Source organism: Micromonospora rosaria, assembly GCF_001567585.1.
GTDB classification, from domain to species: domain Bacteria; phylum Actinomycetota; class Actinomycetes; order Mycobacteriales; family Micromonosporaceae; genus Micromonospora; species Micromonospora rosaria.
This window is the reverse complement of record NZ_LRQV01000006.1, coordinates 52,989-105,610: the sequence shown is the minus strand read 5'-3', so window position 1 is coordinate 105,610 and position 52,622 is coordinate 52,989. Positions and strand designations below refer to the sequence as shown.

Sequence of the window (52,622 nt, the reverse complement as noted above, 5' to 3'; positions counted from 1 at the left end):
CGGCGGCCCCGCTCCACCGGCCCGCTGCCCGCCCCGGCCGGGCGGGTCACTTGGCGTTGTGCAGCACCCGGCCCGACCGGACGCTCCGCCGTTCCTGGCGGCCGAAGCCCCGCCGCGTCCCGGTCTCGGGCGCGTGGTTGTCGAGTTCCGGGAGGGCGATGAGGATGGGCAGGTCGAAGACGCCGGTGGGGTGCAGGTCCAGGTGCACGGTGAGGTCCGCGCCGGCGGTCACGGTGAGCGCGTCGTGGGCGCCGACGGCCACCGGACGCCGCATGGAGGGCTTGGCGGCGACGTCGTCCAGGGCGATCGCGGCGGCCCGCAGGTACCACTCCCCCTCGGGGACGTCGCGCAGCAGGTAGTCGCCGGACTCCTCCAGGATGTCGCAGGAGGCCGGCAGGCCCTGCACGATGGGGCTGTCGAAGACCCCGACGTAGATCTTGACCGGCACGTCGACCGGGGGCAGGACGATCTTCCCGCCGATGGTGGCCCGGCGGCGGGGGCCGGCCGTACGGGTCCGGGACAGGTGGGGGATGCCGTGCTCGGCGAGCCATCGGTAGCGGGCCGGGGAGATGCCGACGCTGCGGGTGAACCGGCTGATGAAGGTGCCCAGGCTGTTGTACCCGACCGCGTAGGCGATGTCGGTCACGCTCATGTCCGTCTCCAGCAGCAGGTTCTTGGCCTTGTAGAGCCGGATGGCGGTCAGGAACCGGCCGGGCGAAGTGCCGGTCTTGGACCGGAACAGCCGAGAGAAGTAAAACCGGCTGAGAAACGCGGAATCAGCCATAGCGTCGAGTGAAAGTGGTTCGTGGTAACGGTCCCACATGATCGAGATAGCCCGTTCGACGGCATTGTGCATGGCGAATCAACTCCGTTCGTGAGCACGCCAGACAGTTACCGGACCGACCGTCGAGCACACCGCGCTCGCGTGCCGGCGGCACCCGGCCGCAGGACACATCGCCCTGCGGCCGGCAGCACATCGCCCACCCTGGACCGCTACGACATCATCGACGACACGTAACGGGACAGGTGTTCGATCCACCCGGGTCACAGTTGAGGAAATTGCCAGTTCACCGAAGGTTTGGGGCCGGGGGGAGGAGGGCCGATGATGTGAACGCCACGCTAACTGTCTGTGCACTTAGCGGCCTTGGCACGACCATGACAATACCATGCACGGAGATCAATACACATGGAAAGTTTGTTCTTGTTACCCGCGACGACGCACCGTTAACTGAGCACGACAACAATTATCCGAATTGTTCGGCGAAATACACGCTGTCCGGACATAATCAGTCCGGGGTCGGGAGCAGGGCGCCCAGCCACCGCGCCGCGGCCATGGCCGCCCAGGAGCAGAGCTCGACCAGGCCGCGGTCGTCCGCGCCGGCGCTCCGGCAGGCCTGGATCACCCCGGCGTCCACCTGGTACGAGGCGAAGGCGACCAGCAGGGCCAACCGCCCGGCGGGCCGGTGCTGCTCGGACAGCCCCGAGACCAGCCCCTCCACCCACGCCCGGCTGATCCCCCGCGGACCACCGCGCCAGCCCACCATGTTGACCAGGACCAGGTCCCGCACCGGCTCGGGGACCGACCGCTGACCGGCCGCCTCGATCACCGCGCAGGCCCGGCCGAAGGCCTGGGCCACCGTCGGGTTGCCCGCCGCCCAGGGCAGGTCCGGCGGGAGGGGGGCGTCCGGGAGCAGGTCCAGCGACCGTCCCGGCGGGTGCGGGTGGCGCGCGGCGCCCACCATGGCCCCGCCCAGCACCCGCAGCACCACGGGCAGCATGAACTCCGGCACCCCCGGCGGCAGCGGCACGTCCCGCAGGAAGACGTTGACCACCCGGTTCAGGTAGTGCAGCAGCACCGCCGTGCCGACCAGTTCGGGCCCCTGGGCGGCGGCGAACGGCGCGGCCGACGGCGCCCCGCCGTCGGTCGGCATCGCCCACGCCACGATCCGCTCCAGCTCCTCCTCGCCGCCGGCCCCCCGGTCGGCGGCGCCGGGACCGGCGGGGCCGAGCAGGCCCAACGCGTTGTTGTGGATCGTCGCGCAGTAGGGGCAGGCGTTACCCAGCGAGACGGCGGTGGCCACCGACTCCTTGGCCGCCCGGGGCGCCGCCCCCGGCACGACCAGGGTCTCCCGCAGCAGCATCCACGCCGCCGCCAGCACCTCCGGCGCCTGGGCGTGCAGGGCGACCGGCGGCGCCAGCACCCCGAAGTCGGTCTCCATCTGCCCGTAGACCCTGGCCACCAGGCCGTCCGCCCGGCCACGTTGCACGGGGGAGACGTGTCGGATCTGGGTCAGTCCCAGCGCGCCCAGCACCGGTCGCAGAACACTTGCCGGCATCACGTACCTCATCCATCTTGGCGAATTGAACACAGGTTATCGGCGAAAAGTGCCGTGAGCTAGTAATAAGTACGGTCGAAGCGTTACGAGGGTTCCGCCGGGCAGCGATTACCCAGTAGGCAATCTGGGAGAGTACATCGACCGCTGCGGCGTGTCATCATGAGCCAGCGGAATCGTTTTCCGGCAACTGTCACCGGTGCCTCCGCATCCCCCGTCGCCCCGTCGGAGTTCGCTGCGGCCACCGACGACAGCCAGATTGGCTTCGACGCCGGTCATGCTGTCGCACCGCTGGCCCGACATCGCCCGAGCAACCAGGAGAAGGCTCATGCAATCGACGAAACAGCCGGGAATCAGGGTTCCCCTGATCGACGAGGAGCAGGCCGAGGGTCGCACCGCCGAGCTCTACGAGGAAATCAAGGCGGTCACCGGTCTGCCATTCGTCCCCGACATGTTCCGGCTCACCTCCACCAATCCGCGGTTGCTCGCGGTGGTGGTGGCCGGATACGGGGGCATCTTCGGGGGCGACACCCTGCCCCGGGAGCTCAAGGAGCTGATCTCCGCCTGGACGTCCAAACTCAACGGTTGCCCGTACTGCGTGGGCACGCACAGTTGGTTCCTCAGCCAGTTCGGCGGCAGCGACGACCTGCTGGAGGCGGTCGCCACCGCGTCCACCGCCGAGGAACTGCCGGTGGACGAGCGCACCATGCCGCTGATGCAGTTGGTGACGAAGGTGAGCACCGGCTCGTACAAGATCACCGATGCGGACTGGGAGCGGGCCACCGAGGCCGGCTGGAGCGACGCGGAGCTGCTGGAGGCCGTCTTCTGCGCCTGTCTGTTCGCGTTCATCAACCGCCTGGTCGACGCCACCGGGCTGGGCTCCTCCGTCGACCGCAGCCGCATCGCGCGGCTGGCCGACGAGTGACACCCGGCCGGGAAGGGAAGCCATCATGACCCAGTCACGCGCCATCCTGCTCACCGGCGCCTCCTCCGGCACCGGCCTCTCCTCGGGCTCCGGCAAGGCGACCGCGCTGCGCCTGCACCGGGCGGGGTGGCCGGTCTACGCCACCGGGCGCAACCTGGCCGCCCTGTCCGACCTGGCCGACGAGGGCATCACGGTGCTCCACCTCGACGTCACCGACGAGGAGTCGATGGCGGCGGCCGTCAAGCGGGTCACCGAGGACCACGGGGCGGTCGGCACCCTGATCAACAACGCCGCCTACAGCCTGAACGGCACCATCGGCGAGACCCCGATGGACGAGGTACGCGCCCAGTTCGAGACGAACGTGTTCGGCCTGAGCCGGCTCACCCAGATGGTCCTGCCCGGGATGCGGGAGCAGGGCGCCGGCCGGGTGATCATCATGTCGTCGATCTTCGGCATGTTCGCCACCCCCGGCCGGGGCTACTACCAGGCCACCAAGCACGCCCTGGAGGCGATCGGCGACTCCCTGCGCCTGGAGGTGTCCCGGTTCGGCATCAAGGTGGTGGTGATCCAGCCCGCGCCCATCCTCGGCGGTTTCGTCCCGGACAGCGTCTCGGACCTGGGCATGGACTCGCACGACAACCCCGCCCTGTACCGGGACTTCTGGGAGTACTTCGTCGACTGGCACCAGGCGTACCGGCTCAGCGACAACCCGCCCCTGCGCGGCAAGATCGCGGTACGGGCCGAACACGTCGCCAAGGTCCTGGAGAAGGCGGTCACCACCCCCAACCCCCGCATCCGCTACCGGCTCGGCATGCCGCCCCGGGTGCTGCCGAAGATGCGGGCGATCATCGGTGAACGCGGGTGGGAGAAGTTCGTCCGTTCGTTCTTCCCCATTCCCTGACCACGCACGCCAGCGGCGCCGACGAATGTCGTCGGCGCCGCTCGTCGTCGCCCCCGCTGCCCGCACGTCGTGCCACCCCCGTCTACAGCCCTGGGTCGGCGGCGCGCAGCGACATGGGCCGCCGACCGTTGCGGGGGCGCAGCCACAGCAGGGCGAGCACCACCACCAGCACCGCCCCGTCAACGACCAGCAGGAACGCGCTGAACCCGTCGACGGTGTGGCCGTGCGTGCGCACCGCGTCCGTACTGGCCTGCCGGGCGGCGGCGTCCAGCGGGGCCGGCGCGCGCCCGGTGCCCACGCTGAACCGGTGCGCGCCGGTGGCGGTGCCGCCGTCGACGAAGGTCACGTGGTAGGCGACCGTGTAGTCCCCGGCGGCGTCGATCCGCACCGGCAGCCGCAGGCCGGCCCCGCCCGAGGGACGCGCCGGCTCCTCGACGATCCGCGCGCCGGCGGCGTCGAGCACCGCCACGTGCGAGTCCGTCTCATCGACCTCCGCCCCGAAGGTCAGGGCCACCTCGGCCGGCGCGGCGGTGAGCGTCGCCCCGGCCGGCGGGTCGGCCGCCACCAGGTCGCCCTGCGCCCGGGCCGGGCCGGGCGTGAGGACGAGGGCGACCAGCCCGGCAGCCACCGCGGCGGCCAACGCCGTCCGCCGGTGGCCGCCGGGCCGGGGGCTCAGTTCACGCACCATGGAGCGCGAGGGGCCGGCTGTCGGCGTGCCTGCCGGTGCAGTTGCACGACATCAGCTCCTGCTCCCGGCGGTTGGGGCGCAGGTGCAGGTACATCGCGATGACCATCGGCACGAAGACGACCGAGTTGTAGAACAGGTGCAGCTCCACCCGGGGCAGGACGAGCTGGAGCAGGCTGGTCGGCACCGCCTGGCCGAAGAAGACGACGCCGGCCTGCGCCTGCCACAGCAGCAGGAAGTGCTCGATGTGGTGCCAGAACTGGATGGCCAGCGCCACCGTCCACCAGGTCTTCGCCCGGCCGACGAAGCCCCGGCGCAGCAGGAACAGGAACGCCAGCATCACGATCGCGTACCCGTAGTGCAGCCATTCCGAGGAGACCAGCCAGGGGTAGAACTGGCCGAGTACGCCCCGGGCCTGCGGTCGGGCCAGGCCCAGCGCCCAGATCTGGTAGGCCTGCACCAGGTGCTCGGCCCAGTGGGCGACGGTGACCAGCAGGAAACCGTTCAGGGCCGCCCTGTGGTGCGGCCCGTTGAGCCACGTGAGCAGCCCGCCGGGGCGGGCGGCGGTGAGGGATTGCGACATGTCTGGCACCTTCCGTGAGGACGCGGGACGAGCACGCCGGGAGGCCGCGGGAGAGACAGTCAGCGGCTTGCCGCGAAGCTAGCCAACCGCGGCATTCCAGAGTTCCTTGAAATTGCCGAGTTGCCGTCGGTTTTCCGGCAGCGGTCGGCCCGCCACTGTGGATGGGCCCCGAGCGGGTGTCCGGGTGGTCGGCGACGGGTCAGGCCGGGATCCAGTTGGCGTGGAAGCCGCTGGGAATCCGGGCGGGCAGGTGCACCACGGCGACCGGCGGGCCGGCCACGTCGCCGGCGTCGAGGACCACCAGGCTGCTGCGGTCGGTACGGCCGTCATGGACGTAGGTGAGCAGCCAGCCGTCGTCCTCGGCGGCGAGCGGCCCCCGGGGCACGAAGACCGCCTCCCCCGCCTCCCGGTGCGGGCCGAAGTCGTGCACCGTCACCTCGCGACGGACCAGGTCGTGGCGCAGCAACGCCGAGCCGCCCAGCACCCCCGCCCCGGACTGCATGGCCACCGTGTAGGCGTACCGGTGGGCCATGGTGGTGCGGCGCTCGTCGATGCGGGGGAACTCCTGCGGGATGTCGTCGAGCTGCTCGGCGGCGACGGTGCCCCGGGTCAGGTCCAGGGTCCAGCGCCACAGGGTCGGGGCGCTCTCCCCCGGGCTGTGCAGGTCCCGGTCGAAGACCCGGTCGTAGCGGATCACGTCGACCACGCACCGGTCGTCGACCTCGTAGGCGTTGACCGGGTGGAAGACGTAGCAGGGGTCCACCTCGAACCAGCGCACGTCCCCCGGGGCCCGGCGGGGCAGCAGCCCCAGCCGGGCCGGCCGCCCGGCCGACCAGGCGTACGGGAAGCGGGAGCCGGCCCGGGCCAGCCTCGGGTCGAAGACCACCGGCAGGTCGAACAGGACCGAGTGCCGGTCGGTCAGCGCGAGCGAGTGCATCAGCGGCGGGCCGGTGACCTCGATCCGGTCGCAGCGGCGTACCCGCCCCTCGGGGCTGATCACGAGGTGCTCGACGTAGGGCAGCTCGTGGTAGTAGGCGACGGCGAACAGCTCGCCGGTGACCGGGTCGCACTGGGCGTGGGCGGCGAAGCCGTGCGGCAGCGTGCCGTCGAAGTCGACCCGGGCCACCGAGTCCAGGTGGGCGTCCAGCTCGACGGGGAGCACCCCGGCCTCCCCGAGGGCGAGGAGTCGACCGCCGTGCCGGATGAGGTTGCCGCCCGCGTTGTCGGAGAGCCCGTGGCGGGGGCCGGGCAGCGGCAGCTCCCCCAGGGCACGGGCGACCCGGTCGGTGCGGATCCACCGGTTGCGGTACCACAGCGCCCGGCCCGCGCGCAGCCGCACCCCGTGCGCCATGCCGTCGCCGACCAGGGAGTGGGCCGGGCGGGCGCCGCCCAGCGGGTTGGGCCCGACGCGGACGAAGCAGCCGTCCAGCTCGGCCGGCAGCCGTCCGGTGACCGTCAGGTCCAGCTCGGTCGACTCGGCGGCGACGGGGCGGCGGTTGTCGTAGCGGGGCGGGGTCGCAAGGGCACGGGCGGCGACGCTCATCGGGTCCTCCACCGGGATGTCGCGGATCTTTACGTATCGCAGTTACGTAACACCGTTACTTAAAGAACCGTACGCCCGGCGTGAGAACATGTCAACGTGAGCCCGCGCCGCATCGACCCGACGTTGGCGACCGCCCTGCTGGAAGCCGCCGCCCGGCTGCTGGCCGAGGAGGGCGCCGCCGGCCTGACCACCCGCCGCCTCGCGGCGGCCGTGGGTGCCTCGACCACGGCCGTCTACACGCACTTCGGCGGCATGGACAACCTGGTGCGGGCGATGGTGCACGAGGGCTTCGCCCGGCTGCACCGGCGGATGTCGACCGTGCGGGCCACCACCGACCCGGTCGCCGACATGATGGCCCTGGGGTACGCCTACCGGGCCAACGCCCTCGACCACCCCCCGCTCTACCAGGTGATGTTCGGCAGCGCGGCGCTCGGCGGGTTCGCCCTGGCCGACGGCGACCGGCAGCACGGCCGGTACACCCTCCAGCCGCTGGTCGACGCGGTGGCCCGGGCCACCGCCCAGGGCCGGTTCCGCACCGGCGACCCGCTGCTGGTCGCCCAGAACATGTGGATCGCCCTGCACGGGCTGGTCAGCCTCGAACTGGGTGGCTACCTGATCGAGCCGTACGACCCGGACGTCTGCTTCGAGGCGCAGCTGCGGTCCCTCATGGTCGGCGCCGGCGACGACCCCGACCAGGCGGCGGCCTCGTACGCGCGGGCCCGACGGCGCCGGTCGCCGCGCGCCTGACCCCTCCCCACCGCCGGCCGCCGGGCGGGCCGTCGCCCTCGGCGCGGCGGCGCCCGGGGCCGGTCGCGGTCGGTGAGCAACGGCGGAGAAGTAACAGGCGTAGCCCAATGTGATGCTCGTGTCGGGTCCCGAGCACGCTGCACTGGAAGCGCATCCACTCCTGCGAGTCACGCCACAGGATTGCCCCCTTCCCCAACGTATCGAAGGATGTCGATGATGCCTGGAATCGATTATCTGGTGGTCGGGTCCGGTTCCGCCGGTGCCGCGCTGGCCGGCCGGCTGAGCGAGGACCCCCACCGCCGGGTACTGCTGCTGGAGGCCGGCCCCGACTTCGCCACCGTCGCCGAGACCCCGCCCGACCTGACCGACGGCAGCGCCATGTCGATGGACCTGCACGACTGGCACTTCAAGGCCGAGATCACCGACCGCCGCCGGATCATCTACCCGCGCGGCAAGGTCACCGGGGGCTCCTCCGCCGTCGGCGCCACCATCGCCCTGCGCGGCAACCCGGAGAACTTCGACGAGTGGGCCGCCATGGGCAACCCCGCCTGGGCCTGGGACGAGGTGCTGCCGTTCTACAAGCGCCTGGAGGACGACCTCGACTTCGACGACGAGTTCCACGGCCGGGGCGGGCCCATCCCGATCCGCCGCTGGAAGGCCGACGAGGTCGCCCCGGTGCAGCAGGTGTTCCAGGAGGCCTGCCTCAAGGCCGGCTACGCCGAGGTCGCCGACCACAACCACCCGGAGGCCACCGGCGTGGGGCCGATCCCCTCGAACCGCCGCGACCCGCGGACCCGGTGGTCCAGCGCGATGGGGTACCTGCACCCCGCCCGGGACCGGGAGAACCTGGAGATCCGCTCCGGCGTCCAGGTCAACCGGGTGGTGTTCCGGGGCACCCGGGCGACCGGGGTCGAGATCGCCAAGCCCGGTGGCGGTACCGAGGTGATCGAGGCCGACCAGGTCATCCTGGCCGCCGGAGCGGTCAACTCCCCGGCGATCCTGCTGCGCTCGGGCATCGGGCCCGCCGCCGACCTGCGCCGGCTGCGCATCGACGTGCTGCTGGACCGCCCCGGGGTGGGCGCCGACCTGATCGACCACCCCCGCACCGGCGCCTTCATGGTGCCCCAGCCGGGGTCGTTCAACACCGAGGACGCCTTCCTCCAGACGATCCTGCGCACCACCGCGCCGGGCTCCACGGAGTTCAACGACCTGCAGTACTACATGATCAACCACTTCGACCTGACGCTCTTCCCCGAGTTGCAGATGCTGGCCGCGGCGAAGGTGATCTTCGGGGTGATGGTGGTGCACCAGCGGCCGGAGTCGCGGGGCCGGCTCACCCTCACCTCGGCCGACCCCACCGCCCCGCCGGACGTGGTGCTGAACTTCCTCGACACCGAGAAGGACGTGCAGACCCTGGTGGACGCGGTCCGCACCTGCTGGCAGCTCATGCAGACGGCCGGCATCCACGACACGGGCCAGCGGTTCGTCGTGCTCGGCGAGGAGATGGTCGCCGACGACGAACTGATGCGCCACTACGTCCGGCTCAGCCTCGACAGCGGCTACCACCCGGTCGGTACCGCCCGGATGGGCACCGCGGACGACGAGGGCGCGGTGGTCGACGAGCGGCTGCGGGTGCACGGCACCGAGGGGCTGTACGTCTGCGACGCCTCGGTGATGCCCTCGATCGTCAACTGCAACACCAACCTCACCTCCACGATGATCGGTGAGCGGCTCGCCGACTGGCTCCGCCGGTCCTGACCGCCCGCCCCCGGATCCGGGCGTCCCGTGGTGCTGAACCCCACGGGGCGCCCGTCCTGCTGTCCCGCCCCGACCGCCGGGGCCGCCCGCCGACCGCCAGGGCGGCGGGGACGCCGACACGCGGTGCCCGCGACGCCCGCATCCGGGCCGGTCGTGGGCACCGCGTGTCAGGCCGGCGGGCCGGGACACGCCGGGTGGCCCGGCGTGCCCCGGCGCGGTCAGCCGACCGGGCTCGGGGTGTTCCCGCCCGCCCCGTGCGCGGGGGCGTTGATCTCGACCGGGGGCGGGAACCGGGTGATGAAGTCGCAGAGCGTGACGTGGGTCGGCACGATCGTCACCACCGCCATGTCCGTCGTGTGGGCCCGCTTGGCGCGTTCCCACTCCACCATGGCGTCGTCCCCGATCATCCGGCGGGAGGCCGCCACGTGCTCCTCGGGGAGCCCCTGGCGCACCTCGATCGAGGCGGTGCCACGGACCAGCATGATCAGCGGGGTGTAGGCGGGGGCCGGTACGCCGAGCAGCGCCGCCGCCTTCTCGCGCGGCCCGGCCGCCATCGTGTCGACGGTGAAGGACACCTGCGGGTGCGCCGCGATGGCCCGGACCTTGTACGCGGTCGTCGGGCTGGCGAAGACGAACGCCGAGCCGTTCCACACGTACGAGACCGGTACCGAGCGCGGGTGGCCGTCCAGCCCCACGTACCCGAGCCGCATCAGGACCGGTGCCGCCACCAGCGTCTGCGCCACCGGGTCGGTGTTCATCAGGTGCACGATCTCCGGGTAGTCCACAACTGCCCCTTCCACCAGCGGAGCGACGACGATGGATACCGGCACCCGCTCCGTCGCGTGCCACCCTCGACAGCGGCCGTGTCCGTCCCGCGTCACCAGGTCGCCGGATCCCTACCCGCCCAGTCTCGCAACGCGCGGGAGGCGGCCCTTCTCCCGTCGTGCCCAACCCGGCGGGCACCGGCACCCGGCCCCCGGCCGGGTCGGCCGTCCCGCCGCGTGCCTCCCGTCCCGGCCGGCAACCCGCAGACACGGCGAGGCCCCCGGCCGGGCACCGTCGTCGTCGACGACAGCGGCCGGCCGGGGACCTCGTTCCCGCAGGGCTCCGCCGGGTGGGGGTGACCCGGGCCGGTCACCCGACCTGGAGCCCGGCGCGGGTGGCCGTCAGGCGGGGTTCTCGCTCACGTTGCGTTGCACGACGACCGGGGCCGCGGGGGTCGCCCCGGCGGCCGGCGTCGCCTCCTGCTGCCGACCGGCCGGGGAGCCGGCGACGCCGCCCCGGTCGCGCAGGCCGAACCAGATCAGGGCCACCGACACCAGGATCACCACGACCTGCACCTGCATGGCGAAGTGCACGCCGTCGAGCAGGTCGGTGCGGGCGGCCACCAGCGCCCCGAAGATCGGGATGCCGATGGTGACCGCGATCTGCTGGGACAGGGTGGCCAGACCGGTGGCCAGGCCCTGCTGCGAGTCGTCCAGGTGGGAGGTCACCGTGACCGTGTACGCGACGACGGAGGTGACGTGCCCGAAGTACATCAGGAACAGCGAGGGCACGATGATCATCAGGCCGGTGCTGGCCGTGGTGCCGGCGAGCAGCAGCGGTGCGGTGGTCAGCCCCTGCACCAGCAGGCCGATCGCGAGCACGTTGCGGTACCCGTAGCGCCCGATCATGCGGCCGGCGATGACCCCGGCGATGACCGCCACCAGACCCGGCACACCGAACACCAGGCCGGTGGTGAAGGGCGCGAGCTGGATCACGTCCTGCATGTAGAGGGTGAGGCCGAAGTTGACCCCGCTGGCCATCACGAAGGTGACGATGCCGGCGTAGTTGCCCCACTTGATGTTGGGCCGGTTGAGCAGGGTCAGCGACACCAGCGGCGCCTTGGCCCTCAGCTCGACGAACCAGAAGGCCGCGATGAACAGCGCGCCGACGACGAAGGCGGGCCAGCTCTGCATGCTGACGCCATAGACCAGGGCCAGCAGACCCGCGGTGACGGTGACCGCCCCTGGCACGTCCAGCTTGACGCCGGCCGGGCGGACGCTCTCCTTGATGACCATCGGGGTGAAGATCAGGATGGCCACCGCGACCGGCACGTTGATCCAGAAGGCCCAGCGCCAGTCCAGGACGCTGACCAGGCCACCGCCGACCAGCGCGCCGACGGTGAAGCCACCGGAGAGCAGGGCCCCGTTGAGGCCGAGCACCCGGGCGCGGGCCCGCTCGTCGGAGACGGTGGTGATCAGCAGGGCCATCGCCGCCGGGATGGCGATCGCGTTGGCGAAGCCCTGGAGGACGCGGGCGCCGAGCAGCATCGCGGCGTTGGTCGCGAAGCCGCCGAGCAGGGAGGCCACGGTCAGCAGGGCGATACCGACGAGGAACAGCCGCCGGCGGCCGAACAGGTCGGCGACCCGGCCGAACAGCAGCGTGAAACCGGCCGCCGGCAGCGCGTACGCGCTGGCGACCCAGGGCAGGTCGGCCAGGCTCAGGCCGACGCCCTCGCCCATCCGGGGCAGTGCCACATTGAGAATGGAAAAGTCGACCGACAGCATGAACTGCGCGCCGAGCAGCACGAACAAGGCGAGCTTCTGTGCGGAGCTGAGCTGCTCCGACGTGCTCTTAATCTCCGCCATGGTGCCAAACAGTAGGCATCGACGGGCGCGGTACCCATCTCCTTGCCGTGCCTACCACTGGTAGTGACACCCTGCGCACCGGGAGCGCGGAATCCCTTTCCACGCTACCCGGTTCCGCCACACTTCGAGCGTGCCCTGTTCACCGAATGGACACGCCGATCCGTGGTGCGTGCGGGCGGGCCGGCCGCCCGGGACACCACCCGGGCGGCCGGCGACGCTCAGTCGACCAACACGCCACACCCGACGGTGGTGATCGAGCCGGTGAGGCCGCTGGACAGGTCCGAGGCCAGGTACAGCGCGGTGCCGGCCACGTCGGCGAGGCTCACCGCCCGGCCCAGCAACGGGTTCGGCATGCCGGGCTTGGCGGCCAGCATGTCCTCCAGGGTCGCCCCGTTGGCCTCGGCGGCCCGCCGCCACGTCTGGCGGACGTACGAGCCGTGGGCGACGGTCTCCGGGATGGCGTCCGGGCGCAGGCAGACCACCCGGACGCCGAAGGGGCCCACCTCGCCGGCCAGTTCCCGGGAGAGCGCCTCGATGCCGGCGCAGGCGACCCCGAACCCGCCGGAGGGCATCGGGGCCCGCGCGGCCGAGGTGGACAGGGTCACGATGACGCCGGAGCGCTGCGCCACCATGACCCGGGCCGCCGCCGCGCTGGTGAGGAACTGGGTCCGCACGAAGGTGTCGAAGGGGGCGACGAAGTCCGCCAGGGCCAGGTCCCGCAGCGGGACCCCCTGCACGTGGTCCACCCCGACGGCGTTGAACGACACGTCGAGCCGGCCCGCCTCGCCGGTGACCAGCGCGAGGTGGCCGTCGACGGCGACCGGGTCGAGCGCGTCGACCTGGTGGGCGTACGCCCGGCCGCCCTCGGCGATGATCTCCTTGGCGAGCATCTCGACCTTGTCCAGGGTCCGCCCGGCGAGATACACGGTGGCGCCCTCGCGGGCGAAGGCGCGCGACACCGCGCTGCCCAGCGCGCCCGCCGCGCCGTGGACGACCGCGACCCTGCTCTCCAACAGCATGTCTGATTCCCCTCGTCGTGGGCTGGCCCGGTGGTGCCGGGCCGGTTCGTCAGACCGACGGGCGACTCTCGGGGAAATATACATTTTTCCGTGATTCATCGTGCCGGACCGCCGGATCTCCTCCGGCCGCCGGTGCCGCCCCGACCCCCGCGGTCCCCGCCGCCGTGCCGTCGACCTCGGCGAGCCGGCCGCGCAGGTACCGGTGCTCCGCCTCGTTGCCGACCAGCTCCAGCGCCCGCCGGTACGCGGCGGCGGCCTCCGCCCGCCGGCCGAGCCGGCGCAGCAGGTCGGCGCGGACGGCCGGGACGAGGTGGTGCCCGGCCAGCTCCCCCGCCCGCTCCACCTGCGCCACCAGGGCGAGCCCCCGCTGCGGCCCGTACGCCATGCCGACCGCCACCGCCCGGTTGAGCCGGACCATCGGCGTGGGGGCCACCGCCGCCAGCTCTCCGTACAGGCCGGCGATCTGGGCCCAGTCGGTGGCGGCGGCGTCCGGCGCGGCGGCGTGACAGGCGAGGATGGCCGCCTGGATCTGGTACGGCCCGGGTCGGCCCCGCCGCAGCGCGCCCGCCAGCAGCCCGACGCCCTCGGCGATCCGGGCCCGGTCCCACCGGGCCCGGTCCTGCCGCTCCAGCGGCACCAGGTCGCCCCGGTGGTCCACCCGGGCCGGTCGGCGCGCGTCGTGCAGCAGCATCAGCGCGACCAGCCCCGCCGACTCCGGGTCGTCGGGCAGCAGCCGCAGCAGCAGTCGACCGAGCCGCAGCGCCTCCGCGCAGAGCGCGGGCCGGAGCAGGTCCGCGCCGGCCGTCGCCGCGTACCCCTCGGTGAAGAGCAGGTACAGCACGGCGCGGACGGCCGTGGCGCGGGCGGGCAGGTCGGCCGGCGGGGGCAGCTCGCAGCGCAGTCCGGCGTCGCGGACGGTACGGCGGGCCCGGACCAGCCGCTGGGCCAGGGTTCCCGGCGGGACCAGCAGGGCCCGGGCGATCTCCCCCGGGCCGAGCCCGACCACGGTACGCAGGGTGAGGGCGACCTGCGACGGCAGCGTCAGCGCCGGATGGCAGCAGGTGAAGACGAGCCGGAGCTGGGCGTCGCCGACCGCCGGCGGCGGTGCCGGTTCCCCGTCGTATCCGGGCAGCGCGGCGGCCAGCTCGCGCAGCCGGACGGCCCGGGTGCGCTCGGCGCGCAGCCGGTCGACGGCCCGGTTGCGGGCCACGGTGGTCAGCCACGCCCCCGGCCGCCGGGGGACCCCCTCCCGTCGCCAGTGCTCCACGGCGGCGGCGAAGGCCTCCTGCACGCACTCCTCGGCCAGGTCCCGGTCCCGGGTGAACTCGACCAGGCTGCCGAGGATCTGGTGGTGGTCGTGGCGGAAGGCACCGGCCACGGCGGCGTCGGCGGCGAGGCTCAGCGGCTCCAGACCGGCCTCACCTCGATGGCGCCGAGCGCGGCGAACGGGTGCAGGGCGGCCAGCTCGGTCGCCTCGTCCAGGTCCGCGCAGTCGAGCAGGACGAACCCGCCCACCTGCTCGCGGGCCTCGGTGAACGGGCCGTCGGTGACCAGGGTGTCGCCGGCCCGGCTGCGCACCGTCCGGGCGGCGTGCCCGGGGCGCAGCCGCTGGCCCCCGACGAAGGCACCCCGGCGGCGCACCTCGGCCAGCCAGCTCCGGTGCCGGGGGTGGTCGTCGATCTCCTGCGGGCTCAGCTCGGCCCCGTCGTCGTGAAAGATCAGCAGCGCGTACTCCACCGTCACCCTCCCCGGTCCGCGCGGTACAACGACGGGGTACGCGGGGCGGACGCGGTCGCCCGCTCTTTCACCGGATCGGGGTAATGCTCCTGATTGTCCGCACGCCGCAGGTCAGCCTGTGCTAAGGGCGGCACGCAGGGAGAAGCGCGGTGGCCACCGCTCCGACACGCTTGGCTCAATCCATGCCCGTCGAGGAGGCACGCCATGCGTCAGGGACAGGTCGCCGTCAACGGCGTCGACATCGCATACCGGGAGGTGGGCGAGGGGCCGCTGGCCCTGCTGGTCCACGGCTTCCCGTTCACCCCCGGCACCTACCGGTACCTGATGCCGGCGCTGGCCGAGGCCGGCTACCGCGCCGTGGCCCCGTGGACCCGGGGCTTCGCCCCCAGTTCGGTGCCGCCGCCCGGCCGCGAGCACCTCGCCGACCTGATCGGTGACGTCAACGCGCTGCACGAGGTGCTCGGCGGGGACGAGCGGGCGGTGCTGGTCGGGCACGACTTCGGGGCGGCGACCGCCTGGGGCGCGGTGGTGCAGGCGCCGCAGCGCTGGTCCCGGCTGGTCGCCTGCGACGTGCCGCCGTTCCAGTTCTTCGGCCCGCTGGTGCTCAACCCCCGGGGCATCGACGTGCAGACCCACTTCTGGTTCTTCCAGATGGCCGCCGCCGACGAGCTGGTCGCCGCCGACGACTTCGCCTTCCTGGAGTTCATGATCCGCAAGTACAGCCGGGAGGGTTACGACCTCACCGAGGACATGGCAGCGATCCGCGCCTCCCTGGGCACCCCGGAGAACCTGCGCGCCGCGCTGGGCATGTACCGCACCAACTTTCCCGCCGCGACCTTCGGCAGCCCGCAGTGGGCGGCCGAGCAGGGCGCGCTGTGGGGGGCCCTGCCGAGCCAGCCGACGCTGAACATCTTCGGCGCCGAGGACGTCTCCTTCGGGATGACCGAGGAGACCCTCGCCGGGATCGTCGAGGCCCTGCCGAAGGGCTCGGCCGGCGCCCTGGTCCCCGACTCCCGGCACACCCCGCTCACCGAGCAGCCGGAGATCACCAACGCCCACATCCTGCGCTTCCTCGCCGACACGGCCTGAGCAGCGCCGGGACACCGGACACGCACGGCCCGGCCGGTCGGCAGGCGGAGCACCCCGCCGGCCGGCCGCCGCCGGAAACAGGCCCCGCACCGCGGAATCCGTTGGTACTCCCTCGATAGGTACCACTGCCAGTGTCAGGCATACTGAAACGCATGAATCCGCTGGGCGAGTTCCTCCGATCGCGGCGCGGTGTCATCCGCCCGCAGGACGCCGGGCTGGTCCGCTACGGCGAACGACGACGGGTCACCGGGCTGCGCCGGGAGGAGCTCGCCCAGCTCGCGGGGGTCAGCGTCTCCTACTACACCCGGCTGGAGCAGGGACAGGCCCCCAACGTCTCCGACGAGGTGCTCGACGCCGTGGCCCGGGCCCTGCACCTCGACCCCGGCGAGCGGGCCCACCTGTTCGCGCTGGCCCGGCCGGGCCGCGCCGCGACCGAGCCCGCCGAGCGGGCCACCACCGCCCCGCCCGGCCTGCACCAGATGCTCGCGATGATGCCCGACGTGCCCGCCATGGTGCTCGGCGCGGCGACGGAGGTCTACGCCTGGAACCCGCTGGGCCACGCGCTGCTCGCCTGGCACCTGGACGAGGTGCCCAACATGAGCCGGGCGGTCTTCCTCGACCCGCTCACCCGCGCGCTCTACGCCGACTGGCCGGGCAAGGCCCGCTCCGTCGTGGCGTACCTGCGCCTGGCGGCCGGCCGGTACCGCGACGACCAGCGGGTCACCGGGCTGGTGGCGGAGTTGCGCGCCGGCAGCCCCGAGTTCGCCGCGATGTGGGCCGAGCACCCGGTCAGCACCTGCGAGACCATGACCTACGACATGGTCCACCCGGTGGTCGGTCCGCTGACGGTCAACCAGCACACCCTCCGGCTGGAGGAGACCCCGGACCTGATGCTCGTCACGTTCACCGTCGAGCCCAATTCCCCCTCGGCGGCGGCCCTGCGGATGCTCGGCGGGCTCCCCCGCCAGGCCGCCCCGGCGCGGTCGCCCGCCCCCCGACGCAGCAGCGTCGCCATCCGCTGAGCGACCCGCCAGTTCCCCCGCACCGCCCGCGCAGGCCGGGCCGGTGGCGGGGGTCGGCCGCGCAGACGTCGGCGGCGGCTGGTCGTCCGGTACCGGGCGGGAGCCGCCCGGCCGGGAACCAGCCGCCGCCAGGTGGTGGGGCACGGCAATGCCCCACCACGGCTACTGCGCGCCGGCCTCCGCCTGCTGCGCGGTGGCCGGGCCGTCGTGGCGTACCTGCCGGGTCTTGAACTTGTCGACGCCGGTCCACCAGTTCTCACCCGGGTTGGCGGCCTCGGCGGAGTCGTACTTGTCGTGGTGCCGCCACCAGTCCCACGGGTGGGCCAGCTCCTCCTCCTGCCGCCCCAGGGGCGTCACGTCCAGGTAGTTGTAGGTGTTGATGAAGACCTCGCCGCCCCGGTCGAAGACGGAGCTGGCGTGGAAGATCTTGTCGTCCTCGCGGATGAAGGAGCTGACCGCGGGCAGCTCGCCCTTCTCCATCGACACGTTGAAGTCGTAGTTGAAGTCGCTGCCGAAGGACGACACCCACGGGATGTGGGCCCAGCCCATCCGGGTCTTGAACGCCTCGATCTTCTCCAGCGGGGCACGGGCGATCATCACGAAGGACGTGTCCCGGGCGTGCATGTGGGACAGGTCCCCCACGTTGTCGGCCTGCATCGAGCAGCCGACGCAGCCCTCCTCCCACTTCGGGTCGAACATGAAGTGCCGGACGATCAGCTGGCGACGCCCCTGGAACAGGTCCAGCAGCGTCACCTCGCCGGCCGGCGAGGTGAAGGTGTACGTCTTCTCGACGGGCACCACCGGCATGGCCCGGCGGGCGGCGCTGAGCCCGTCCCGTGCCCGGGTCACCGCCTTCTCCTGCTCGAGCAGCTTCTCCCGCTCGACGGTCCACTCCTCGCGCGAGACGATCCGCGGAAAGCTCATCGGTTCCTCCTCAGGGACGGCCGCCGGGCCCACTCGGCGGCCCGGTGACACTGCGACCCTGACATCGACGGCGGGGGGCTGACTTCTCCGACCGTGCCCTCGTGTGGACCCTCCGTGACCCGGCCGGCACGGAGCAGCCTCCACGCTGCCCCGGTCGGCACGAAGCAGCCTCCACGCTGCCCCGGTCGGCACGAAGCAGCCTCCACGCTGCCCCGGGCAGCACGGAGCAATCCGGAAGAGGCAGCGGGCGGGCGGGCTGTGACAGCCTCGATGGCGCCCGACCAGCACCATCCCGGCCGCCCCCGCCACCCGGCGGCACCGTCGCGGCCGACACCGTTCCGGCCCACCGCACCCCTGGCCCCCGACCTGGTCGGCACCGCTCCCGTGTCGATCCGGTCGTCCGTTGAGGAGGACACGTGTCCACGATCACCGACGTACCCACCCGCGAGGAACTCGTCCAGCGGGCCGCGGGACTGGTCCCGCTGATCCGCAAGCACGCCGCCTGGCAGGAGGAGAACCGCCGCCTGCACGACGAGACGGTGGCCGCCATCGAGGAGGCGGGCCTGTTCAGGCTCCGTACCCCGCGCCGGTACGGCGGCTACGAGGTGGACACCCGTACCCTCGTGGCGATCGCCACCGAGCTGGGCCGGGGCGACGGCAGCACCGCCTGGACGACCTCGGTGCTGTGGATCCCCACCTGGCTCGCCGGGCTCTTCCCCGACGCGGCCCAGGACGAGGTCTTCGCCACCCCCGACGCCCGGGTGTGCGGCACCAACAGCCCCAGCGGCACGGCGGTGCCCGCCGAGGGCGGCATCGTCGTCAACGGGAGCTGGCGGTTCATCAGCGGCGCCCACCACGCCCAGTGGCAGGAGGTCGCGGCGATCCTGCTGCGCCCGGACGCCGAGCCGGAGCCGATCATGGCGCTGGTGCCGATGAGCAGCATGGAGATCGTGGACGACTGGTACACCACCGGGCTGACCGCCACCGGCAGCGTGACCACCCTCGCCCGGGACGTCTTCGTCCCGTCCAGCCACATCATCCCGATGAGCGCGGCGATGATCCCGCAGGGCCTGTCGGAGGCCAACGCCGCCTCCCCGCTCTGGCGGACCCCGGCCTCGCTGAACGCGGCGGCCTCCGGGGTGGGCGCGGCGGTGGGCGTCGCGAAGGCGGCCCGCGACGAGTTCCTCGGCCGGCTCCCCGGCCGGAAGATCACCTACACCGAGTACGAGAACCAGAGCGAGGCGCCGATCACCCACCACCAGGTCGGTACCGCCCTGATGAAGATCGAGCAGGCCGAGTTCCACGCGTACCACGCCGCCGACCTGGTCGACGCCAAGGCTGCCAGCAGCGCGGAGTGGACGCTGGAGGAGCGGGCCCGGGTCCGGGCCGACCACGGCTGGGCGACCCGGCTGGCCAAGGAGGCGGTGGACATCTTCGCCTCGGCCAGCGGTGGCAGCTCGATCTACCGGGACGAGCCGATCCAGCGGATCGCCCGGGACGTCAACGCGATGAGCCTGCACGGCCTGATCAACCCCGACACCAACACCGAGCTGTACGGCCGGATCGTCTGCGGCCTGGGCCCGAACACCCTCTACATCTGACCGCCCCGACCGACGAGCCGCCCGGTGCCCCCCGCCGGGCGGCTCGTCCCGGTCCGGCTCCCGGTCGGTGGTGTCCCCCGTACCCCGGTGGGTGCCACCCTCGGGCCGGGACAGGCCGCGAGCCCGCGTCGGTGCCGGGGTTGCGGCGTCGACGCGGGCTCGCGGGCGGGCGCGGGTGGGGCGTGCGGGTCAGACCCCGGAGGAGGTCGGCGTCCGGTGGGGGGTGGCGGTCGTGGCCGGTACCCGGCGGGACACGACGAAGCCGAAGAGGGCGGCCGTGAAGAACATGACGAAGCCGTAGGTCACCGAGGGCATCGCCATCGTGGTGTTGTTGAGCAGGGTCGGGCTCATCCCGATCGTGATGGCCAGGCTGGCGTTGTGCAGGCCGATCTCGAACGCCGAGGCGATCGACTCCCGCTCGCCGATCCGCAGCACGCGCGGCCCGTAGTAGCCGATCGCCATGCTGATCAGGTTGAACGCCACGACCGCGAGGATGATCTCGCCGAGGATGTCGAAGACCTCGCCGCCGAGGCCGGCGATGACGCTGGAGATCATCATGATCAGGACGACCACCGACAGCACCTTCACCGCCCGCTCCAGGCGGATGGCGGTGGCGGTGAACCGGGCCCGGACGGCCATGCCGATGGCGATCGGGACCAGGACCATGGCGAAGACCTGGATCACCTTGTCGAACTGGAGACCGAGCGAGCTGTCCGAGCCCAGGAAGCCGGCCACCGACAGGTTCACGATCACCGGCAGGGTGAACATCGCCAGCACCGAGTTGACCGCGGTCAGCGAGATGTTGAGCGCCAGGTCCCCCTTGAACAGGTGACTGTAGAGGCTGGCGGTGCTGCCGCCGGGCGAGGCGGCCAGCAGCATCATCCCGACCGCCAACTCGGGCCGCAGGTTGAGCCCCACCACCAGGCCCAGACAGATCGCCGGCAGGATCAGCATCTGGCTGACCAGGCAGACCACCATCGCCTTGGGGTACTTCACCACCCGGCGGAAGTCTTCGAGGGTCAGGGTCAGGCCGAGACCGAGCATGACGATGCCCACCGCGACGGGGAACAGGACCAGGATTGCGTCGTTACTCACGATCTCCGCCCTTCAATCGGTATGAGAGGCATGAGCGTCACACCACGCCACGCGCCAGACTTCTCGGATCGTGCCCTTTCTCCGCCGCCTTTCCGGTCACGGTCACCCCGGTCGAATCCCTGTTGGACAGACCCGCACCGGGCACCACCTGGGCCGCATTCCGAAATCGTTCGGAAAAGCACTGAAGAAAACCCTCCACGGGCGAATCACGCCGGATCGCCCGGGGCCGATCAGCCCGGATGAAGCCCGTCCCGGCCCGGACAAATTCCCCGCCGACGCCACGCCGCCGGGCCGCACAGCGGGAAAAGTCGCGTGGCGCGCCCGGCCGGCTCAGCCGGGTCGGTGCGCCGACCGCCAGCCCTGCTGTCGCAGCCGTTCGATCCCGTCGAGCAGCAGGTCCAGCGCGAACTCGAACTCGAACTGGTCGTCGCAGCCCTGCCCCACCACCGACCCGTCGTCGTGGGACGCCGCCGTGGCGATCTCCGCGAGGTGCGGGAACCGGGCCGCCGCCTCCGGCGGCAGGCCCGCCGCCGGCTCCGGCTCGGTCGCGCCCGAGCGGCCGGCCTGCCGGGAGGCGTCGAACAGCTCCTGGCTGAAGCCCAGGATCCGGCTGCCCAGCGCGTGCATCACGTGGTGGGCGAGGTCGGCGGAGAGCCCGCCGGCCCGCAACGTCCCGACCATCGAGTCGAGGTAGGCCAGGACGGCCGGCGTGGCCATGTTCCGCGACTCGATCGCCAGCGGCGCCCAGAGGTGCCGGCGCAGCACCTGCCGCGCCGAGAGGATGCGCCGCCGGAGCGCGCGCTGCCAGTCGGCGTCCGGTACCAGCGGCTCGATCTCGCCGACGATGACGTCGATCATGCCGTCGAGCAGCTCGTCCTTGTTGGCCACGTGCTTGTAGAGGGCCATCGGCACGACGCCCAGCTCCTGGGCGAGGTTGCGCATGCTGAGCGACTCGATGCCGGCCTCGTCGGCGAGCGCGACGGCGGCGCGCAGGATCCGGTCCCTGCTCAGCGGCGTCCGGCGCAGCGTCCCAGCCTGCTCAGCCATCTCGTCCTCGTCTTCCCGGGGGCGGTTGTCACCCTAACCGCCTTGACAGGTATACGGCGTACACCTATCGTTCCCTTCTATCAGGTGTACGCCGTACACCTCAGCGGATGGAGGCGGAGATGAAGGCGATCGTCCAGGACCGGTACGGCCCGCCCGAGGCGCTCACGCTCGCGGAGGTCGACACCCCGGTGCCGGCCCCCGACGAGGTGCTCGTCCGGGTCGAGGCCGCCGCGCTCAACGCGTACGACTGGCACATCGTGCGTGGCGACCCCCGGATGTCGCGGTTGTCCTTCGGCCGGTCGCGGCCCCGGGCGCGCATCCGGGGCCGCGACTTCGCCGGCCGGGTCGAGGCGGTCGGCGCCCACGTCCGGGAGGTACGCCCCGGCGACGCCGTCTTCGGCGACCTCGGCGACGCCAACGGCGCGTTCGCCGAGTACGTCTGCGTCCCCGCGACCCTGGTCGCGCCGAAGCCGGCGAACCTGACGCCACAGCAGGCCGCCGCCCTGCCGCTGGCCGGCGTCACCGCGCTCATGGGGCTGGCCGACGTCGGGCAGGTCCAGGCCGGCCAGCGCGTCCTCGTCAACGGCGCGTCCGGCGGCGTCGGCACCCTGGCCGTCCAGTTGGCCACCGCGCTCGGGGCCACCGTGACCGGGGTGTGCAGCACCCGCAACGTCGACCTGGTCCGCTCCCTCGGCGCCGACCACGTCGTCGACTACACCCGCGAGGACTTCACCCGCGACGCCCGCCGCCACGACCTCGTGTTCGACCTGGTCGGCAACCGCTCACTCACCGCGCTGCGGCGGGCGCTGACCCCGACCGGGACGCTGGTGCTCTCCGGCGGCGGCGTGTACGGGGGCGGCAGCCTCCTCGGGCCGGTCTGGCTCCTCGCGCGCGGGCAACTGCTGGCGCCCCTCGTCCGGCAACGCATCGTCGCCCTCGCCACGACGCCCAGCCGGCAGCACCTCGACACGCTGCGCGCGCACGCCGAGGCCGGCCGCCTCACCCCGGTCATCGACCGGACCTACCCGCTCCACGAGGTGCCCCGGGCCCTGCGGTACCTCGAAGGCGAACACGCCCGCGCGAAGGTCGTCATCACCATCTGACCCGCGCCACGACACGTCCCCTTTCCCACCAGTGCCCTCCGGTGTCAACAATGCAGTCATCCATACGATTCTCGGCGCGCCACGGGATGAATCATTTTCCTTCATTCCCGGCGTCGTGAGGCCACCTGACTAACGACTCGGCGATTCTGCCTGATCCGGGCCCACCCAACGGGTTCCGGCGACTCCGGCCCCCCTGCCGCGCATGGGAATCCCGGCACCGCGACAGTTCCGGTTCCGCTGCTTCCGCCCGCTATTGTCCTTACCCCCGGCACGCGCCAAGCACCGGAACTTATCTATCGACGGCGATCCGGATATCGTGGTGATTCCACAGAGGAGAAAGAGGTGCACCATGCCGTTGTCGACGGCGGATTTCGCGGCACTCGGGGACACTCCGATCACCATCCTGTCGACGGCTTTTCCGAACGTTTACCTCCGCCTGGACGGCTTCGGGGTGACGACCTCCACCGACTCCGGCAGCGGAACGGTCAACTGTCAGTACGGCGTCGGAACCCACGAGAAGTACCTGCTCCGCGCCCAGCCGGAAGGGCTGTTCTCCTTCGAGTCGGCGACCTTTCCGAACGTGTACCTGCGCGCGGACGGTACCGGGGTGACCGTCACCGGGCCCGGCGGCGGGACGGTCAACTGCCAGTACGGCGCGGGGCCCTACGAGAAGTACAAGCTCCGCGCCCAGGCGGACGGATCGTTCTCCTTCGAGTTGGCGACCTTCCCGAACGTGTACCTGCGCCTGGTCGCGCACGGGGTGACGGCCTTCGCCGGCAGCGGCAGCGGGATCGTCAACTGCCAGTTCAACGCCAACGGCGGGGGCCACGAGAAGTTCTTGCTCAACGTGGCCTAGCGCCTGTCGTCGACACGGAAATCTGCCGTCATCAACCAGCCCGCGCACGACCGCCGGGCGGGACAATGTGTCGGCTCCCGTGTCGCGGCCCCCACCGCCGTTTTCACGATCTGTGGCCGGGTGACTGGATCGCGTCCCAGCCAGTCACCTCGCACTGGCCGTGTGCGTTGTCGCCGGTGGCGGCAACGGTTCCGTCCACGCGCAGTCCGAGCGTGTGGGTGGAGCCTGCCGCCACCGCGACGATCCCGCGCCAGTCGGCGACGTCGCACTGGCCGAGACCGTTGCTGCCCACGGCGACGACCCGGCCAGCCGCGGTGACGCCGACGGTGTGGTAGCTCCCCGCCGCCACGGCCACGACGTCCCGCCAGGCACCGACGTCACAGGCGCCCGTCGATCGGTCCCCGACCGCGAGGACGCGCCCGTCGTCGGTGAGACCGACCGTGTGGAGGTACCCGGCAGCGACGGCGGCGATGTCCCGCCACGTGTCGACCGCGCACTGCCCACGGCGACCGTTGCCCACCGCGACGGTGGTCCCGTCGGCGCGGAGGCCCACCGAATGCCAGTCGCCACAGGCCAGGCCGACGACCTCCCGCCACCGGCTGACGTCGGCTACTCCCTCGCGACGCCGTCCCGCAGCCAGCACGGTGCCGTCACCGACGAGCCCCAGGGTGCGCCGCCAGCCCGCCGCGACAAGGGTCACGTCGCGCCAGGACGCGACGTCACACTGCCCGTCACCGTTCCAGCCGGTCGCCACCACGGTCCCGTCCGCGCGCAGGCCGACGCTGTGGGACCGCCCGGTATTCGACGCCGTATGCACGCTGCCCGCCGCCACGGCGACCACGTGGACCCAGTCCCCGACCCGACACTCCCCGGACGTCCCCGCGCCGGCCGCGACCACGGTGCCGTCGACACGCAGCCCCACCGAGTGCCGACGTCCGGCGGCGATGACAGGAAGACCCATCCGCACAGCATCACCGATGACACGCCCCTGGGCGGGTCCAGCGGGGCCGGTACGGCGGCGGAACGGCCTTACCGGCTCGGCTCGCGCTCACGGCAGTCGGCGGGCGACCAGGTGGCGACCAGGTCGAGGCTCGTCACGACCAGCGTGCCGGCGAGGCAGACGATCTCGTGCCGGCAACCGTGGTCGTGCGGGTGTCCGTACAGTGCTGGCCTGTGGGAGAGCTGTTCGGGACGGTCGGGTCGGCGGTCGTGGTGTTCGCTGGCACGAACGTCGACGACATCATCGTGCTGACCGTCCTGTTCCTGTCCGCGAGGGCGTCCGGCAGACCCCGACCGTGGCAGATCTGGACCGGTCAGTACGCCGGCATCGGCCTGCTGGTCGCCGTGTCCGCGGTGGCGGCCCTCGGTCTGACCCTGGTGCCGGACCGGTGGGTGGGGCTGCTCGGCCTGGTCCCGTTCGCCCTCGGCGTGCGGGGCCTGGTCGCCGCGATCCGGGCGCGCGGCGAGGACGAGCTGCCCACGGTGGCCGTGGCGTCCGGGCTGGTCTCGGTGAGCGGGGTGACCATCGCCAACGGGGCGGACAACATCTCCGTCTACACGCCGATGTTCCGCACGATCGGCCTCGCCGACAGCCTCGTCACGGTCGCGGTGTTCGCCGTCGGGGTGGCGGTCTGGTGCCTGGCGGGCTCCTGGCTCGGCTCCCACGAGAAGATCATCGGGGTGGTGCAGAGGTTCGGGCACTGGATCGTGCCCGGCGTCTTCATGCTCATCGGCGCCTTCATCGTGCTCGAATCGGGCGTGCTTCCCGGCCTCGGCGGACACTGACGGCACCGACCTGACATGTTCCTCACGTCCGCTCGGGAGGCTGGCTGCGGCCGGGCCGAGAGCCGGCCGCAGCGGGCCGGGACCGTCCCGGACCGATCGGACGAAGGGGCGTGGTCATGCGCAGGAGCCGGACGCTGTGGATGGGCGCCGTCATGCTGATCGCGTTGTCGGCCTGTGGGTCGACGGATGACGGGAAGAAGGCGGACGAGGGCGCCGGACAGGTGGCCTCGTTGGCCACTCCCGAGCCGGAGCGGACCGGTTCGGCGCAGCCGAAGGAGGAGCGTCCGCGCGAGCGGCTCGACACCACGCCGGAGGAGTACGAGGCGTTGCTCGGGCCGTACCGCAGGTGCCTGAAGCAGCAGGGTGTCCCGGAGAAGTTGGCCGGAGGCGGTCCAGGGCGCCCAGGGGGGCCGGCCGACGCCAAGGAGACGGAGGCGTTCGAGGCGGCGAACCGGATCTGTGAGCCGAGGTTCTATCCGCTGCCGCCGTGGGAGAAGGACCCGGCCAACCCGGAGGCCCGGGACTTCGCGCTCGGCGTGGTGAAGTGCCTGAAGGACAGGGGCGTCAGGTACGTGGAGGTCTCCGAGGACGGCATCTCGATCGCCTTCGGCGGAGACGGGAACGACTCCCGCTCGATCAGCATGGGCCTGGATCTCGCGCCCGAGTGCGAGCGCAAGGTGGCCGCCGCGTCGAAATGACGGTGACCGCCGAGCGCGGCGAAAGGTAAGGAAGGGCCCCTTGTTAACGCCTGGGGTAGAGGAAGGGGCCCTTCCAAACATCGGGGCGCGGCGGCCGGAGGACCGGCCGCCGCGCGCTTTCGTGTCCTGAACTCCGCCGACGGCGGGGTCAGGCGGCGGCGAGGGCCTGGGTCGGGGGCAGCCGGGCCGCGCGGACGCAGGGATAGACGCCGGCGAGCACCCCGATCAGCACGGCCCCGCCGACCCCGAGGACCGCCGCCTGGCCGGGCAGCACCAGCGGCCACCCCTGCCAGGCCGCGTACCCGACGGTGGCGAGCAGTCCCACCGCCGTACCGACCAGACCGCCGAGTGCCGCCAGCACCGTCGACTCGGTCAGGAACTGGCCCCGGATCTGTCCACGGGTCGCCCCGAGCGCCCGCCGCAGGCCGATCTCGGCGCGCCGCTCCAGGACCGAGACGATCATCGTGTTGGCCACCCCGATGCCACCGACGAGCAGGGCGACCGCCGCCAGCGCCAGGAAGAGTACGGAGAAGTTGCCCTCGGTGGCCCGCTTCGCGGCCAACGCGTCGGAGGGACGGCTCACCACCACCTGGCCGGGGCGCTCCGGAAAGATCGTCTCCGCCAGCACACCGCGTACCGCCTCCAGTTGCGACTCCTCGCAGCGGATGTAGATCACCGTCGGATGGCCGTCGAACCGCAACTCGCTGCGGGCGGCCGGCCAGCCGACCAGCACCGACCGGTCGATGTCCGGGGACAGCGGGGTCTCGGCCAGGATGCCGATCACGGTGAACCGGCGGTCCGCGATCGTCACCTGGGGTGCGGGCTGTCCGGCGGGCAGGTCGGCGATGCCGAGCCGGGTGGCGGCCACGGAACCGAGGACGACGGTGGGGAAGTCCGCCGTGGCCGGGTTCAGCCAGCTACCGACGCGGATCCGCGCGTTGATGGTGGGTAACAGGTCCAGGTGGCTGGCGAGCACGGTGAGGCCGGAGCCGTCCGTGGGATCGAGGTGGTCGTTGCGGCGTACCACGGTGCGGGTGTTGCCCACCGCGCTGACCGCCGTGACCGGGCCGATCCGCCGCACCATCCCCACCGCCGACTCCGGCAGCCTGGTCGGTGGGTCGCGGTCCGGTGCCGCCATCGCCTGGAGGGAGTTCGTGCCGAGCGCGGTCAACTCGGTCAGCAGCGCGGCCTGGCCGGCGGCCGGGATACCGGTGACCACGATCATCGTGGCGATGCCGATCGCGATGCCCAGTGCCGACAGCACCGCCCGCAGCGGGCGGGCCCGCAGGCCGGTCAGCCCGAGCGCGAGCAGGTCCGGTACGGCCAGCCGGGTCGGCCGTGGGGCCCGGTCGATCGGCGCGGTCACCGCCCCGACGCCCCGTCGTGGGCCGGGACGGCCGATGACAGCGTGTCGTCGCGGATCAGCCGCCCGTCGCGGATCTCGATCTGCCGGGGCAGTGCCGCGGCGATGCCGCGGTCATGGGTGATCAGCACGATGGTGGTGCCTTCCTCGTTGAGCCGGCGCAGCAGCCGCAGCACGGACTGTCCGGTGGCGGTGTCGAGCGCGCCGGTGGGTTCGTCGGCCAGGACCAGCGACGGCCGGTTGGCCAGGGCGCGGGCGATCGCGACGCGCTGCTTCTCGCCACCGGACAACTGCCCCGGGCGGTGGCCGGTGCGGTGCCCGAGGCCGACCCGGGCCAGGGCGCGCAGGGCGTGGTCGCGCCGCTGCCGTCGCGGCACCCCGGCGTAGAGCAGACCGGTGGCGACGTTGTCGACGGCGCTGAGCCCGTCGGCGAGGTGGAACTGTTGGAAGACGAAGCCGATCTCCCTGGCCCGTAGCGCCGACAGCCGCCGGTCCCCGAGCGTCGCGACGTCCTGGCCGGCGATGTGGACGGTGCCGGAGGTGGGACGGTCCACCGTGCCGATGATGTTGAGCAGGGTCGACTTGCCCGACCCGGACGGTCCGACGACGGCGACCAGCTCCCCGGCGGCGACGTCCAGGCTCACGTCGGACAGCGCGGTGACCCCGCCGGGGTAGACCATGGAGGCGTGGCGCACCGAGAGCACGGGGCCGGTCACGCGGGTACCACCACCTCGGTGCCCTCGGTCAGCCCGTCGCCGGTGATCTCGACCCAGCCGTCGGCGAACATCCCGGTGCGGACCGCGACCAGCCCGCCGGGCGCCTGCACCGCGTAGCCGCCCTCGCGGAGCGCCACCAGCGCCTCGACCGGTGCGACCAGCACGTCGACGGCGGTACGCCCGGTGACGTGCACCTGCACCTCACCGGAGTCGAGATCGGCGATGGCCTGCGGCTTGTCGACGGCCACCGTCACGGTCAGCAGAGGTGGGCCGCTCGCGATGCCGCTGTCGCTCACGACGAGATCACGGCCGACGGAGACGACCCGGGCGGGGACCTTCCGGTCGTCGGGCAGGCCGACCTCGACCCGGTCCCCTCGCTTGATCGAGGCGGCGTCGGTGAGTTCGGCACCGACCGTGATCACCTTGCGGACCGAGGTCACCGACATCAGCGGCGTCTCCGCCGGGTCACCGGGTTGTCCGGTCACCGCGTCCACCCGGACCGCCCCGCTTGCGACCTCGACGTGTCCCACCGGGATCGTGCCGGTGGCCGGCACACCGAGATCGGTCTGCCAGCGTTTGATCGCCACGACCAGGGCCGGCGTGAGGACTCCCTCGCCGCTGCGTACCCGGTGCGGTGCCGCGGCGGCCCCTGCCGCGCCGGTCGCGCGGTCGTCACCGTCGGTGGAGTTGCGGGCCGGCGACCGCGGCGTCACCCGCTCGCCGGGCGACGGCTGCCGGCCGACCGGGTAGCCAAGCGCGCGGAGATTGTCCGCGACCACCCGGACGTCCCGGCCGACCAGGTTCGGCCCGGCGATGTCCCGGTACATCGGGATGCTCCCGTAGAACAGCACCACCGGCCGGTCGTCGGCCCGGAACAGTTGCCCACCCCGTTTCACGGTGGTGCCGGCTCGCGGCAACCAGGTCACCGTCGCCGCCAGGTGCCCGGCCAGCGGGCGCGCCGGGCCGTACCCGATGCTGCCGGGCAGCGTCCTGGTGGTCGACAGGTCGCGGCGCACGATCGGCGTGGTCGCGACGACCTCCGGGTCTCCCGCCACCGGCCGGGCGTCGGCCCAGTGCCGGGTCGCCACGATCCCGGAGCCCACCGTCAGCACCGCCACCACGAGCGCCACGGCGAGCCACCGCGTACCGCGTCGCCGTACCGGCGGATCGGGTACCCGCGGAATGAACTCGGTCGGGGCGTCATGCTTCGGATCCATGCCGACGAGCGTGTCCAGCGGTCGTTAGGAACCTGTCAGGTATCGCCGCCAAAGCCCTGCCGGCGGGGGGCCGGACCTATCATCGCCGCCATGTGCGCACAGGTGCTGGTCGCCGACGACGATCCTCGCCAGGCCGAAGTGGTACGCCGCTATCTGACCGCCGAGGGCCACGAGGCCGTGGTGGTGCACGACGGCCGGGCGGCGCTGGACACGGCCCGCCGGCTCCGCCCCGACCTGCTGGTGCTGGACGTGATGATGCCGGAGCTGGACGGCCTCCAGGTGTGTCGGACCCTGCGCGGGGAGTCCGACGTGCTGGTGTTGATGCTGACCGCCCGGTCCGCCGAGGACGACCTGCTGACCGGACTGGACCTGGGCGCCGACGACTACCTGACCAAGCCGTACAGCCCACGGGAGCTGATGGCCCGGGTCCGTACCCTGCTGCGGCGGGCGAGACCCGGCACGCCGCCGTCCGCCGGGACGGGGCTGCTGCGGGTCGGGCCGATCGAGGTCGACCCGTCCGCGCACCAGGTGACCGTGGACGGCGTCCCGGTCGCCTGCACCCGGGGCGAGTTCGCCATCCTGGCGGCGATGGTGAAGCAGCCGAACCGGGTCTTCACCCGAGGTCAACTGCTGCACCACACCCGTGGTGTCGACCGCAGCTCGACCGAGCGGACCATCGACGTCCACGTGATGAACCTGCGCCGCAAGGTGGAGCGCGATCCGCAGCGGCCGGCCTGGTTGGTGACCGTCTTCGGGGTCGGCTACAAGCTGGCCGGCGGTCCGGCGACAGCCCGGTGAGCACCCGGCGGGTGCCGATCCGGCACAGTCTGGTGACCCGGTTACTGGTCACCTCGGTGCTGGTGGCGATCGCCGCGATCACGTCCACCGCATGGCTCGCCACCCGGACCGCGACCCGGGCGATCAGTCAGGAACAGGGCCGCTCGCTCGCCGAGAACACCAGGGTCTACGAGATCCTGATCGAGTACGCGGCCACCCACCCGGACTGGTCCGGCGTGTCGCCGCTCATCGAGCAGCAGGCGGCCAAGCTGGACCGACGGATCACGCTGATGACCGACGACCGGACGGTCGTCGCCGACACGCTCGACGGTCCCTCGCTGCACTCCGCCCGTCCGGCCGCCGTGGTCGATCCGCTGAACCTGGATCTCGGCCTCACCGGCGGCACCGACCGGATCGACCGCCGGGCGGTCGGGCCGTTCCGGGTGGCGTCCGGCGTCCGCGACGAGCTGCGCGCGAGTGCCGAGGAACAGTTGACGTGCCTGCGGCGGAGCCGGCTGGACGGGCGGATCGAATGGCAGCCCGACGGACGGTTCGTCGTGGTGTTGACCACGCCGGATCCGCGCGGGGCGGCCGGTGGATGCGGTGCGAAGCCGCTGCCGGCCCGTGGCGCCGAGGAGAAGGCGCTACGGTCGCTGGGCCGGCTGACGGAGAGCTGCCTCGACCTGGACACCGAGGAGGAGGGCATCGAGGTCCTGCCCGACTTCAGCGCGTACCTGACCAACACCTGGGTCGACGAGCGCAGCGCCCGCCCCGCTCCGCAGGAGGTCTTCCGGGTCGACGTGGACGCGGACTACGCGGCCCGGATCAGCGAGTGTGTGGAGAAGTCGCGGCGGAGCATGCTCCAGCCGTACGTGGCCCCGGCCGTGCTGCTGTTCATCACCGCGCCGGGCAGCGGCGCGGACCAGACCAAGTTCAGCCTGTCCGGTGAGAACACCGTCCGCATCGTCACGGTGACCGGCGCGGTGCTGGTCGCCACCATCATCGTCACGGTGCTGGTCGGCCGCCGGCTGGTCCGCCCGTTGCGGGCGCTCACCGACGCCGTCGACCGGCAGCGACCGGCCCCGGTGTCCGCGCCGGACGAGATCGGACGGCTGGCCCGGGCGCTGAACGACTCGATCCACCGTCGGGACCGCGCCGAGGCACAGCGACGAGCCATGGTCAGCGACGTCGCGCACGAACTGCGTACCCCACTGACCAACATCCGCAGTTGGCTGGAGGCGGCCCAGGACGATCTCGCGCCGACCGACGCGCACCTGCTCGGCCTGCTGCACGAGGAGGCGGTGCTGCTCCAGCACATCATCGACGACCTCGCCGACCTGGCCGCCGCGGACGCGGGCACGCTGCGGATCCACCCCGAGCCGACGTACCTGCGGGACGTGCTCACGCAGGTGGTGGACAGCCACCGGGGCACGGCGCAGACGGCCGGCGTCGCGCTGACCATGCAGATCCACGACGACCCCGTGCTGCCGGCCGACGCGGTACGGCTGCGGCAGATCGTGGGCAACCTGGTCTCGAACGCGGTCCGGTACACCCCGCCCGGCGGATCGGTCACCGTCACCGCGCGGGACACCACGATCACCGTACGGGACACCGGGGTGGGCATCGCGGCCGAGCACCTGCCGAAGATCTTCGACCGGTTCTGGCGGGCGGACGGGTCGCGTACCCGCGCGACCGGTGGCAGCGGCCTGGGGCTGGCGATCACCCAGCACCTGGTCAGGGCGCACGGCGGCACCATCGACGTGCAGAGCACCCTGGGCGAGGGCACCCTGTTCACCGTCCGGCTGCCGGGCATCCCGGCGGGGCCGCGTGACGTCTGACGTGGCCGCCCCGCCGGTGCGGGTGGGTCGAGGACGGGCGAGGTTATCCGGCCTGTCGAGGGTCGTCCCGGTCGGGTGCGGTCGGCTTGGTTGCCGTACTCCACAGCTCTACGCCGGTGGCTGCGCGGAGCATGTCCCGGGCGGCGGTGGCCACCGGGCAGTCGGCCGTCCGGCAGGCCGGGCAGCGGCCGTCGGTTCCGGGGTGGTGGTCGCGGAGCACCCAGCGGGCGGTGAGGATCAGCCGGTTGCGGATCTGGGCCGGGGAGAGGAACGGCGCGGTCATCCTCACCCCACCCCGAGCGCGACGGCGAGGTGGATCAGCGGGGTGGGGGCGGTGGGGTCGCGGGCGACCCGGGCGAGGACGTCCCGGCCCGCCGGACGGTGCCGGATCTCGGCCGGCGCGATCCGGTCGGCCTCGATCAGCACCCGACCCGCGCGGGCCGGATCGTCGGCGTGGAGGTGGGCGCGGGCGACGTCGATCAGGTGGGCGGCGCGGTGTTCGGCGGGCAGCCACCGCCAGCCGTCCCGCCGAACCGCCGTGTCGTGGCAGGTCACCGCCTCTGCGGCGTCGCCCAGCTCGACGGCTGCGGCGGCGCGGGCCACGTCGACGGCGGTGGGCCCGAACCCGGTGCGGTGGTGGTCGTGGCCGTCGTCGACGCGGGCGGCCAGGGTCGCGGCCTCGTCGAGCAGATCAGCGGTGGTGCGCGCGTCACCGTGGCTGGCGGCGGCCAACGCCGCCTGGACGAGCAGCGTCCCGCACAGGGACAACTCCGGAGGCAGACCGAACTCGACCACGGGTGGGGCGATCCGGTACGCGGCCGTGAGCATCGCCGACGTCGCCCCTCGGCTCTGCCCACCAGTGCGCAGCACCTGACCGAGCTGCACCGCCGCAGCCGCCACCAGGGTCCGGTCCCCGGTAGCGACGTTCATCGCCCGGTCCACGGCCAACCACGCCAAACTCGGATCACCGAGCTTCACCAACAGCGACGCCGTGATCCGGTACGCCTCCACCAGCGGCGCCCGACCCGCCACCGGCTCACCGACGAAGGTACGCCCGGCATCGGCCAGCAGACCCGGCAGCAGCTCGGTCACCTGTGGATACCGGGCGTGCTGGAAGGTCGTCCAGGCGTGTGCGACCTGTCGGGCCAGCTCAACGGCCGGCAGGACCGGCCGGCGCACCGCCGGCCTGCCAAGGGGGATGTCGTACCGGGACAACGCCACCCGGATGCGCTCCACACCCTCGCCGCGCCCGGTCACCTCGGCGGGCTGAACCTCCCGCCCCAGCAGCACCGCCGCGTCGATCCGCAGCACAGCGGCGATGTCGTGCAGCGTCGACACCCTGTCCAGCGACCGGACACCCCGCTCGACCTTGTCCACCCAACTCTTCGACTTCCCCAACCGGTCGGCGAACACCTGCTGCGACAACCTCCGCCGCCCCCGCCAGTACGCCACCCGACGGCCCACCGGCAACAGCTCACCGCTGTCCACGCCGCCTCCGCGACGCCGGCACCACCCGCGTCGTCTCCTCGACCGGTATCCGCTCCGCCTCGGCCAACGCCAGAATGCGCTGCCTCGCGGCCTCCCGCTCCGCCGCCTGGATCTGCTCGCCCCGGCTCACGACCGACTCACCGTCACCCATCGATACCCCTCCGCTGGTAGGGGCGCGGCGGCGTGCTCATGGAAGGACCGACACCGCCGCACCCGGCCAACGGCACGACCAGAAGTCACGCTCCGCACCAGCCGCGCCGGCCGCACCCGGGCTCTACTCTTGTGACGGGACGACTACTTTCGGAAGCACCTCGATGCTTTCACGAGCTTTCACCAGGGGATCGATGGATGACCTCGGCTCGGAACTGAGGCACGCTCGTATCGAGGCAGGCGTAACGCTCGCCTCCATTGCGGCCCGCACCTGCTACTCGGCCTCGCACCTGAGCAACGTCGAAGCGGGACGCCGGACCGCGACACCGGACATCGTGCTCGCCTACGCGCGAGCGTTGGGAGACGCGGACGTGAGACGCAGAGACCTCCTCGCCGCCGCCACCATCGGCCCGATCGCCGCCAACGAACTCATCCGATCCGGCTTCACCGCCGCGCTGAGCGGACAGCGGGACAGCGAGGACCGCTGGCGCGACCGGGTCGACCGGTACGGCCGCGACTACATGGAGATCGGGGCCGACTCGCTCCAGACCCGCCTCGCCGGTGACCTCGTCATCCTGCAACAGCAACTCGACTCCCCGACGATGTGGGCCACCGCCGCCCGCGCCCTCACCACCTACGGCAAGACCACCAAGGACCCCACCGAGGCCATCGGCTGGTACGACACCGCCCGCATCGCCGCCGACCGCTCCGACGACCTGGCCGTCCGGGTCTGGGTACGTGGCCGGGCCGCCATCGCCCTGGCCTACGAAGGCGCGGCCCTACCCGTCGCCAAGCGGTACGCCGACGAAGCCATCGCCCTGTCCGACCGGCCGTCGCTCGGCCGCCTCCAAGCACTGATGGCCCGCGCCCACGTCGCCGCCGGAGGGGGCGACATCGCCGGAGCCATCGCCGCCGACGAGGACGCCCGGCGGGTCTTCGACCGGGCCGCCTCCCCGGACGGCGAGGTCTCCGACGCCGCCGTACCCGCCTGGCGAATGGCCACCTTCCGGTCGATGCTCTACGCCCGACTCGGCATGGTCGCACCAGGCGAACAGGCCCAGACCGACGCCGACCGGCTCCGACCAGCGTCACTGACCCGCTTCGCCACCCACATCGAGCTACACCGCGCCCTCATGATGACCAAGTCCGGAGACCGATCCGGAGGACTCGCCTACGCCCGACGGGCCTGGGCGACGCTGCCAGCAGACCGCCGCTCACAGACCCTCAGACTGGTCCTACAGGAAGTCGAACAAGCAGCACGCAAACCAACCTGACCCCCGCCGGGGGATCCGGGGACAGGCTGTCGGCTGCTGCCAACAGGTGGTAGTGACCCGCACCGATGAACAGGTGCCGAGCCCCGTCGGTTCCTATCCCTGAAATCAGGACACGAGTCCGACCCTGGCCGCGAGGTCACGCGCGTCGTCTCGGGTGGAACGCGGCCCCTCAAGCAGGTCCAGGGTGATCTGACGGGCGTACCCGTTGTAACGGATGGTCTCCGGGGACGATTCGTACGCCTGCCGCAGCGTCGCCACGGCCGCTTCCCTGTCGTCCTTGCCGTAATGCGCCCGCGCGACCTCGATGAGATGACGTGCCCGACGCGGCCTCGAGGGGATCGCTGCCGCGTCATGCCGACGGGCCTGCCGCACCGCCTCGCCCGACTTCTGCAACTCCACCGCCACCGTCACCGCATGAGCGCCCATGATGATCCGGGAGAACGACGTCTGCGGCTGGTAGAAGCCCGCCGGCAGGCGCTGCGCCACCCGGTCCGCACGATCCCAGTACCGCCAGGCCCGCCCTTCCTCACCGGCACGAGCGGCCGTGTACGCGGCCTCGACGTTCAGCGCACCCCACAGCGCCAGCAGGTTCGTGCTCCCGTCGACCGCGTGCGTCTCCAACGCCGACAGCAGGTCGAGCGTCACCGCCATCGCGGTGTCCCAGTCCCCGGCGTCCCGATGCACCTGGCACAGGAACCAGCCCGCACGGGCGATCGCCTCCGGATCACCGGACTCCTGAGCCGCCGCCATCGCCCGGTCCGTCACCCGCCAGAGCAACTCGGCAGCAGGCTGGTAGGCAAGGAACATCTGCGCCAGTCCGAGTACCTCCGCCCACAGGGCTTGTGCCTGCCGGCGTTCGTCACTCTCGTACGCCAACACGGCGCGCTGCCCGTCCCGCAGCAACCCCGGCAACAATCCGCCCAGCACCGTACGGTGATCAGACGCCTGATGACGTGCCCGCCACGCCACCGCAAGCCGCTCCCTCAGACTGGACAACGACTCCGCCGGCGTGTCACCGGAGAACGCGACACGGTTCACGGCATCCCGGACCGACACCAGTGCCGGATGCTCCGGCCCGTTGACTGCGGTAGACCGGTCACCCAGTTCCACGGCCAGGACCGAAACATCGATCTTGAGGGCACGTGCGATCCGATCCAGCATGTGAATGCGCGGCGGCAGGAGCCGGTCGGTCTCCACCGCCTTGACCCACTCGGCGCTACGACCCACCAACCCACCGAGCACCGCCCGAGTCTTCCCGGACCGCTCCCGGTAGACCTTCAACCGCTGCCCGAACGTCAACTCCGGCAAGGAATCCACCCGGAACCTCCTCGCGTAGCGCGGGACGCACCACCGACCAAACGGCCGCAACCACACCCAACGCTACCGATCCACAGGCCGCCCTGTTACCCCTCACACGCCGGGAGAGCCCGACGCCCTGGCAGGCACCCCGGCCCGCTTGTAGCTTCTGGACGCTCTGTCCGGCGCCGTCCGCGCAGTTCTCTGACGTCGGGCGTCGATCGGTAGCCCTTCTTCGCTTCTTCGCACCGCTCTCGCTGTCAGCTGTGCCAGACCTCTGCCCGATGGGTCTTGGCGCCTGTTCCTGGCCTACGCCAGCTCCGGCGCTCATCGGTGGAGCGCCCCGATGCGAAGCCGGTTGCCGTCAAGGTCTACCACCTCAAACTCGCGTCCCCAGTTCTTCTGCTCGACGGCACCCACGCCGCAGGCCGCCGCCGCGGCATCGAGGTCGTCGACGTACAGGTACAACAGGGTCCCGGGCCGGGCATCCCCAGTGTGCTCAGACAGATGGATCTCAACGTCGCCGCGGGCGATGCTCACGTAGAGCGGCAAGTCAGGGGCAAAACGGTGCTCCCACTGCTTCACGAAACTGAGGCGGGCGAACCAATCCGCAGCGGCGTTCGCGTCCGTGGTCCACAGGACAGGCGCAAGGCGTTCGGTCATCCAGGCAGTCTCACACCCCGTTGCGACCAGAGGGCATCTGCGCTGGTCGAACGCCCCTCCGAACTTCTATCGCAGCAGCCGGCTATGAGCGACGCCCCTTGACCCCAGGCAACCGGCACGGCTTTGCGCCTGCGGCATCGAATGAGTCCGCGTCCTCGGGCCTGGGTGCCGCCTAGTCTTGTAGGCAACGCGCGGTGTACCAAGGCCTGCGATGGCCCCCATGAGCCGGGCCGGCACACCTTCCCTTCCTGCTGGCGGCCATCTACGTCTGCCCTCGGGTGACCATGCGGATCCTCCGGCACAGCCAGATCGCCGTGACCGTGAACTTTTACAGCGAGGCCACCTCGGCAGCCACCCAAACGCCCTCAAGCGCCTGGGCAAACACTTCCTCTGAGGTGCTGTACTGTCGCGGGTTCCGTTCGATCAAGGGGAGCCGGGGTGGAGTCGTTGGGGATCTCGCATGACGCCTTTGGCCGGCTTCGCCTCGCCCACTTCGTAGCGGCCGAGGACCTTGAGCAGCTTCGCGGCTGGGAGTACCTGGACCGCTGCTGGGTCGGCGAGGCGTCAGGCTTCACGCAGTGGCTTTGCCTCAAGTCAGATCCCGAGGTAACACGCTCGGTAGCGATCGACCTCGTCGCTCTGCCGGAGCCAACGCTCCAGAACATGATCGACACGCTCCGGCTCCCCTTGCGGGCAGGGCTGGACCAGCAACAGATCACCACCATCTTTGGCGAGCCCATCAAGAGACAGAGATTCGTACGGGACCGGGTCACTCTCGTCTTCCGCATCGGCCCTACCGACCCTTACGAGCTGGGCTGCACGGTTCACCAGGAGCAGGGGCTCATCTACTTCACGATTCACCCCACGCCGCTGCCGGACTAACTCGTGGTCCCCCTCGTCGATGTTGTTGGACCTACTGTGAAGATCGAGGAAGGCCGTCTCCGGCGGGCGGAAACGGCCTTTGAACTGGGTGGAGCTGAGGGGATTTGAACCCGATCGGAGCCCCAGGTCAGGGGGCCGTCACCCCGCCCGACGTGCGGGTACGTCGGAGCTGATCCGGTTCGATCCGGGCTGATCCGAGCCGGATTCCCCTACCTCTCCCCTACCGGATTCCCCTACCTCGACCTGCGGCAGCGCGCTGTTCAGGGTACGCAGGATCCCCTCGTCGACCTCGGGCATCAGGTGCCCGTACCGGTCGCTGGTGACCGCGATCGAGGCGTGGCCGAGCCGCCGCTGGATCGCGGTCAGCGGCACCCCGGCGGAGATCAGCCACGCGGCGTGCGTGTGCCGCAGGTCGTGGATGCGCAGCCCGTCCAGCCCGGCCTCCTTCACCGCCCGCGCCCACGTCGGGTGGAACACCCTGTAGCGCACCGGGCCGCCCTGCACCGCCCGGAACACCAGAGCGTCGCGGGCCCGGCCGGAGACGAGCGGCACCAGGGCGTCGATGACGTACGCCGGCAGCGGCACCGTCCGCCGGGACAGCCGGCTCTTCGGCTGCACGAACACCAGCTCGGCGGTGTCTGCCAACTCCTGCATCGTCTCGACCACGCGCAGCGTCCCGCCGAGCAGGTCGACCGCGCCGACGCGTAGGCCGGCCGCCTCCGACCAGCGCAGCCCGGTGCCGAGCAGGGTGGCCACCATCGGCCGCCAGTGCTCCGGTATCGCGGCCAACAGCCGGCCGGCTTCCGGCTCGGTCAGGAACCGCATCTCGTGGTGGACCCGCTCGGGCAGGCCGGTCCGCTCGCAGGGGTTGGCGCGGATGAGCCGGTCGAACACCGCCGCACCCATCACCTTGTGGAGCAGGCCGTGGGCGTTGTAGACGGTCTTCACCGACAGCGCCCGCTGACCGTCCCAGCCGGCGAGCAGCAGCGCCACCCACTGCTGCACCGTCGACGGGGCGATGTCCTCCAGGGCGAGGTGCCCGAGGGTGGGTCGGATGTAGCGGCGGATGATGCCCTCGGCGCTGATCCGGCTGGACGGCTTCAGGCTGGCCGCGTACGAGGGCCACCACTTGTCCAGCCAGTCCCCCAGGCTGATCCGGCCGCCGCGCGGCACGAGCGCCTCACCCCGGAGGGCGTCCGCTTCGGCCTGGGTCATGGCCTTCCTCGCCGCCGTCTTCGTGGGGAAGCCGGCGCGGATGGTCACCTTCTTGCCGCCGACCAGGTCGCGGATGCGGTAGGTCGGCCCGTTCTTCTCGATCCACATCAGCGGCGACCTCGCAGGAAGAACCTGATGTCCTCCATGCGCCGTTCCTTGTCCCGCAGCCGCATCCGGTGGAGCTGCTCCAGGGCGGCGCGGCGGGTGTCCTCGTCGATGTCGGCCGACAGGATCAGCTCGACCTCGTCGTCGAGCGTGGGCGCCGGCGGCGGGGCGATGTCTGGGTGGAGGCCGGCGGCGGCGAGCGCCTCATCGCGGGGCACCCCGACCAGGTCGGCGAAGCGCACGACGATGTCGGCGCTCTCCGGCTTCTGCTTGGCCTTCTCCCACCGCCACACGGTGGTGCGGTCGGTGCCGAGTCGCCGCGCCAGCTCGGATTGCGAGATCGGCGGCGTGGCCGCCTCGCGCGCCTGCTTGGCGTAGGCCGCCCAGGTGTTCTGTCCAGCCGCGCCCTGACCCGCCTGAGTGTTGCGCACACGCACACGGTAGGGCAGGGATTTCCGCTTACCCCCTGGTCGAGTGGGCTGCGGCCCTTGCCTGTTGCGGTCGCGCATCTCCCATTTCTCGCGTCGGGACTGGCGCTCGTCGGCGCGGTTTCCCATGCTCCGCTTACGTTGCATGGTCGCAACACTAGGTAGTGCGGACGCATGAACAGAATCAGCCGAACGTATGAAGCTGTGGCGGTGGCGCAACACGCCCAGCCAGGCGTAACGTCTGTGGCGTGAACGCAACAGGAGAGACCAAGGACGCAACACCCTTGCGCATCAACTTCGAGGTCTTCGACGTCGAATGCGCCCGGCGCGGCGCAACGGACGAGACCTCGCGCGGTCGCCTGGTGGACATCGACCGGACCACCCTGTGGCGCTGGCGCACCGGCCGCCAGGACCCCAGCCTCGACGCGGTCATCCGGATCGCCACCACCCTCGGGGTGGCCGTCGAGAAGCTACTCGGGCGGGAGGCTGCCTGATGGACCCGCTGCTCGACAAGCACGGCCTGGCCCGGTTCCTCGGCGTCCGCGTGAGCTGGGTCGAGGAGGCCACCGCCGCCCGGACCCTGCCGATCACGTGGGTCGGCCGGCACGCCCGCTACGACCTGCGCGACATCGACGCCTGGCTGGGCACCACCAAGGAGTACCCGGCCGAGCTGGCGCCCGTGATCGCCCTGGCGACCGGCCCCCGGCCGCCGGCGGGCCCGGTGACCGCTCCCCCGCCGGCCGGCCCGGCCACCCCCAGCAAGGCCAAGGCGGCCTGACACCAACGCAAGGCGCGGACCGCCTCTTGCCAGGCGGCCCGCGCGTACCGACCTCACCGCATTCCCGAAGGAGTAAGGTCGATGACCGAAGAGTACAAGCCCGCCAGCACGATCGAGGACGGCGACCACGTCCTCAACTGCGACGGCGTCCACCGCGTCGTCGGACGCTACAACTACCGCGACGGCGACGGCATCCCGTCCATCGCCGCCACCCTCCACCCCGTCGGACTCGGCCGCAGCAACGGCCCGTGGATCGCCCGGTGGAAGACCACCCACCACGTGCGGCTGGCGTCGGCCGCCGACGTCGAGCGTGCCGTCGCGGCGGCCCGCCGGGACGTCGTCGACCGGGGCATCGACATGGTGCGGCGGGCGATGAACCTGAACCGCTTGCCGATCACGGCGGCCGGGTTGCACATCAGCATCGGCCTCGGGTCGTCCACGGAGCTGCGGGCGTGGGCGGACGCGCTCGGTGTCGCGCCCATGGAGACGCGCGGGGGCGGGCGGGTCAACCGGAACCTGATCACGGATCTGGGTGACGGGGACCTGGCGGAGGTGAAGCTTTTCCTGCACTGTCCGTCGGACCTGGACGTCTGCCCGGATCCGTGGCACGAGCAGCCGGGCGAGCCGACGGAGCCGTGCCCGGCGTGCGGGGACCAGCCGCCGGCGGTGTCCGCCGGGGTGACGGCGGAGGCCTCGGCCATCACGGCCACCGCACTGGCCGAGCCGACGCAGGAGTGGCTGTTCACCTTCGGCGCGGGCCAGCAGCACGACGGCCGGTTCGTGCGGATCACCGGCACGTACGCCACGGCGCGGGCCCGGATGGTCGAGGTGTTCGGCAGGGCGTGGTGCGACCAGTACGACTGGCGGAGCTTCGACGCCCTGGGCCTGCTGGACCGGATGGCGGAGCTGCCGGAGTCGGAGTGGCCGACGGCCGCCACCGACGAGGCGCCGGCCGGGGCCGACCAGGCCGCCAGCGAGGACGATGGCTGCCCGGCCTGCGGCCGCCTCCACTTCCCGTGGTGCGCGCCGTACGGCGGTCCGGGCTACACCCGCGCGAGCCTCTCCGAGGTGGCCGGGGGCGACCGGTGAGCGCCGACGAGCGGGCCGCGCTGATCGCCGGCCTCCGGGAACTGGCCGACGCCCTGGAGGCCAACCCCGCACTGCCCCTGCCCAGGGCGGAGATCAGCCGCTCCGTGCTGCTCGACAACGACGCGGCCGGGCAGGCCGAGGTGGCCCGCGCCGCCGAACTGCTCGGCACCGAGGTGGTCTCCGACAACGGCAGCGCCCACACCCAGCGGGCGTTCGGCGGACTCACCTACGAGGTGTTCTACGTCAGCCGGCAACGGATGACCGACCACGAAGCGCTGATGTCGTACCGGGGTGCGGTCGACCCTGCGCCGGTCGGGGCGTGATCGCCGTGCTCGACGACGCCGCCCGCGCCTGGGTGACCATGCACGAGACCGCGATGCGCAAGGCCGCCGCCGCCGCGATCGACGCCTCCAACCGGTGGCGCGGCATCAACGCCGAGCTCACCGAGAAGTGGAAGGCCGAAGGGCTCGACGACCTCCAGATCGCCCGCGCGAAGGACGTCAACCTCGCCCTGGCCGACGCCTACGGCGGGTACACGTTCAACGCGGGCAAGGCCCAGATGCACGCCGCCGTGCTCCAGGGCGCGCTCGCCGCCCGGCAGCTCATGGCCGCTGGCGACCCCACCGGGTTCGGCTACTCCCGCGAGGACGACCAGCCGGCCCCCGCCCCGGTGCCGCCCGGGGTCGACGGGCTGTCCATCACCGGCCGGCCGCCCCGCCGGGCGGTCACCCAGCAGGGCGGGACGGGTGCGGGGGTGCCCGTCCCGCCCGCCACGCGGGCGGACGCGGCATGAGCGTGACCGTGGTCCTCGCCGTGGCCACCGTCCCGTGGTGGGCGCCGCTGTCCGCCGCCCTGCTCATCAGCGGCGCGATCGTCGCCCACGCCGTGATCGTCGCCCCCACCGAGCCGGCCGGCTGCCCGCTCGCGCCGCTCGACGACCCGGCCCAGCGCGCCGTGGCCACCGCGATCCTCCAGCCCGACCGGCCCCTCCTCGCGCCCGACCAGGAGACCGCCCTGCTGGGTGCCGACGGGGTCGGCGACGAGGCCGAGCAGTACCTGCGCAAACGATCCGAGGAGTCCTGATGCCCGCCACCATCACCGAGCTGGGCGCCGCGCTGCGGGCGCTGCGCCCGCCCGCCGCCCGCACGGAGCCCACGCCCGACCCGGCCCCGGCGCTGACCGCCGTCACGTCCGAGCTGCCGACCGTGGCCGCCACCGCGCCGACCGAGGTAGCGCCCGCCTGGGTCGACGCCCTCGACGCGCCGCTGGCCAGCCTCGGCACCCTCGCCGAGCCGGGGATCGCCGACGCCCTGGCTGCCGAGCTGGCCGAGGCGGTGACCGAGTGATCCGGCCCCGCAGCCCGCTCGCCGGGCAGACCGTCACCATCCGCGCCCAGGTCGCAAAGCTCGGCGGCAAGGAATACAAGGTCGAGGACTGGTGGATCAACGTGTCGGGCGGCCGGTCCTGGATGGTCTGCGAGGGCAACCCCGCCGCGCTCACCTACGCGGCCCGGGGCGGGTTCGCCGGCTTGCCGGCCGACAACGAGGTTCTGTACGGCAAGGTCGACGGGCTCGGCTACCTGGTGCACGTCTCGGAGATCGCCGTCAACGAGCCGGAGCCGGCCGGGCCGGCTGGTGCCCGGTGAGCGGGGTCAACCTCGACGCGATCGAGGCCGAGCTGGCGCGGTACGACAAGGCGATCGGTCCCGGCGGCGAGAAAGCCTGGTCCGCCGGCCACCTGGTGCAGCACGTCCGGCCGCTGCTCGCCGAGGTGCGCCGGCTCCAGGCCGAGCTGGCCGCCGCCACCCCGCAGATCCTCACCACCGAACCCGGCCCCGAGGTCACCGCCGTCTGGGATCGCGACGGCGACAAGTGGACGCGGCACCCCGCCGGCGGCTGGCGACGCGCCCCGTTCGGCGACCAGACCACCTGGGAGTTCATGGGCATCTGGGAACCGATCACCGCGACCCCCGGCATGGTGGTCGGCCCGGCCCCGGCTGAACTGTCGGCCGCCGTCGACGCCCTGCCCGGCCGACCCGAGCACGGGCCGGACGCGCTGCCCCACGGGTACGTGCCCGGCGGCTGCGGCGACGACTGCAACAACGGCCAGTGCCCGGCTGGGGACCAGATGCACGACCGGTGCACCGAGGCCTGCGTGGCGGGCCGATGACGACCAGCACCACCGGAGCAGCCGCACGGCGGGTCACCCCGACCGCCGTGCGGCTCCTGCCCGCCGACGCCGACCGAGACACCTGGCTCGCAGCCCGCCGCCAGGGCATCGGCTCATCCGACGTCGCCGCGATCCTCGGCGTCGCCGACAAGCACACCGCCGTGCACGTCTACCGCGACAAGCGCGGCGAGCTGGTCGACGACGCCGGCGAGGCCGCCCTGTGGGGTCGGCTCCTCGAGGAGCCGGTCGCCCGGGAGTGGGCCCGCCGGCAGCGGTCCGTCGTCCAGCGCGTGGGCCTCGTCGCGCACCACGAGCAGCCGTGGCAGATGGCCACCCTCGACCGGCAGGTCCTGGAGTGCCCCATGGACCGCGGTGTGAAGAAGCGCTGCGCCCTGGAGGTGAAGTGCCGTAGTGCCTTCAAGGCATCACGGTGGCGGTCCGACGTCCCGGACGACGTCCTCGCCCAGGGCGTGTGGCAGATGCGCGTCACCGGCTACGACCACGTCCACGTCGCCGTCTTGCTCGGCGGCAACGAGCTGAAGATGACCGTCATCGAGCGCGACGAGCGGATGGAGCGGTACATCCTCCGCGAGGTCGAGCGGTTCCGCGAGGGCAACCTGCTCGCTGGCGTCGAACCCGAGTGGGACCTGAACAAGGCCGCCGCGCTGATCGAGATGGACGCGCTCATGCACCCCGACCGGGTCGGGGAGATCAGCCTCGACGAGGTCGGGGAGGTCCTGGAGTACGCCGAGCTGTCCGCCCGCGCCGGCGCCGCGGACCGCCGGCTGAAGCGGGCCCGGGCCACCCTCGCCCGGCTGGCCGCCGGCGCGCGGACCGTCACGTTCGGCGGGGAGCTGGCGTACGAGTTCGCCCCGGTGACCAAGCGGTCGGTGGACCTGGACCGGCTCCGCGAGCGGCACCCGCAGGCGTACGCGGACTGCGTCGCCGAGAAGACCCATCACCAGGTTCGGCTCGCGCCGGATCTGCGAAGGACAGGAGAGTTCGAGTGAGCCTGCGAGAGCGCGCCGAGGCCGCCGAGGCCCCGCCCGCCGCCGACTGGCCCGCCCCGGCCGCCCCCGGCACCGGCCACACCCCCACCGACCCCGCCGACGAGCTGCCCGACATCGAGTACACCGGCGCGATCGCCGACGTCGACCAGGTGCCCGTGCACGTGGCGTGGGCGCGGGTCATGGCCGACGTTCAGTCGGTCGGCAAGGGCGACCTGCACGACCCGGCCCGCACCGGCGGCCGGGGCCCCAAGTACAACTATCGGGGCGTCGACCGCGTGCTCAACGCCGTCGGCCCCGCGCTGCGTCGCCACGGTGCCATGGTCATCCCCGTCCGCACCGAGCCGTCCTACCGAGACATCACCACCTCCGGCGGCGCGAAGATGCGCGAGTGCACGGTCACCGTGACGTACGAGATCTGGGGGCCGAAGGGCGACAAGATGCCCGCCCAGTCGTGCGGTGAGGCGTTCGACTCCGGCGACAAGTCCACGACGAAGGCCTGCACGGTCGCGTACCGGAACCTGCTAATCACCGCGCTGTCGATTCCGACGCGGGATCCCCGGCTGGATGCGGAGGCGAGCAGCCACGAGCGCGGGGCGGCCCCGGCGCCGAAGCCGGCCGACTACCGCGACGAGATCGCCGACCCGCGCACGTCCCTGGGCCGGCTCAAGCAGATGTCCGGCGAGCTCCAGCAGCACAACCTGTTGGGCGCGCTGGTGACCAACGAAATGGGCGAGCCGGAGCAGCTCGGCGCGATGTACGCGCGGGTGGTCCGGCAGCGCCGGTCGGAGGCCGGGGAGTGACCGGGATCAACCCCGACAGGGTGCCGAACCACCTGGTCGACCGGGGACACGCCCAGGCGCGGGACATCCTCGACCGGCTCGTCACCGACCGCGCCGCTACCCCCGGCCCGAAGGCGGGCGGGGAGATGCGGGCGTGGCTCGCGGGCATCGACGCCGTCATCCAGGAGGTCGTCACGGCCCGGGGTGGGGTCGAGCACTATGAATCGATCCTGGCCGGGGTGGCGTCGCTGGCGATCGGCCGGCTGGCCGACATGGCGCGATCCGGCGGACCGTCGTGACCGCGCTGCGCATGGTCGCCCTCGACCTGTCCCTCGCCGCCACCGGGGTAGCCGCCACTCACAACCACCACGGCGAGCCCGGCCTGCTCGCCCGAACCGTCCACACCGCCCGGACCGCGCACGGCGCCACCGACATGGACCACACCCGGGTCAACGCAGTGCTGCGCGACGTCGCGGCCGCGGTGAAGTGCCGGCCGCACCTGGTGGTCATCGAGTGGCTACCGCTCTTCGACGGCAAGGGCGCGACCACCCTCCGCCTCGCCGAGCTCCACGGCGTGGTGAAGCACTGGCTCCACGCCCAGGGCATCACCTACCGCGACGTGCACCCGCCGGAGGTGAAGACCTGGGCCACCGGCAAGGGCAACGCCTCCAAGACCGCGGTCTTGGAGGCCGTCACCGCCACGTACGGCCGGCTGCTCCACATCGACGGCCACGACCAGGCCGACGCGGTCGCGCTGCTGTCGCTGGCCCTGACCGCGTACGGGCAGCCGCTGGTGACCGGGATGACGGCCCACCAGCGGAGGGCGCTCGGCAACGTGTCGTGGCCGACCTTGGCTACCGAGGCCGGGCCGGTGGTGCCGGTATGACCGCCGTGCTGCCCGACGCGGGCCCGTGCGGCTGGTGCGGCCACGGGCAGTGGGTGCACAAGCGGGGCAAGGTCGGCTGCAAGGAGCTCGGCTGCCCGTGCGGCAAGTACGAGCCGGCGAAGAAGCCGCCCGCTCCGGTTCCCGGCGAGGCCGCCAGCCAGATCGCCGAGCCGACGTGCGCGTACCCGGCCGGCGAGGACGACGGCGAGCACGACCACGCCATGTGCGAGGACGTGGTCGCCGAGCGGCGCGAGCTGACCGGGATGACCCAGGAGTCCATCGCGCTGGACCTGTACGAGACGACGCTGCCGCCGTACCCCGAGCCGGCGGCGGTCGACCCCGCCGACGTCCCCGGCACGCCGGAGCACGCCCGGAAGATCGCCCGAATCGACGCCCAGCTCCAGATGGACGCGGCGTTGGAGCGGATGCAGGCCTTCTACGACGACGTCCTCCCCACCATCGACGAGGCGTTCTCCTGGCGGGACCAGCTCGACGCGGCCGACCGGATGGGCCAAACCAACATCGGCCGGCTGAACGCTGCCGAGCAGCAGTTGGGCCGAATCCGCATGTCGCTCGGCGCGGACCCCGACACCGACCTGGTAGACCGCGTGGACCGGCTGGTGGCCGACATGGCCGCCGAACGCCGCGAGCGCCAGGGCGCGGAGGTGCAGCGGGACCAGGCGTACGAGCGCATCGACGAGCAGCACGACGCGCTAGGGCGGATTCACGCCGCCCTCGGCCTAACCGAGGTGGACGACGAAACCGACGTGGTCGGGGCAGTGGAGAGGCTCGCCGAGGCCTTGGCCGACACCGGTCAGGCCCTGGTCGACGAGCAGGCCGCCCACCAGCGGACCGCCGGCCGGGCCGAGGACGCCGAGCGGCGCGTCGAGGCCCTCGCCGGCGAGCTGGACAGCGAGCGCGCCACCGTGGCGCACCTGCGCACCGAGCTGGGCCGGGCCACCGCCCGGGGCCAGCGGCACAAGGCGCAGCTCGACGAGGCGGTCATCGCCGGCGTGACCGCCGCGACCCGCGTCCTCTGGCGCTACGACGCCAGCCAGTGCGTCGCCGAGGGCTGCGGGTCCAGATACACGGTGCCCGTCGAGCACGAGCACCCGCTGATCCCGGTCACCGTGCTGGTCGTCCACCGGCCACCGGCGTCGGCCGGCACCCCCGATCCGGCTACGGCGCCCGCCGTGGCCACCCCCACCACTGAGGAGAGCACCACCCCATGACGGTCAAGATCTCCGCCCAGCTCACCCGCGCGCAGCGCGAGTTCAACGGGCTGGACTACATCACCGAGGCTCTCGTCGGGCAGCCGCGCGGCACCAGGTACGCCGTGGTGGCGTACGAGGTGAAGCGGGTCACCGACGAGATCGACGAGGGCGTCGAGATCCCCACCATTCAGATCACGCACATCGAGCCCGTCGACGGCGTCCAGTCGGACCGGGTGCGGGAGATCCTCGCCGAGCGGTACCAGGACCGGACGGGCAAGAGCCTGGAGGGCGACCCGACTCTGTTCGACGTTGCGCCGGGCGACGGCCGCCAGGTGCCGGAGCCGTCGGCCGACGAGCTCATGGCCGAGCGGGCCGAGCGCAAGGCGGCCGAGGCGGAACGGGCCGACCGGGCGCCCGGGGTGGCGTTCCTCCCCGAGGCCGACGGGGACGGTGCCGCGTGACCGGGCCTGATCACTACCGCGAGGCCGAACGGCTGCTCGCCGCTGGCGCGCTACCCGAGAGCGAGCGGGACTACACCGCCCCGTCGCTGGAGGTGCTGATCGCCGGGGTCGGGCACGCCGTCCTGGCCCTGGCAGCCGCGACCGCCGCCAACGACCCGGACCCGACCGGCCTGGGACAGCCGGCCAAGGTCTCCCAGGAGTGGACCGCCGTGATCACGCCCCGGGAGCTGTCGTGACCGCGCTGACCGTCGACGAGCTCCAGGACCGGGTCACCGCTGGGGTGGCCTGGCTCGACCAGCACCACCCCGGCTGGGCCGACCGGATCGACGTCGACGTCCTCGACCTCGACGACTCCCTGTCATGCGTCCTCGGCCAGGTCGTCGGGGACTTCTGGCAGACGCCGATCACCTACGACCAGGCCATCGGTCTCGGCTTCGAGGCGGCCCCCGGCGACCTCCACGCCGAGGAGTACGCAGGACTTGACGGGGTGTGGCGTGCCGTCATCGAGGAGCGGCAGGGGGCCCGCCGTGGCTGACCGGCTGCTCACCCCCGCCGAGGTCGCCGCGATCTTCCGCGTCGACCCGAAGACCGTCACCCGGTGGGCCAAGGCCGGGAAGCTGCCCAGCATCCGCACCCCCGGCGGGCACCGCCGCTACCCCGAAGGCCCCGTCCGGGCCCTGCTCGCCGGGAGGCCGACGTGACCGCCGCCGTCGAGCTCACCGCACCGACCGACACCGGGCGGTGCGGCGAGCGCGCCGGCTACGTCCGACACCGCCGCGCCGGCGAGCACCCCTGCGAGCCGTGCCGGCGGGCGTCGTCGACGTCCACGGCCGACTACCGGTCCCGGATACGACGGAGAGGGGTCTCGGCCATCGACCGGCGGATCGCGGAGCAGGCGCTGCCGCTCACCTCCGGACGGCTGGCGACGACGCAGATCCCGCACCGGTTCCGGCCCTTGACGTCCTCAACGTGCGCGGAGTGCTGGGGGTTCCGCGACGACCCGAGGCACCCGCTGACCGATGGTCCGGTGGTCGGCCGATGAATACCCCGGCGTACCCGATCGAGAAGTGCCGGTCCTGCCCGACGCAGATCATCTGGGCGGTCACCGAGCGGGGGCGGGACATGCCCGTCGACGCCGAGCCGGCAGCCAACGGCAACGTCGCGCTGTCCACCAACGACAAGGGCCAGGTGGTGGCGCGAATCGTCAAGCCGCACCTGGCGTTCGGCCGCAAGGACCTGCGGCTGCCCCACTTCGTCCGTTGCCCACAGGCCGACCGGTGGAGGCAGCGGTGACCGGCCCGCACGGATCGTCCGGCCTCACCGGACACATCACCATGCAGTGCCTCACCAAGCTGCCCGGCTGCGACGACCCCATCGGCTGCGCCTGCGTCTGCCACGACCTGTCCGAGGCCGGACAGCCGGTCTGCGTCGAGACCAACCCGGTGCTCGGGCTGCGGTGTGACCGCCGGCCCCACCCGCCCGGCACCGCCCACTACCGGCTCGACGGCGACACCGTCCGCGCCTGGCAGGCGTACACGCCGCCGCTGGGCTGCCGGGTCTGCACCGCCGAGCAGCGCGGCCACGCCTGCCGCTGGCACCCCGGCGTCGGCTACCACAGCTGGCTGGAGCCGACCCGCCAGCAGATCAGCCAGCGGATGCGCCGTAACCGTGGCCTGCCGCTGAGGCAGCCCCCCACCGACCTGCCGAAAGAGGAACACCATGGCTGACCGGATCGACATCTACCCCGTCGGGGTGCTCGCCGACCTGCTGATGCTGCGCCGGGCCCGCCGCTACGGCGCGCTCGGCTGGGCGCTGCGCCGCCTGGCCCAGACGCTGCGGTACGTCGCCCGCCGGGCCCGCGCCGGCCAGTGGCGGGAGGTGAAGGGCGCGTTCAACGGCTACCTCGCCGAACCGACCCCGTTCCCCGCGCACCTGCGCCGCTGCGGGTCCGGCTGGACGAAGCGGCGGGCAATGCGCAGCCTCCACCGGCACGGCTACCGGCAGACCGGGCCGTGACCGACCCGTGGGTGCGCCGGCACCTCCTCCGCTACGCCTGGCCGCACATCATCCGCCGCATGCGCAGCCGCTCGCTGCGGGCGCGGCTGCTCGCTGAGCTCCTCCGAAAGGCCAACAGACCATGACCCTGCCGTACACCGAAGCCGACATCGAACGTGCCCGCGCCGCCGTCCGAGCCGCCGCCGCACAGGCGTGGAGCGACCGCACCGAGGACGAGCTCCTCAACCACTACGCGGACGCCGTGGTGGCCGTCCTCGCCGCCGCCGGCCGACTCGCCCCCGCCGCCGACGACGACCCTCACCGCGCTGCCGGTCACCGCCGACGGGGTCCGGCTGCACGCCGGCTGGCTTTCGCCGCCGACGACGACCCCCGCCACATCATCGACATCCGCCCCAAAGGGTGGACCATCAAGCACCCACTGGCCTGCCGGCACGGCGACCTCTTCGGCTGCGCCGTGAACCTCGCCGCCGAGAACCTCACCGACCCGCCGGCACCGCTCGGCCGGTACGCGGTCACGGTCGACAGCATCGACGGCCAGCTCCGGATCGGCGACCGGGTCGACCAGCCGGAGGCCGGACGATGACCGACACCCCGATCGACCCGGCCCGCGTGCTCGCCGCCCTGGAGTCCCTCGGCTGGCCCGACGACCGCGAACAGGAGCAGCCCGGCCCCGAGCCCGTCGGCCACTTCGAGCTGCGCCGGTACTGGACGGCGGCCGAAAACGTCGTCCGCGCCGTCGACAAGGCCGGCTGCCCCTGCACGCCCAGCGCGCCGGAGCACCGCCACGGTGCGGGCGGCTACTGCACGGCCCGGCCGGTCCCCGACGACGACCAGTCCGCCGGCGGGCACGTCCTGGTCGTCGTCGGCGACGGAACCTGGCGCATCGACCACCCGGCCGACTGCACGGTGGCCACCCCCACCGGCCCGGCCGTCATCTGCCTCGTGCAGGACCTGGCCGACGAGCTGCCTCCCGCCACCCGGCTCCCGGCCGGAAGGTACGAGGCAACCGCCAACGACCTCGGCGACCGGCTGCTCATCGGCGACCGGATCGCGGAGGGCTGACCCGTGGCCGCGACCCCGCACTCCGCCCGCGCCTACATCGCCGTCGACCCGGTCCAGGACTGGGAGGAATCCCTGGAAATCCTGGGCGTCTACGGCTCTCTCGCCGCCGCGCAGACCGCCGTGCGGCTGCTCCGCGCCCGCCCCGGCAACCGGTACGAGTGGTCGCCGAAGCGCACCACCGAGGTGCAGGAGTGGGCCGGCGACGAGCACCGCGCGACCTGGACGTACCACCCGGTCACCGGGTGGCGGGAGGGCTGACGTGGACGACGACCAGCTCCGCCGCATCGCCGCCGGACGGCCCGGGTACGCCACCTACGCCGACACCCGGCCGGGCAATCCGTCCTGGTGGCTCCGCGACGTGCCCGGTGCCGAGCGACCGCCCGCCGACCTCACCCCCGGCAGCCTCGCCGGGCCGGCCCTCGAGGAAGCCCATGCCGCCGCCACCCGGGCCCTCCGGCCGCACATCGCGGAGGGCCGACGCCTGGCCGGAACCGAGCTGGCCGCGCGCCGCGCCGAGCGGATCCGCCAGGCCGTTGCCGAGACCCGACCCCGGCCGAGCGTGTGGCGGCGGGCCGGCCGGTGGCTGGGGGTCCTCCGGTGATCCGCCAACCCGCCGACCACCCGCACACCGACCCCGGCGACGGCCGCACCGAGTGCGACCTCTGCGGCAAGTGGGTGTGGGAGGCCATCCACTCCTGCAAGGGCGTCCCCGCCACCGAGGCGGCGAAGGCCCGGTACGAGCAGTGGCGCCGGGAGTCCCCCTACCAGCCCGGCGGCCAGGTCACCGCGACCCTGGACGACACCACCGGCACCACGGTGACCACCCCGGTCACGATCGACGCCGCCCACCGCCTCACCTGCGGCTGCACCCGGCTCCTGTGCACCCGCCCGGGCCCCGAACCACGGCCGCGCGACGTCATCCTGCTCACCGGCTGCGCCGTCCACGAACGGCAGGTGCCCCGGTGACCCACCAGGCCCCGCTCATCCCCAGGACGGACGGCCCCGACATCTGGCGCCGCTTCCGCCTCGACGGCTCCCACCGCATCAACGCAGCCCCGTGGGAAGACGCCAGGGCCCGCGGCGAACCCGTCGGCACCTGCCGCAACCCCACCGCCGGCCGGGCGTGCGGCGGCTACATCAAGCCGTTCGGTCCGCCGTACCGCGCCGGCCGCATCGACTGGTACCCGACCGCCTGCACGAGCTGCGGCAACGAGGCCGCAGCCCGAGGCCCCGCCCCCCGCAAGAAGAGGAAGTGACCGCCGTGGCTACCCGTACCCGCACCCGCCGCACCCTGGACGCGACCACCACGGTGGTCCACCGCGACCCCACCACCTGCCTCTGCCCCGGCGGCAAGGGCGTCCTCGTCGCCGCCTTCCAGCGCGAGCGCCTGGTCGACGTCGAGCGCCGGCACCTCCGCACCACCGGCTGCGGCCGAGGCCCCGAGCACGTCGACGTCGCCGACTTCCTGGCCACCATCCCGATCGGCCGACGCTGACCAGCCCCACCCCCGACCCCCGGACCCGGCAGTACGCGGGCCCGGGGGTCGCGCGCACCACCCCGCACGAACCGAGCCGCAAGGAGTCCCCGTGGGCGCACGCCTCGTCTCCCTCGTCCTGGCCCGCTGGGCGCACCTGCCCGACCGGGCGTTCCGGGTGGCGGTCAAGA

At 72.6% G+C, this 52,622-nt stretch carries 68 protein-coding genes (1 of these 68 only partly in view); 44 read left to right on the top strand and 24 right to left on the bottom strand.

All coding sequences use genetic code 11. The features are described from left to right. Positions 1–46 precede the first annotated feature (46 nt). Positions 47–823: a helix-turn-helix transcriptional regulator gene (locus AWW66_RS03720; protein ID WP_281179555.1), complete on the bottom strand. Its 777-nt coding sequence runs from the start codon at positions 821–823 to the stop codon at positions 47–49. Between the two features lie 463 nt (positions 824–1,286). Further along, on the bottom strand, positions 1,287–2,336 hold the full coding sequence (locus tag AWW66_RS03715; RefSeq protein WP_067359878.1) for a carboxymuconolactone decarboxylase family protein: 1,050 nt from the start codon (positions 2,334–2,336) through the stop codon (positions 1,287–1,289). A 325-nt stretch (positions 2,337–2,661) separates the two neighbouring features. On the opposite strand from AWW66_RS03715, the gene AWW66_RS03710 reads away from it, so the two are divergent. Further along, on the top strand, positions 2,662–3,258 hold the full coding sequence (locus tag AWW66_RS03710; protein ID WP_067359876.1) for a carboxymuconolactone decarboxylase family protein: 597 nt from the start codon (positions 2,662–2,664) through the stop codon (positions 3,256–3,258). Between the two features lie 25 nt (positions 3,259–3,283). Continuing rightward, positions 3,284–4,159, top strand: coding sequence for an SDR family NAD(P)-dependent oxidoreductase (locus AWW66_RS03705; RefSeq protein WP_067359875.1), 876 nt, complete (start codon positions 3,284–3,286; stop codon positions 4,157–4,159). Between the two features lie 82 nt (positions 4,160–4,241). On the opposite strand, the gene AWW66_RS03700 is transcribed toward AWW66_RS03705, so the two are convergent. The 3 genes from AWW66_RS03700 to AWW66_RS03690 form a co-directional block, all read right to left on the bottom strand. After that, positions 4,242–4,847, bottom strand: coding sequence for a copper resistance CopC family protein (locus AWW66_RS03700; RefSeq protein ID WP_067359874.1), 606 nt, complete (start codon positions 4,845–4,847; stop codon positions 4,242–4,244). Next, a complete protein-coding gene (locus AWW66_RS03695) occupies positions 4,837–5,427 on the bottom strand; it encodes a hypothetical protein (RefSeq protein ID WP_067359873.1) in 591 nt (196 codons plus the stop codon). Before AWW66_RS03695 ends, AWW66_RS03700 begins: the two co-directional genes overlap by 11 nt. A gap of 199 nt (positions 5,428–5,626) precedes the next feature. Then, on the bottom strand, positions 5,627–6,970 hold the full coding sequence (locus tag AWW66_RS03690) for a carotenoid oxygenase family protein (RefSeq protein ID WP_067359872.1): 1,344 nt from the start codon (positions 6,968–6,970) through the stop codon (positions 5,627–5,629). 96 nt (positions 6,971–7,066) lie between these two features. On the opposite strand from AWW66_RS03690, the gene AWW66_RS03685 reads away from it, so the two are divergent. Next, positions 7,067–7,717: a TetR-like C-terminal domain-containing protein gene (locus AWW66_RS03685; RefSeq protein WP_067359871.1), complete on the top strand. Its 651-nt coding sequence runs from the start codon at positions 7,067–7,069 to the stop codon at positions 7,715–7,717. A 213-nt stretch (positions 7,718–7,930) separates the two neighbouring features. Then, the gene (locus tag AWW66_RS03680; protein WP_067359870.1) at positions 7,931–9,475 is read left to right on the top strand and encodes a GMC family oxidoreductase; all 1,545 of its coding nucleotides are present in this window, start codon (positions 7,931–7,933) and stop codon (positions 9,473–9,475) included. 218 nt (positions 9,476–9,693) lie between these two features. On the opposite strand, the gene AWW66_RS03675 is transcribed toward AWW66_RS03680, so the two are convergent. From AWW66_RS03675 to AWW66_RS03655, 5 genes are all read right to left on the bottom strand, one after another. Continuing rightward, positions 9,694–10,275, bottom strand: coding sequence for a pyridoxamine 5'-phosphate oxidase family protein (locus AWW66_RS03675; RefSeq protein WP_245647877.1), 582 nt, complete (start codon positions 10,273–10,275; stop codon positions 9,694–9,696). Positions 10,276–10,641: 366 nt separating this feature from the next. Further along, a complete protein-coding gene (locus tag AWW66_RS03670; protein ID WP_067359868.1) occupies positions 10,642–12,105 on the bottom strand; it encodes an MFS transporter in 1,464 nt (487 codons plus the stop codon). 218 nt (positions 12,106–12,323) lie between these two features. Then, complete coding sequence (locus tag AWW66_RS03665; protein ID WP_067359867.1) at positions 12,324–13,124, bottom strand: SDR family NAD(P)-dependent oxidoreductase; 801 nt, start codon at positions 13,122–13,124, stop codon at positions 12,324–12,326. Positions 13,125–13,173: 49 nt separating this feature from the next. After that, positions 13,174–14,502, bottom strand: coding sequence for a sigma-70 family RNA polymerase sigma factor (locus AWW66_RS03660; protein WP_067359866.1), 1,329 nt, complete (start codon positions 14,500–14,502; stop codon positions 13,174–13,176). A gap of 20 nt (positions 14,503–14,522) precedes the next feature. Beyond that, positions 14,523–14,861 carry a YciI family protein gene (locus AWW66_RS03655; protein ID WP_067359912.1) on the bottom strand — a complete coding sequence of 113 codons (339 nt, stop codon included), beginning with the start codon at positions 14,859–14,861 and terminating at the stop codon, positions 14,523–14,525. Between the two features lie 204 nt (positions 14,862–15,065). On the opposite strand from AWW66_RS03655, the gene AWW66_RS03650 reads away from it, so the two are divergent. Further along, positions 15,066–15,950 (top strand): alpha/beta fold hydrolase, encoded by an 885-nt coding sequence (locus AWW66_RS03650; RefSeq protein ID WP_067359865.1) that lies wholly within the window; start codon positions 15,066–15,068, stop codon positions 15,948–15,950. A 152-nt stretch (positions 15,951–16,102) separates the two neighbouring features. Then, positions 16,103–16,972 carry a helix-turn-helix transcriptional regulator gene (locus tag AWW66_RS03645; protein ID WP_067359864.1) on the top strand — a complete coding sequence of 290 codons (870 nt, stop codon included), beginning with the start codon at positions 16,103–16,105 and terminating at the stop codon, positions 16,970–16,972. A gap of 162 nt (positions 16,973–17,134) precedes the next feature. On the opposite strand, the gene AWW66_RS03640 is transcribed toward AWW66_RS03645, so the two are convergent. Then, positions 17,135–17,896 (bottom strand): DUF899 domain-containing protein, encoded by a 762-nt coding sequence (locus AWW66_RS03640; protein ID WP_067359863.1) that lies wholly within the window; start codon positions 17,894–17,896, stop codon positions 17,135–17,137. Positions 17,897–18,312: 416 nt separating this feature from the next. Between AWW66_RS03640 and AWW66_RS03635 the strand changes: the two genes are divergently transcribed. After that, on the top strand, positions 18,313–19,497 hold the full coding sequence (locus tag AWW66_RS03635; protein ID WP_067359862.1) for an acyl-CoA dehydrogenase family protein: 1,185 nt from the start codon (positions 18,313–18,315) through the stop codon (positions 19,495–19,497). A 189-nt stretch (positions 19,498–19,686) separates the two neighbouring features. Here AWW66_RS03635 and AWW66_RS03630 read toward each other — a convergent pair whose 3' ends face one another. Next, positions 19,687–20,592, bottom strand: coding sequence for a bile acid:sodium symporter family protein (locus AWW66_RS03630; RefSeq protein WP_083978187.1), 906 nt, complete (start codon positions 20,590–20,592; stop codon positions 19,687–19,689). A 330-nt stretch (positions 20,593–20,922) separates the two neighbouring features. Beyond that, positions 20,923–21,639 carry a TetR/AcrR family transcriptional regulator gene (locus tag AWW66_RS03625; protein ID WP_067359861.1) on the bottom strand — a complete coding sequence of 239 codons (717 nt, stop codon included), beginning with the start codon at positions 21,637–21,639 and terminating at the stop codon, positions 20,923–20,925. A 119-nt stretch (positions 21,640–21,758) separates the two neighbouring features. Between AWW66_RS03625 and AWW66_RS03620 the strand changes: the two genes are divergently transcribed. Next, positions 21,759–22,742: an NAD(P)-dependent alcohol dehydrogenase gene (locus AWW66_RS03620; RefSeq protein WP_067359908.1), complete on the top strand. Its 984-nt coding sequence runs from the start codon at positions 21,759–21,761 to the stop codon at positions 22,740–22,742. Between the two features lie 349 nt (positions 22,743–23,091). Beyond that, positions 23,092–23,598: a hypothetical protein gene (locus AWW66_RS03615; protein ID WP_067359860.1), complete on the top strand. Its 507-nt coding sequence runs from the start codon at positions 23,092–23,094 to the stop codon at positions 23,596–23,598. Positions 23,599–23,701: 103 nt separating this feature from the next. On the opposite strand, the gene AWW66_RS03610 is transcribed toward AWW66_RS03615, so the two are convergent. Further along, positions 23,702–24,559: an RCC1 domain-containing protein gene (locus AWW66_RS03610; protein ID WP_067359906.1), complete on the bottom strand. Its 858-nt coding sequence runs from the start codon at positions 24,557–24,559 to the stop codon at positions 23,702–23,704. A gap of 212 nt (positions 24,560–24,771) precedes the next feature. Between AWW66_RS03610 and AWW66_RS03605 the strand changes: the two genes are divergently transcribed. Together AWW66_RS03605 and AWW66_RS03600 are read left to right on the top strand one after the other, a co-directional pair. Then, positions 24,772–25,383: a cadmium resistance transporter gene (locus AWW66_RS03605; RefSeq protein WP_157527126.1), complete on the top strand. Its 612-nt coding sequence runs from the start codon at positions 24,772–24,774 to the stop codon at positions 25,381–25,383. Between the two features lie 116 nt (positions 25,384–25,499). Next, positions 25,500–26,081, top strand: coding sequence for a hypothetical protein (locus AWW66_RS03600; RefSeq protein WP_067359902.1), 582 nt, complete (start codon positions 25,500–25,502; stop codon positions 26,079–26,081). A gap of 148 nt (positions 26,082–26,229) precedes the next feature. On the opposite strand, the gene AWW66_RS03595 is transcribed toward AWW66_RS03600, so the two are convergent. Genes AWW66_RS03595 through AWW66_RS03585 form a run of 3 tightly spaced genes read right to left on the bottom strand, consistent with a single transcriptional unit; the run spans position 26,230 to position 29,377 of the window. Further along, entirely contained in the window at positions 26,230–27,447 is a 1,218-nt protein-coding gene (locus tag AWW66_RS03595; protein ID WP_211271825.1) for an ABC transporter permease, read from the bottom strand. Next, positions 27,444–28,160, bottom strand: a complete 717-nt coding sequence (locus AWW66_RS03590; RefSeq protein WP_396890411.1) for an ABC transporter ATP-binding protein — start codon at positions 28,158–28,160, stop codon at positions 27,444–27,446. The genes AWW66_RS03595 and AWW66_RS03590 overlap by 4 nt, the downstream gene beginning before the upstream one ends. Then, positions 28,157–29,377, bottom strand: a complete 1,221-nt coding sequence (locus AWW66_RS03585) for an efflux RND transporter periplasmic adaptor subunit (protein ID WP_083978184.1) — start codon at positions 29,375–29,377, stop codon at positions 28,157–28,159. Before AWW66_RS03585 ends, AWW66_RS03590 begins: the two co-directional genes overlap by 4 nt. A gap of 90 nt (positions 29,378–29,467) precedes the next feature. Here AWW66_RS03585 and AWW66_RS03580 point away from each other — a divergent pair, with 90 nt between their 5' ends. Both AWW66_RS03580 and AWW66_RS03575 read left to right on the top strand, forming a co-directional pair. Further along, complete coding sequence (locus AWW66_RS03580; protein ID WP_067359858.1) at positions 29,468–30,175, top strand: response regulator transcription factor; 708 nt, start codon at positions 29,468–29,470, stop codon at positions 30,173–30,175. Next, entirely contained in the window at positions 30,172–31,992 is a 1,821-nt protein-coding gene (locus tag AWW66_RS03575; protein WP_067359857.1) for a sensor histidine kinase, read from the top strand. The genes AWW66_RS03580 and AWW66_RS03575 overlap by 4 nt, the downstream gene beginning before the upstream one ends. A gap of 43 nt (positions 31,993–32,035) precedes the next feature. Here the strand turns inward: AWW66_RS03575 and AWW66_RS03570 are convergent, their stop codons facing one another. From AWW66_RS03570 to AWW66_RS34215, 3 genes are read right to left on the bottom strand one after another with little or no spacing between them, the layout of a single operon-like run. Next, positions 32,036–32,275 carry a hypothetical protein gene (locus tag AWW66_RS03570; RefSeq protein WP_067359856.1) on the bottom strand — a complete coding sequence of 80 codons (240 nt, stop codon included), beginning with the start codon at positions 32,273–32,275 and terminating at the stop codon, positions 32,036–32,038. 2 nt (positions 32,276–32,277) lie between these two features. Then, on the bottom strand, positions 32,278–33,480 hold the full coding sequence (locus AWW66_RS03565) for a helix-turn-helix domain-containing protein (protein WP_067359855.1): 1,203 nt from the start codon (positions 33,478–33,480) through the stop codon (positions 32,278–32,280). Further along, positions 33,467–33,631, bottom strand: a complete 165-nt coding sequence (locus tag AWW66_RS34215; RefSeq protein WP_169807052.1) for a hypothetical protein — start codon at positions 33,629–33,631, stop codon at positions 33,467–33,469. Before AWW66_RS34215 ends, AWW66_RS03565 begins: the two co-directional genes overlap by 14 nt. 193 nt (positions 33,632–33,824) lie before the next feature. On the opposite strand from AWW66_RS34215, the gene AWW66_RS03560 reads away from it, so the two are divergent. After that, the gene (locus AWW66_RS03560) at positions 33,825–34,904 is read left to right on the top strand and encodes a helix-turn-helix domain-containing protein (protein WP_067359854.1); all 1,080 of its coding nucleotides are present in this window, start codon (positions 33,825–33,827) and stop codon (positions 34,902–34,904) included. A 105-nt stretch (positions 34,905–35,009) separates the two neighbouring features. Here AWW66_RS03560 and AWW66_RS03555 read toward each other — a convergent pair whose 3' ends face one another. Next, a complete protein-coding gene (locus tag AWW66_RS03555) occupies positions 35,010–36,221 on the bottom strand; it encodes a helix-turn-helix domain-containing protein (protein WP_067359853.1) in 1,212 nt (403 codons plus the stop codon). Positions 36,222–36,527: 306 nt separating this feature from the next. Then, positions 36,528–36,863, bottom strand: coding sequence for a glyoxalase superfamily protein (locus tag AWW66_RS03550; protein ID WP_067359852.1), 336 nt, complete (start codon positions 36,861–36,863; stop codon positions 36,528–36,530). Positions 36,864–37,301: 438 nt separating this feature from the next. On the opposite strand from AWW66_RS03550, the gene AWW66_RS03545 reads away from it, so the two are divergent. Beyond that, complete coding sequence (locus AWW66_RS03545; RefSeq protein ID WP_067359851.1) at positions 37,302–37,745, top strand: hypothetical protein; 444 nt, start codon at positions 37,302–37,304, stop codon at positions 37,743–37,745. Positions 37,746–37,883: 138 nt separating this feature from the next. Here the strand turns inward: AWW66_RS03545 and AWW66_RS03540 are convergent, their stop codons facing one another. Further along, the gene (locus tag AWW66_RS03540) at positions 37,884–39,068 is read right to left on the bottom strand and encodes a tyrosine-type recombinase/integrase (protein ID WP_067359850.1); all 1,185 of its coding nucleotides are present in this window, start codon (positions 39,066–39,068) and stop codon (positions 37,884–37,886) included. After that, positions 39,068–39,496: a helix-turn-helix domain-containing protein gene (locus tag AWW66_RS03535; RefSeq protein WP_067359849.1), complete on the bottom strand. Its 429-nt coding sequence runs from the start codon at positions 39,494–39,496 to the stop codon at positions 39,068–39,070. The genes AWW66_RS03540 and AWW66_RS03535 overlap by 1 nt, the downstream gene beginning before the upstream one ends. A 245-nt stretch (positions 39,497–39,741) precedes the next feature. Between AWW66_RS03535 and AWW66_RS03530 the strand changes: the two genes are divergently transcribed. From AWW66_RS03530 to AWW66_RS03385, 29 genes are all read left to right on the top strand, one after another. Continuing rightward, entirely contained in the window at positions 39,742–39,987 is a 246-nt protein-coding gene (locus AWW66_RS03530; RefSeq protein ID WP_157527124.1) for a helix-turn-helix transcriptional regulator, read from the top strand. Further along, entirely contained in the window at positions 39,987–40,271 is a 285-nt protein-coding gene (locus AWW66_RS03525) for a MerR family transcriptional regulator (RefSeq protein WP_067359847.1), read from the top strand. Before AWW66_RS03530 ends, AWW66_RS03525 begins: the two co-directional genes overlap by 1 nt. Positions 40,272–40,352: 81 nt before the next feature. Continuing rightward, on the top strand, positions 40,353–41,360 hold the full coding sequence (locus AWW66_RS03520; protein WP_067359846.1) for a hypothetical protein: 1,008 nt from the start codon (positions 40,353–40,355) through the stop codon (positions 41,358–41,360). Beyond that, positions 41,357–41,683 carry a hypothetical protein gene (locus AWW66_RS33370; protein WP_067359845.1) on the top strand — a complete coding sequence of 109 codons (327 nt, stop codon included), beginning with the start codon at positions 41,357–41,359 and terminating at the stop codon, positions 41,681–41,683. Before AWW66_RS03520 ends, AWW66_RS33370 begins: the two co-directional genes overlap by 4 nt. Beyond that, positions 41,680–42,153 carry a hypothetical protein gene (locus tag AWW66_RS33365; RefSeq protein WP_067359844.1) on the top strand — a complete coding sequence of 158 codons (474 nt, stop codon included), beginning with the start codon at positions 41,680–41,682 and terminating at the stop codon, positions 42,151–42,153. The genes AWW66_RS33370 and AWW66_RS33365 overlap by 4 nt, the downstream gene beginning before the upstream one ends. Next, positions 42,150–42,443: a hypothetical protein gene (locus AWW66_RS03505; protein ID WP_067359843.1), complete on the top strand. Its 294-nt coding sequence runs from the start codon at positions 42,150–42,152 to the stop codon at positions 42,441–42,443. Before AWW66_RS33365 ends, AWW66_RS03505 begins: the two co-directional genes overlap by 4 nt. Continuing rightward, entirely contained in the window at positions 42,443–42,706 is a 264-nt protein-coding gene (locus AWW66_RS03500; RefSeq protein WP_067359842.1) for a hypothetical protein, read from the top strand. The genes AWW66_RS03505 and AWW66_RS03500 overlap by 1 nt, the downstream gene beginning before the upstream one ends. After that, positions 42,703–43,005: a hypothetical protein gene (locus AWW66_RS03495; RefSeq protein ID WP_067359841.1), complete on the top strand. Its 303-nt coding sequence runs from the start codon at positions 42,703–42,705 to the stop codon at positions 43,003–43,005. The genes AWW66_RS03500 and AWW66_RS03495 overlap by 4 nt, the downstream gene beginning before the upstream one ends. Then, entirely contained in the window at positions 43,002–43,529 is a 528-nt protein-coding gene (locus AWW66_RS03490) for a hypothetical protein (RefSeq protein ID WP_067359840.1), read from the top strand. The genes AWW66_RS03495 and AWW66_RS03490 overlap by 4 nt, the downstream gene beginning before the upstream one ends. Further along, a complete protein-coding gene (locus tag AWW66_RS03485; protein WP_067359839.1) occupies positions 43,526–44,539 on the top strand; it encodes a YqaJ viral recombinase family nuclease in 1,014 nt (337 codons plus the stop codon). Before AWW66_RS03490 ends, AWW66_RS03485 begins: the two co-directional genes overlap by 4 nt. Next, positions 44,536–45,339, top strand: coding sequence for an ERF family protein (locus tag AWW66_RS03480; protein ID WP_083978181.1), 804 nt, complete (start codon positions 44,536–44,538; stop codon positions 45,337–45,339). The genes AWW66_RS03485 and AWW66_RS03480 overlap by 4 nt, the downstream gene beginning before the upstream one ends. Then, positions 45,336–45,617, top strand: coding sequence for a hypothetical protein (locus AWW66_RS03475; RefSeq protein WP_067359838.1), 282 nt, complete (start codon positions 45,336–45,338; stop codon positions 45,615–45,617). The genes AWW66_RS03480 and AWW66_RS03475 overlap by 4 nt, the downstream gene beginning before the upstream one ends. Next, the gene (locus AWW66_RS03470; protein ID WP_067359837.1) at positions 45,614–46,204 is read left to right on the top strand and encodes a crossover junction endodeoxyribonuclease RuvC; all 591 of its coding nucleotides are present in this window, start codon (positions 45,614–45,616) and stop codon (positions 46,202–46,204) included. Before AWW66_RS03475 ends, AWW66_RS03470 begins: the two co-directional genes overlap by 4 nt. Next, entirely contained in the window at positions 46,201–47,436 is a 1,236-nt protein-coding gene (locus tag AWW66_RS03465) for a hypothetical protein (RefSeq protein ID WP_067359836.1), read from the top strand. Before AWW66_RS03470 ends, AWW66_RS03465 begins: the two co-directional genes overlap by 4 nt. Further along, positions 47,433–47,879, top strand: coding sequence for a hypothetical protein (locus AWW66_RS03460; RefSeq protein WP_067359835.1), 447 nt, complete (start codon positions 47,433–47,435; stop codon positions 47,877–47,879). Before AWW66_RS03465 ends, AWW66_RS03460 begins: the two co-directional genes overlap by 4 nt. Then, positions 47,876–48,115 carry a hypothetical protein gene (locus tag AWW66_RS03455; RefSeq protein WP_067359834.1) on the top strand — a complete coding sequence of 80 codons (240 nt, stop codon included), beginning with the start codon at positions 47,876–47,878 and terminating at the stop codon, positions 48,113–48,115. The genes AWW66_RS03460 and AWW66_RS03455 overlap by 4 nt, the downstream gene beginning before the upstream one ends. Beyond that, positions 48,112–48,414, top strand: a complete 303-nt coding sequence (locus tag AWW66_RS03450) for a hypothetical protein (protein ID WP_067359833.1) — start codon at positions 48,112–48,114, stop codon at positions 48,412–48,414. Before AWW66_RS03455 ends, AWW66_RS03450 begins: the two co-directional genes overlap by 4 nt. Beyond that, positions 48,407–48,580 (top strand): BldC family transcriptional regulator, encoded by a 174-nt coding sequence (locus tag AWW66_RS03445; RefSeq protein ID WP_157527122.1) that lies wholly within the window; start codon positions 48,407–48,409, stop codon positions 48,578–48,580. The genes AWW66_RS03450 and AWW66_RS03445 overlap by 8 nt, the downstream gene beginning before the upstream one ends. A 337-nt stretch (positions 48,581–48,917) precedes the next feature. Beyond that, entirely contained in the window at positions 48,918–49,172 is a 255-nt protein-coding gene (locus tag AWW66_RS03435) for a hypothetical protein (protein WP_067359830.1), read from the top strand. Beyond that, on the top strand, positions 49,169–49,606 hold the full coding sequence (locus AWW66_RS03430; RefSeq protein WP_067359829.1) for a hypothetical protein: 438 nt from the start codon (positions 49,169–49,171) through the stop codon (positions 49,604–49,606). Before AWW66_RS03435 ends, AWW66_RS03430 begins: the two co-directional genes overlap by 4 nt. Next, the gene (locus AWW66_RS03425) at positions 49,599–49,895 is read left to right on the top strand and encodes a hypothetical protein (RefSeq protein ID WP_067359828.1); all 297 of its coding nucleotides are present in this window, start codon (positions 49,599–49,601) and stop codon (positions 49,893–49,895) included. The genes AWW66_RS03430 and AWW66_RS03425 overlap by 8 nt, the downstream gene beginning before the upstream one ends. Positions 49,896–50,016: 121 nt before the next feature. Beyond that, positions 50,017–50,478 (top strand): DUF6085 family protein, encoded by a 462-nt coding sequence (locus tag AWW66_RS03420; RefSeq protein WP_067359827.1) that lies wholly within the window; start codon positions 50,017–50,019, stop codon positions 50,476–50,478. Continuing rightward, positions 50,475–50,957, top strand: a complete 483-nt coding sequence (locus AWW66_RS03415; protein WP_067359826.1) for a hypothetical protein — start codon at positions 50,475–50,477, stop codon at positions 50,955–50,957. Before AWW66_RS03420 ends, AWW66_RS03415 begins: the two co-directional genes overlap by 4 nt. Positions 50,958–50,960: 3 nt before the next feature. Then, complete coding sequence (locus AWW66_RS03410) at positions 50,961–51,215, top strand: hypothetical protein (RefSeq protein WP_067359825.1); 255 nt, start codon at positions 50,961–50,963, stop codon at positions 51,213–51,215. 1 nt (position 51,216) lies between these two features. After that, positions 51,217–51,558: a hypothetical protein gene (locus tag AWW66_RS03405; protein ID WP_067359824.1), complete on the top strand. Its 342-nt coding sequence runs from the start codon at positions 51,217–51,219 to the stop codon at positions 51,556–51,558. Next, positions 51,555–51,923 carry a hypothetical protein gene (locus tag AWW66_RS03400; RefSeq protein WP_157527120.1) on the top strand — a complete coding sequence of 123 codons (369 nt, stop codon included), beginning with the start codon at positions 51,555–51,557 and terminating at the stop codon, positions 51,921–51,923. Before AWW66_RS03405 ends, AWW66_RS03400 begins: the two co-directional genes overlap by 4 nt. Continuing rightward, positions 51,920–52,213, top strand: coding sequence for a hypothetical protein (locus AWW66_RS03395; RefSeq protein ID WP_067359822.1), 294 nt, complete (start codon positions 51,920–51,922; stop codon positions 52,211–52,213). Before AWW66_RS03400 ends, AWW66_RS03395 begins: the two co-directional genes overlap by 4 nt. Continuing rightward, positions 52,210–52,452: a hypothetical protein gene (locus AWW66_RS03390; RefSeq protein WP_067359821.1), complete on the top strand. Its 243-nt coding sequence runs from the start codon at positions 52,210–52,212 to the stop codon at positions 52,450–52,452. The genes AWW66_RS03395 and AWW66_RS03390 overlap by 4 nt, the downstream gene beginning before the upstream one ends. 91 nt (positions 52,453–52,543) lie before the next feature. Further along, a protein-coding gene (locus AWW66_RS03385) for a hypothetical protein (protein WP_067359820.1) crosses the window boundary here: on the top strand, positions 52,544–52,622 show its start. 635 nt of this gene lie beyond the right edge of the window; only the first 79 of its 714 coding nucleotides appear in the window; the start codon lies at positions 52,544–52,546; its stop codon lies off the right edge, out of view.

Excerpts from the sequence above, each read along its gene's own strand:
- AWW66_RS03415 (WP_067359826.1), top strand. The coding sequence starts at position 50,475 with ATGACCGACACCCCGATCGACCCGGCCCGCGTGCTCGCCGCCCTGGAG.
- AWW66_RS03720 (WP_281179555.1), bottom strand. The coding sequence starts at position 823 with ATGTGGGACCGTTACCACGAACCACTTTCACTCGACGCTATGGCTGAT.
- AWW66_RS03570 (WP_067359856.1), bottom strand. The coding sequence starts at position 32,275 with ATGACCGCGCCGTTCCTCTCCCCGGCCCAGATCCGCAACCGGCTGATC.
- AWW66_RS03615 (WP_067359860.1), top strand. The coding sequence starts at position 23,092 with ATGCCGTTGTCGACGGCGGATTTCGCGGCACTCGGGGACACTCCGATC.
- AWW66_RS03460 (WP_067359835.1), top strand. The coding sequence starts at position 47,433 with ATGACGGTCAAGATCTCCGCCCAGCTCACCCGCGCGCAGCGCGAGTTC.
- AWW66_RS03425 (WP_067359828.1), top strand. The coding sequence starts at position 49,599 with ATGGCTGACCGGATCGACATCTACCCCGTCGGGGTGCTCGCCGACCTG.
- AWW66_RS03540 (WP_067359850.1), bottom strand. The coding sequence starts at position 39,068 with ATGTGGATCGAGAAGAACGGGCCGACCTACCGCATCCGCGACCTGGTC.
- AWW66_RS03700 (WP_067359874.1), bottom strand. The coding sequence starts at position 4,847 with ATGGTGCGTGAACTGAGCCCCCGGCCCGGCGGCCACCGGCGGACGGCG.
- AWW66_RS03680 (WP_067359870.1), top strand. The coding sequence starts at position 7,931 with ATGATGCCTGGAATCGATTATCTGGTGGTCGGGTCCGGTTCCGCCGGT.
- AWW66_RS03695 (WP_067359873.1), bottom strand. The coding sequence starts at position 5,427 with ATGTCGCAATCCCTCACCGCCGCCCGCCCCGGCGGGCTGCTCACGTGG.
- AWW66_RS03585 (WP_083978184.1), bottom strand. The coding sequence starts at position 29,377 with ATGGATCCGAAGCATGACGCCCCGACCGAGTTCATTCCGCGGGTACCC.
- AWW66_RS03705 (WP_067359875.1), top strand. The coding sequence starts at position 3,284 with ATGACCCAGTCACGCGCCATCCTGCTCACCGGCGCCTCCTCCGGCACC.
- AWW66_RS03435 (WP_067359830.1), top strand. The coding sequence starts at position 48,918 with ATGAATACCCCGGCGTACCCGATCGAGAAGTGCCGGTCCTGCCCGACG.
- AWW66_RS03600 (WP_067359902.1), top strand. The coding sequence starts at position 25,500 with ATGCGCAGGAGCCGGACGCTGTGGATGGGCGCCGTCATGCTGATCGCG.
- AWW66_RS03505 (WP_067359843.1), top strand. The coding sequence starts at position 42,150 with ATGAGCGTGACCGTGGTCCTCGCCGTGGCCACCGTCCCGTGGTGGGCG.
- AWW66_RS03690 (WP_067359872.1), bottom strand. The coding sequence starts at position 6,970 with ATGAGCGTCGCCGCCCGTGCCCTTGCGACCCCGCCCCGCTACGACAAC.
- AWW66_RS03500 (WP_067359842.1), top strand. The coding sequence starts at position 42,443 with ATGCCCGCCACCATCACCGAGCTGGGCGCCGCGCTGCGGGCGCTGCGC.
- AWW66_RS03465 (WP_067359836.1), top strand. The coding sequence starts at position 46,201 with ATGACCGCCGTGCTGCCCGACGCGGGCCCGTGCGGCTGGTGCGGCCAC.
- AWW66_RS03650 (WP_067359865.1), top strand. The coding sequence starts at position 15,066 with ATGCGTCAGGGACAGGTCGCCGTCAACGGCGTCGACATCGCATACCGG.
- AWW66_RS03485 (WP_067359839.1), top strand. The coding sequence starts at position 43,526 with ATGACGACCAGCACCACCGGAGCAGCCGCACGGCGGGTCACCCCGACC.
- AWW66_RS03625 (WP_067359861.1), bottom strand. The coding sequence starts at position 21,639 with ATGGCTGAGCAGGCTGGGACGCTGCGCCGGACGCCGCTGAGCAGGGAC.
- AWW66_RS03525 (WP_067359847.1), top strand. The coding sequence starts at position 39,987 with ATGGACCCGCTGCTCGACAAGCACGGCCTGGCCCGGTTCCTCGGCGTC.
- AWW66_RS03645 (WP_067359864.1), top strand. The coding sequence starts at position 16,103 with ATGAATCCGCTGGGCGAGTTCCTCCGATCGCGGCGCGGTGTCATCCGC.
- AWW66_RS03620 (WP_067359908.1), top strand. The coding sequence starts at position 21,759 with ATGAAGGCGATCGTCCAGGACCGGTACGGCCCGCCCGAGGCGCTCACG.
- AWW66_RS03610 (WP_067359906.1), bottom strand. The coding sequence starts at position 24,559 with ATGGGTCTTCCTGTCATCGCCGCCGGACGTCGGCACTCGGTGGGGCTG.
- AWW66_RS03710 (WP_067359876.1), top strand. The coding sequence starts at position 2,662 with ATGCAATCGACGAAACAGCCGGGAATCAGGGTTCCCCTGATCGACGAG.
- AWW66_RS03715 (WP_067359878.1), bottom strand. The coding sequence starts at position 2,336 with ATGCCGGCAAGTGTTCTGCGACCGGTGCTGGGCGCGCTGGGACTGACC.
- AWW66_RS03670 (WP_067359868.1), bottom strand. The coding sequence starts at position 12,105 with ATGGCGGAGATTAAGAGCACGTCGGAGCAGCTCAGCTCCGCACAGAAG.
- AWW66_RS03665 (WP_067359867.1), bottom strand. The coding sequence starts at position 13,124 with ATGCTGTTGGAGAGCAGGGTCGCGGTCGTCCACGGCGCGGCGGGCGCG.
- AWW66_RS03640 (WP_067359863.1), bottom strand. The coding sequence starts at position 17,896 with ATGAGCTTTCCGCGGATCGTCTCGCGCGAGGAGTGGACCGTCGAGCGG.
- AWW66_RS03550 (WP_067359852.1), bottom strand. The coding sequence starts at position 36,863 with ATGACCGAACGCCTTGCGCCTGTCCTGTGGACCACGGACGCGAACGCC.
- AWW66_RS03580 (WP_067359858.1), top strand. The coding sequence starts at position 29,468 with ATGTGCGCACAGGTGCTGGTCGCCGACGACGATCCTCGCCAGGCCGAA.
- AWW66_RS03520 (WP_067359846.1), top strand. The coding sequence starts at position 40,353 with ATGACCGAAGAGTACAAGCCCGCCAGCACGATCGAGGACGGCGACCAC.
- AWW66_RS34215 (WP_169807052.1), bottom strand. The coding sequence starts at position 33,631 with ATGGGTGACGGTGAGTCGGTCGTGAGCCGGGGCGAGCAGATCCAGGCG.
- AWW66_RS03560 (WP_067359854.1), top strand. The coding sequence starts at position 33,825 with ATGGATGACCTCGGCTCGGAACTGAGGCACGCTCGTATCGAGGCAGGC.
- AWW66_RS03420 (WP_067359827.1), top strand. The coding sequence starts at position 50,017 with ATGACCCTGCCGTACACCGAAGCCGACATCGAACGTGCCCGCGCCGCC.